Origin of the sequence: Microbacterium sp. TPU 3598, assembly GCF_002356155.1 — a bacterium.
GTDB classification, from domain to species: Bacteria; Actinomycetota; Actinomycetes; order Actinomycetales; family Microbacteriaceae; genus Microbacterium; species Microbacterium maritypicum_A.
Genome location: NZ_AP017975.1, coordinates 1,703,136 through 1,759,962 on the forward strand (window position 1 = coordinate 1,703,136; position 56,827 = coordinate 1,759,962).

General features: G+C 67.3%; 52 protein-coding genes and 2 pseudogenes (2 of these 54 only partly in view). 25 read left to right on the forward strand and 29 right to left on the reverse strand.

The annotated features are described in order from the left end of the window. Positions 1–227, reverse strand: partial view of an AI-2E family transporter gene (locus tag MST3598_RS08075; protein WP_231479814.1) — the beginning only. It extends 907 nt beyond the left edge of the window; only the first 227 of its 1,134 coding nucleotides appear in the window; it begins with the start codon at positions 225–227; the stop codon falls past the left edge of the window. A 70-nt stretch (positions 228–297) separates the two neighbouring features. Continuing rightward, positions 298–1,809, reverse strand: coding sequence for a helix-turn-helix transcriptional regulator (locus MST3598_RS08080; RefSeq protein WP_051671196.1), 1,512 nt, complete (start codon positions 1,807–1,809; stop codon positions 298–300). 209 nt (positions 1,810–2,018) lie between these two features. Between MST3598_RS08080 and MST3598_RS08085 the strand changes: the two genes are divergently transcribed. Further along, positions 2,019–2,393, forward strand: coding sequence for a PLDc N-terminal domain-containing protein (locus tag MST3598_RS08085; protein WP_029260278.1), 375 nt, complete (start codon positions 2,019–2,021; stop codon positions 2,391–2,393). Positions 2,394–2,424: 31 nt separating this feature from the next. After that, a complete protein-coding gene (locus MST3598_RS08090; RefSeq protein ID WP_029260279.1) occupies positions 2,425–3,366 on the forward strand; it encodes a DUF1214 domain-containing protein in 942 nt (313 codons plus the stop codon). A gap of 152 nt (positions 3,367–3,518) precedes the next feature. On the opposite strand, the gene MST3598_RS08095 is transcribed toward MST3598_RS08090, so the two are convergent. After that, positions 3,519–3,947 (reverse strand): Hsp20/alpha crystallin family protein, encoded by a 429-nt coding sequence (locus MST3598_RS08095; RefSeq protein ID WP_029260280.1) that lies wholly within the window; start codon positions 3,945–3,947, stop codon positions 3,519–3,521. A 480-nt stretch (positions 3,948–4,427) separates the two neighbouring features. Here MST3598_RS08095 and MST3598_RS08105 point away from each other — a divergent pair, with 480 nt between their 5' ends. Together MST3598_RS08105 and MST3598_RS18655 are read left to right on the forward strand one after the other, a co-directional pair. Next, the gene (locus MST3598_RS08105; RefSeq protein ID WP_051671197.1) at positions 4,428–4,772 is read left to right on the forward strand and encodes a MerR family transcriptional regulator; all 345 of its coding nucleotides are present in this window, start codon (positions 4,428–4,430) and stop codon (positions 4,770–4,772) included. A gap of 1 nt (position 4,773) precedes the next feature. After that, positions 4,774–5,064 (forward strand): annotated as a pseudogene (locus MST3598_RS18655) (DUF7882 family protein); the annotation flags it as partial. A gap of 362 nt (positions 5,065–5,426) precedes the next feature. Here the strand turns inward: MST3598_RS18655 and MST3598_RS08115 are convergent. The 4 genes from MST3598_RS08115 to MST3598_RS08125 form a co-directional block, all read right to left on the reverse strand. Further along, positions 5,427–6,371, reverse strand: a complete 945-nt coding sequence (locus MST3598_RS08115; RefSeq protein WP_096359516.1) for an SDH family Clp fold serine proteinase — start codon at positions 6,369–6,371, stop codon at positions 5,427–5,429. An 8-nt stretch (positions 6,372–6,379) separates the two neighbouring features. Further along, positions 6,380–6,529 carry a hypothetical protein gene (locus MST3598_RS18385; protein WP_157749862.1) on the reverse strand — a complete coding sequence of 50 codons (150 nt, stop codon included), beginning with the start codon at positions 6,527–6,529 and terminating at the stop codon, positions 6,380–6,382. Between the two features lie 176 nt (positions 6,530–6,705). Then, on the reverse strand, positions 6,706–7,335 hold the full coding sequence (locus MST3598_RS08120) for a DUF4145 domain-containing protein (protein WP_096359518.1): 630 nt from the start codon (positions 7,333–7,335) through the stop codon (positions 6,706–6,708). Between the two features lie 166 nt (positions 7,336–7,501). Further along, positions 7,502–8,023 carry a hypothetical protein gene (locus tag MST3598_RS08125; protein ID WP_136053517.1) on the reverse strand — a complete coding sequence of 174 codons (522 nt, stop codon included), beginning with the start codon at positions 8,021–8,023 and terminating at the stop codon, positions 7,502–7,504. On the opposite strand from MST3598_RS08125, the gene MST3598_RS08130 reads away from it, so the two are divergent. Then, on the forward strand, positions 8,014–8,583 hold the full coding sequence (locus tag MST3598_RS08130; RefSeq protein ID WP_231924914.1) for a site-specific integrase: 570 nt from the start codon (positions 8,014–8,016) through the stop codon (positions 8,581–8,583). The two genes, MST3598_RS08125 and MST3598_RS08130, sit on opposite strands and share 10 nt — an antisense overlap. Here MST3598_RS08130 and MST3598_RS08135 read toward each other — a convergent pair. Together MST3598_RS08135 and glnA are read right to left on the reverse strand one after the other, a co-directional pair. Then, complete coding sequence (locus MST3598_RS08135) at positions 8,580–9,272, reverse strand: hypothetical protein (protein ID WP_096359524.1); 693 nt, start codon at positions 9,270–9,272, stop codon at positions 8,580–8,582. The two genes, MST3598_RS08130 and MST3598_RS08135, sit on opposite strands and share 4 nt — an antisense overlap. 141 nt (positions 9,273–9,413) lie before the next feature. Beyond that, the gene (gene glnA, locus MST3598_RS08140) at positions 9,414–10,838 is read right to left on the reverse strand and encodes a type I glutamate--ammonia ligase (RefSeq protein ID WP_021200702.1); all 1,425 of its coding nucleotides are present in this window, start codon (positions 10,836–10,838) and stop codon (positions 9,414–9,416) included. Between the two features lie 147 nt (positions 10,839–10,985). On the opposite strand from glnA, the gene MST3598_RS08145 reads away from it, so the two are divergent. Beyond that, the gene (locus MST3598_RS08145) at positions 10,986–11,414 is read left to right on the forward strand and encodes an RDD family protein (protein WP_029260307.1); all 429 of its coding nucleotides are present in this window, start codon (positions 10,986–10,988) and stop codon (positions 11,412–11,414) included. 16 nt (positions 11,415–11,430) lie between these two features. On the opposite strand, the gene MST3598_RS08150 is transcribed toward MST3598_RS08145, so the two are convergent. Further along, complete coding sequence (locus MST3598_RS08150; protein WP_029260308.1) at positions 11,431–11,922, reverse strand: ATP-dependent zinc protease family protein; 492 nt, start codon at positions 11,920–11,922, stop codon at positions 11,431–11,433. 20 nt (positions 11,923–11,942) lie between these two features. Here MST3598_RS08150 and MST3598_RS08155 point away from each other — a divergent pair, with 20 nt between their 5' ends. Beyond that, on the forward strand, positions 11,943–13,130 hold the full coding sequence (locus MST3598_RS08155; RefSeq protein WP_017830470.1) for a RimK family alpha-L-glutamate ligase: 1,188 nt from the start codon (positions 11,943–11,945) through the stop codon (positions 13,128–13,130). Between the two features lie 62 nt (positions 13,131–13,192). Here MST3598_RS08155 and MST3598_RS08160 read toward each other — a convergent pair whose 3' ends face one another. Then, entirely contained in the window at positions 13,193–13,903 is a 711-nt protein-coding gene (locus MST3598_RS08160) for a DUF4191 domain-containing protein (RefSeq protein ID WP_021200699.1), read from the reverse strand. A gap of 161 nt (positions 13,904–14,064) precedes the next feature. Here MST3598_RS08160 and MST3598_RS08165 point away from each other — a divergent pair, with 161 nt between their 5' ends. Next, on the forward strand, positions 14,065–15,576 hold the full coding sequence (locus tag MST3598_RS08165; protein WP_029260309.1) for a hypothetical protein: 1,512 nt from the start codon (positions 14,065–14,067) through the stop codon (positions 15,574–15,576). Between the two features lie 11 nt (positions 15,577–15,587). Here the strand turns inward: MST3598_RS08165 and sucB are convergent, their stop codons facing one another. The 3 genes from sucB to MST3598_RS08180 all read right to left on the reverse strand — a co-directional run bounded on the left by sucB (position 15,588) and on the right by MST3598_RS08180 (position 20,250). Further along, complete coding sequence (gene sucB / locus MST3598_RS08170; RefSeq protein WP_096359526.1) at positions 15,588–17,333, reverse strand: 2-oxoglutarate dehydrogenase, E2 component, dihydrolipoamide succinyltransferase; 1,746 nt, start codon at positions 17,331–17,333, stop codon at positions 15,588–15,590. A 67-nt stretch (positions 17,334–17,400) separates the two neighbouring features. Further along, on the reverse strand, positions 17,401–18,774 hold the full coding sequence (gene lpdA / locus MST3598_RS08175; protein WP_029259306.1) for a dihydrolipoyl dehydrogenase: 1,374 nt from the start codon (positions 18,772–18,774) through the stop codon (positions 17,401–17,403). Positions 18,775–18,777: 3 nt separating this feature from the next. Further along, positions 18,778–20,250: a leucyl aminopeptidase gene (locus MST3598_RS08180; protein ID WP_029259305.1), complete on the reverse strand. Its 1,473-nt coding sequence runs from the start codon at positions 20,248–20,250 to the stop codon at positions 18,778–18,780. 113 nt (positions 20,251–20,363) lie between these two features. Between MST3598_RS08180 and MST3598_RS08185 the strand changes: the two genes are divergently transcribed. The 3 genes from MST3598_RS08185 (at position 20,364) to MST3598_RS08195 (ending at position 23,404) form a co-directional block, all read left to right on the forward strand. Beyond that, positions 20,364–21,305 carry a proteasome assembly chaperone family protein gene (locus MST3598_RS08185; RefSeq protein WP_021200694.1) on the forward strand — a complete coding sequence of 314 codons (942 nt, stop codon included), beginning with the start codon at positions 20,364–20,366 and terminating at the stop codon, positions 21,303–21,305. 168 nt (positions 21,306–21,473) lie between these two features. Then, complete coding sequence (locus tag MST3598_RS08190; protein WP_017830477.1) at positions 21,474–22,712, forward strand: RNA polymerase sigma factor; 1,239 nt, start codon at positions 21,474–21,476, stop codon at positions 22,710–22,712. Further along, entirely contained in the window at positions 22,709–23,404 is a 696-nt protein-coding gene (locus tag MST3598_RS08195; protein ID WP_021200693.1) for a coenzyme F420-0:L-glutamate ligase, read from the forward strand. Before MST3598_RS08190 ends, MST3598_RS08195 begins: the two co-directional genes overlap by 4 nt. Positions 23,405–23,481: 77 nt before the next feature. Here MST3598_RS08195 and MST3598_RS08200 read toward each other — a convergent pair whose 3' ends face one another. After that, a complete protein-coding gene (locus MST3598_RS08200; protein WP_029259304.1) occupies positions 23,482–24,498 on the reverse strand; it encodes a sugar-transfer associated ATP-grasp domain-containing protein in 1,017 nt (338 codons plus the stop codon). Positions 24,499–24,579: 81 nt separating this feature from the next. Between MST3598_RS08200 and MST3598_RS08205 the strand changes: the two genes are divergently transcribed. Both MST3598_RS08205 and MST3598_RS08210 read left to right on the forward strand, forming a co-directional pair. Continuing rightward, complete coding sequence (locus MST3598_RS08205) at positions 24,580–25,284, forward strand: alanine racemase (protein ID WP_231494446.1); 705 nt, start codon at positions 24,580–24,582, stop codon at positions 25,282–25,284. Further along, positions 25,272–26,321 carry an alanine racemase gene (locus tag MST3598_RS08210; RefSeq protein WP_231924915.1) on the forward strand — a complete coding sequence of 350 codons (1,050 nt, stop codon included), beginning with the start codon at positions 25,272–25,274 and terminating at the stop codon, positions 26,319–26,321. The genes MST3598_RS08205 and MST3598_RS08210 overlap by 13 nt, the downstream gene beginning before the upstream one ends. A gap of 59 nt (positions 26,322–26,380) precedes the next feature. Here the strand turns inward: MST3598_RS08210 and MST3598_RS08215 are convergent, their stop codons facing one another. Beyond that, positions 26,381–26,599: a DUF7455 domain-containing protein gene (locus tag MST3598_RS08215; RefSeq protein ID WP_021200689.1), complete on the reverse strand. Its 219-nt coding sequence runs from the start codon at positions 26,597–26,599 to the stop codon at positions 26,381–26,383. A 181-nt stretch (positions 26,600–26,780) separates the two neighbouring features. On the opposite strand from MST3598_RS08215, the gene MST3598_RS08220 reads away from it, so the two are divergent. Next, complete coding sequence (locus tag MST3598_RS08220) at positions 26,781–28,901, forward strand: DNA gyrase/topoisomerase IV subunit B (RefSeq protein ID WP_029259301.1); 2,121 nt, start codon at positions 26,781–26,783, stop codon at positions 28,899–28,901. A gap of 83 nt (positions 28,902–28,984) precedes the next feature. On the opposite strand, the gene MST3598_RS08225 is transcribed toward MST3598_RS08220, so the two are convergent. Further along, the gene (locus MST3598_RS08225) at positions 28,985–31,426 is read right to left on the reverse strand and encodes a DNA gyrase/topoisomerase IV subunit A (protein WP_021200687.1); all 2,442 of its coding nucleotides are present in this window, start codon (positions 31,424–31,426) and stop codon (positions 28,985–28,987) included. A 95-nt stretch (positions 31,427–31,521) separates the two neighbouring features. On the opposite strand from MST3598_RS08225, the gene MST3598_RS08230 reads away from it, so the two are divergent. Then, complete coding sequence (locus MST3598_RS08230; RefSeq protein WP_081860116.1) at positions 31,522–32,592, forward strand: alkaline phosphatase family protein; 1,071 nt, start codon at positions 31,522–31,524, stop codon at positions 32,590–32,592. Positions 32,593–32,651: 59 nt separating this feature from the next. On the opposite strand, the gene sepH is transcribed toward MST3598_RS08230, so the two are convergent. Beyond that, positions 32,652–33,701 (reverse strand): septation protein SepH, encoded by a 1,050-nt coding sequence (gene sepH / locus MST3598_RS08235; protein ID WP_029259299.1) that lies wholly within the window; start codon positions 33,699–33,701, stop codon positions 32,652–32,654. A gap of 198 nt (positions 33,702–33,899) precedes the next feature. Here sepH and MST3598_RS08240 point away from each other — a divergent pair, with 198 nt between their 5' ends. Then, positions 33,900–34,193 carry a DUF4193 domain-containing protein gene (locus MST3598_RS08240; protein ID WP_029259298.1) on the forward strand — a complete coding sequence of 98 codons (294 nt, stop codon included), beginning with the start codon at positions 33,900–33,902 and terminating at the stop codon, positions 34,191–34,193. Between the two features lie 113 nt (positions 34,194–34,306). Here the strand turns inward: MST3598_RS08240 and MST3598_RS08245 are convergent, their stop codons facing one another. Further along, positions 34,307–34,771, reverse strand: coding sequence for a DUF3093 domain-containing protein (locus MST3598_RS08245; protein WP_021200684.1), 465 nt, complete (start codon positions 34,769–34,771; stop codon positions 34,307–34,309). A gap of 12 nt (positions 34,772–34,783) precedes the next feature. Between MST3598_RS08245 and dut the strand changes: the two genes are divergently transcribed. The 5 genes from dut (at position 34,784) to dxs (ending at position 41,666) form a co-directional block, all read left to right on the forward strand. Then, complete coding sequence (gene dut / locus MST3598_RS08250; protein WP_046398983.1) at positions 34,784–35,257, forward strand: dUTP diphosphatase; 474 nt, start codon at positions 34,784–34,786, stop codon at positions 35,255–35,257. After that, positions 35,250–35,837 (forward strand): DUF3710 domain-containing protein, encoded by a 588-nt coding sequence (locus MST3598_RS08255; RefSeq protein ID WP_021200682.1) that lies wholly within the window; start codon positions 35,250–35,252, stop codon positions 35,835–35,837. Before dut ends, MST3598_RS08255 begins: the two co-directional genes overlap by 8 nt. Then, complete coding sequence (locus MST3598_RS08260; RefSeq protein ID WP_021200681.1) at positions 35,834–36,568, forward strand: DUF3159 domain-containing protein; 735 nt, start codon at positions 35,834–35,836, stop codon at positions 36,566–36,568. The genes MST3598_RS08255 and MST3598_RS08260 overlap by 4 nt, the downstream gene beginning before the upstream one ends. A gap of 153 nt (positions 36,569–36,721) precedes the next feature. Next, complete coding sequence (locus tag MST3598_RS08265; RefSeq protein WP_021200680.1) at positions 36,722–39,556, forward strand: aconitate hydratase; 2,835 nt, start codon at positions 36,722–36,724, stop codon at positions 39,554–39,556. A gap of 169 nt (positions 39,557–39,725) precedes the next feature. Continuing rightward, on the forward strand, positions 39,726–41,666 hold the full coding sequence (dxs, locus tag MST3598_RS08270; protein ID WP_029259296.1) for a 1-deoxy-D-xylulose-5-phosphate synthase: 1,941 nt from the start codon (positions 39,726–39,728) through the stop codon (positions 41,664–41,666). Between the two features lie 39 nt (positions 41,667–41,705). Here the strand turns inward: dxs and MST3598_RS08275 are convergent, their stop codons facing one another. From MST3598_RS08275 to MST3598_RS08285, 3 genes are all read right to left on the reverse strand, one after another. After that, complete coding sequence (locus MST3598_RS08275; RefSeq protein ID WP_231494445.1) at positions 41,706–42,467, reverse strand: SPFH domain-containing protein; 762 nt, start codon at positions 42,465–42,467, stop codon at positions 41,706–41,708. A gap of 91 nt (positions 42,468–42,558) precedes the next feature. After that, positions 42,559–44,010 carry a glycerol-3-phosphate dehydrogenase/oxidase gene (locus tag MST3598_RS08280; protein ID WP_029259294.1) on the reverse strand — a complete coding sequence of 484 codons (1,452 nt, stop codon included), beginning with the start codon at positions 44,008–44,010 and terminating at the stop codon, positions 42,559–42,561. After that, entirely contained in the window at positions 44,007–44,585 is a 579-nt protein-coding gene (locus MST3598_RS08285) for a TetR/AcrR family transcriptional regulator (RefSeq protein WP_029259293.1), read from the reverse strand. The genes MST3598_RS08280 and MST3598_RS08285 overlap by 4 nt, the downstream gene beginning before the upstream one ends. A 20-nt stretch (positions 44,586–44,605) precedes the next feature. On the opposite strand from MST3598_RS08285, the gene MST3598_RS08290 reads away from it, so the two are divergent. The 3 genes from MST3598_RS08290 to MST3598_RS08300 are packed head-to-tail and all read left to right on the forward strand — an operon-like array spanning position 44,606 to position 48,759. Next, complete coding sequence (locus MST3598_RS08290) at positions 44,606–46,228, forward strand: FAD-binding oxidoreductase (protein ID WP_231494444.1); 1,623 nt, start codon at positions 44,606–44,608, stop codon at positions 46,226–46,228. 1 nt (position 46,229) lies between these two features. Further along, positions 46,230–47,135: a YegS/Rv2252/BmrU family lipid kinase gene (locus MST3598_RS08295; protein ID WP_029259291.1), complete on the forward strand. Its 906-nt coding sequence runs from the start codon at positions 46,230–46,232 to the stop codon at positions 47,133–47,135. Beyond that, the gene (locus MST3598_RS08300; protein ID WP_029259290.1) at positions 47,128–48,759 is read left to right on the forward strand and encodes a GMC family oxidoreductase; all 1,632 of its coding nucleotides are present in this window, start codon (positions 47,128–47,130) and stop codon (positions 48,757–48,759) included. The genes MST3598_RS08295 and MST3598_RS08300 overlap by 8 nt, the downstream gene beginning before the upstream one ends. Here the strand turns inward: MST3598_RS08300 and MST3598_RS08305 are convergent. From MST3598_RS08305 to MST3598_RS08325, 5 genes are all read right to left on the reverse strand, one after another. Further along, positions 48,744–49,295 (reverse strand): hypothetical protein, encoded by a 552-nt coding sequence (locus MST3598_RS08305; RefSeq protein WP_136053614.1) that lies wholly within the window; start codon positions 49,293–49,295, stop codon positions 48,744–48,746. The genes MST3598_RS08300 and MST3598_RS08305 overlap by 16 nt on opposite strands. 98 nt (positions 49,296–49,393) lie before the next feature. Next, entirely contained in the window at positions 49,394–51,538 is a 2,145-nt protein-coding gene (locus MST3598_RS08310; RefSeq protein ID WP_029259288.1) for a 3-hydroxyacyl-CoA dehydrogenase NAD-binding domain-containing protein, read from the reverse strand. A gap of 8 nt (positions 51,539–51,546) precedes the next feature. Then, a complete protein-coding gene (locus tag MST3598_RS08315) occupies positions 51,547–52,752 on the reverse strand; it encodes a thiolase family protein (protein ID WP_021200670.1) in 1,206 nt (401 codons plus the stop codon). A 72-nt stretch (positions 52,753–52,824) separates the two neighbouring features. Beyond that, positions 52,825–54,018, reverse strand: coding sequence for a ribonuclease D (locus MST3598_RS08320; protein ID WP_029259287.1), 1,194 nt, complete (start codon positions 54,016–54,018; stop codon positions 52,825–52,827). Continuing rightward, positions 54,011–54,592, reverse strand: coding sequence for a DUF3000 domain-containing protein (locus MST3598_RS08325; RefSeq protein ID WP_021200668.1), 582 nt, complete (start codon positions 54,590–54,592; stop codon positions 54,011–54,013). The genes MST3598_RS08320 and MST3598_RS08325 overlap by 8 nt, the downstream gene beginning before the upstream one ends. A gap of 25 nt (positions 54,593–54,617) precedes the next feature. Here MST3598_RS08325 and MST3598_RS08330 point away from each other — a divergent pair, with 25 nt between their 5' ends. After that, entirely contained in the window at positions 54,618–55,772 is a 1,155-nt protein-coding gene (locus tag MST3598_RS08330; protein ID WP_021200667.1) for an alpha/beta hydrolase family protein, read from the forward strand. Here MST3598_RS08330 and MST3598_RS08335 read toward each other — a convergent pair. Continuing rightward, positions 55,756–56,187 (reverse strand): SufE family protein, encoded by a 432-nt coding sequence (locus MST3598_RS08335; RefSeq protein ID WP_021200666.1) that lies wholly within the window; start codon positions 56,185–56,187, stop codon positions 55,756–55,758. The genes MST3598_RS08330 and MST3598_RS08335 overlap by 17 nt on opposite strands. Before the next feature lie 19 nt (positions 56,188–56,206). Beyond that, positions 56,207–56,827, reverse strand: a pseudogene (locus tag MST3598_RS08340) (sulfurtransferase); it runs 272 nt beyond the window's last position.

The window sequence follows — 56,827 nt, forward strand, 5'->3', positions numbered from 1 at the left end:
GTGACGATCGGATCGAGCCCGAGTGCGAGGAACACGGCGACGCCGATGTAGACGAGCACGGTCGCGAGCTGCCCGACGATGCTGCCGATCCCCAGCGCCACGAGGACTCCGAGGGCGCCCAGCAGGCCGAACATGAATGGGTTGGTCCTGGCGTATGCGGCGACCGCATTCGACGGCTGCGATGAACGCGGCTCCGCCGACGCGCGCAGCTCGGTGTTCGCGGTCACTCTTCTACGGCGCATGATTCCCCCGGTCGATGGTCAGACTCACCAGTTGATCACCCTGGATCCCGCGCGGTCAAGCCGGTGGCGCGGCGTGGCGATGTCTGATTCCTGACCTCGCGTCGACGTTGAGGACGGCCTCCCGACGCGAGGTGACGCCGAGCTTGCGATAGATGGAGCTGATGTGGGTCTTGACGGTGGGATAGGCGACCCCCAGACGCGTGGAGATCTCCTCGGCGGTCATCGTCGTGCGCAGGTATGCGAGGACTTCGCTCTCGCGCGGGGTGAAGATGCCCGTCCGTCGTCGGGCCAGCTCTCCGCGTCGTTCGAGAATCGTTCCGAGGAACTCATCGTGGCGGGATCCGCGGTGGGCATGGGCGATCAGGAGATCGTCGATGAGCGGATCGTCCGAGAGGAATGGAGTGAGGATCCGCTCGGGGGCTGCGGATTCGAGAGCTCTGTCGAGCTGTTCGTGCGCGTCCGCTCCATGCCCTGCGAGGGAGCGCAGGGCCGCTGCAGTGACGAGCGTGCTCGCCCGCGCGTAGCGGGGTAGCGCGCCTGATGTCGCCAGCCGCAGCGCCTGCGCAGCCGACGCGGGTTCTTCGAGGACACGATAGAGCTCCGCGAGCACCGCGTGGGCGACGGCGGCACCGGGGCGGGCGAGTACCGGCGCCGCGATGGTTCGAGCGCGGTCGTCGTGTCCCTCTGCGTGCGCGAGCAGAGCGGAGATCACGCGGCGCAGCGTATCCCAGGGGATGCCGTGCTTATCGTCCTTGCTCACCCCGTGGAGCAGGCCGGCCGCGGCGAAGTATCGGTCTTTTCGCCTGAGCGCGATGATGCTCATGACCAGGTACAGCCGGGCGAGGGCTTCGAAGTTGTTGCCGGGGCCGCCTTCGTCCACGACCTGTTCGAGGTGGGGGATCGCATCGTCGTAGTCGCCTCGCCAGTATGCGATGGTGCCGCGGTTCGCCTGGGGGAGCCCGCCCTCGAGGATGTCCCAGTCCGACGGCGAGGACGAGACGGGAAGCGCATCGAGCGTCTGCTCGGCATCGGTGAAGAGACCGGCGTGGGTCAAGGCGAAGGCGAGATTGGACTGGGCGAGGCGATAGGTCTCCGGCCGCCCGCGCAAGCGGGCCTCGTCTGAGGCCGAGCGCAGGAGGCCGATGGCCCCGGAGAGATCACGTCGGAGGCGCACCTCCGTCCAACCGAGGAGGAAGAGCGCCGAGGGGTAGTCGTCGTCGGGCCCGCATTCGGTCAGAGCTTCCCGAGCGCGATCGGCGATCGTGGCCTTCGTCGGGGTGTCGGCAGCGAGGAGGAGCTCGGTGAAGCAGACCACGAAGTCGTCGTCCGCGATGCGCATTCCTTGGCCACGAAGGAACGTGGCACCGTGCGAATCGCCGAGGAGGTCGCGGCAGCAGGCACGGATGAGGAGGACGTGCGGGTCGTGCGGCTCAGGGTGGGCGAGGCAGAGCTGCTCGAGATCTCGGGTGCGGGATTCGAGGATGAGTCGGAGCCAGTTCCGGCGCAGCGCCGCGCGGGCGAGTGCCGGATCGCTGGGAGACAGGGCCTCGCGGACGGCATCGATCACGGGACAACGATATCGGCGTGGAATCACCGTGGATCGAGGATGATGCCGAACTCATCCGGCGAGGATGACATGCGCGCCCGCGTTGCCGGCGAATGGCCAGACTCGCAGCGAAGCCTGTGCTTCCGGACGGCGTCCGGACACGGCCCCGGACCTTCGACATGACCCCGCGACTCTCACGAGTGCTCCGCGGAGATCGGAATTCAACAGACATGCTCTTCTGGGAAACGCTCGGCTGGATGCTGTGGGCGACCGTCTTCATCGGCTACCTGTTCGCTCTGTTCGCGATCATCGGCGACCTGTTCCGCGACCGTGGTCTCAGCGGATGGTGGAAGGCGGTCTGGGTCATCTTCCTGATCTTCCTCCCGTTCCTCACCGTTCTCGTCTACCTGATCGCCCGCGGACAGGGGATGGCCGAGCGGAGCAGCAGGGCCGCCCGCGAGGCAGAGGACGCGACAGCGTCCTACATCCGTCAAGTGGCCGGAAAGACGCCCACCGAGGAGATCACCGCAGCCCAGGCGCTCCGCGACTCCGGCGCGATCAGCGCACAGGAATTCGACGTGCTGAAAGCCAAGGCCCTCGCCTGATGCTCGCCGAGCCATACCAGGAAGGAACGTCATGTCCGCCACCAAGGTGAACCTCGGCAATTTCACGCGGGCGGAGTCCGACCTCATGTTCTCGCGCCTCGTCACGGGAGCCGGACTCGGAACGTGGAGCCACACGCGAGGGCTGAAGTCTCTCGACGATCAACCGATCATCCGGCAGAACCGCGACACCCTCTACAGCAGCGCCATCGTCGACGTGCGTGAGGGGGTCACTCTTACGCTGCCCGAGACGGACGGCCGCTACATCTCCGCCTTCGTCGTGAATCAGGATCACTATGCCGCGTACCTGCTGAGCGAACCGGGCGACCACCTGCTCACCCGAGACGCGGTCGGTACCGACTACGCGGCGGTCCTGATCCGTATCCTGGTCGACCCCAACGACCCCACCGATGTGGCCGAGGTCAAACGCCTGCAGGACACGCTCCGAGTCGTGGACGGAGGCTCGGGGGCGTTCCCCCTCCCTGAATACGACGAGTCGTCGCACAGTGAGACACGCAATGCGTTGCTCACGCTCGGTCGCGGTGTCTCGACGTACGATCGTGCGTTCGGGCGGCAGGAAGAGGTGGATCCCGTCATGCATCTCCTCGGCGCCGCCGGCGGATGGGGTGGTCTACCCGAGTACGAGGCGACGTACATCAGCGTCGACGAGAATCTGCCCGTCGCCGACTACCGCCTTCGGCTGGACAACGTCCCTGTCGATGCGTTCTGGTCGGTCTCGCTCTACAACGCCGCAGGCTTCTTCGAGGCCAACGCGCTCGGCGTGAACAGCATCAACAGCCTGACCGCCACCGCCGACGATGACGGGGCTATCACGATCCACTTCGGCGCTGACCCCGGCGGCCGCACGAATCCGCTGCCCATCATGCCGGGATGGAACTACACGCTGCGGCTGTATCGTCCGCGCCCTTCGGTACTCGACGGAACCTGGGTCGCTCCGCGTCCCGAAGCCCTGTAGACCACGGACGATGCCGGTACTTCGAGAGGAGGTCAGATGACCACCAGCCTCGACCGCCGGGGAGAGCCCGCCCCGAAAAGGTGCCAGGGGCGGGCTCTCGCAGTGTTTGTGGTGCGTCAGCTCGGCCGCTGACCACCGGTGATCAGCTCGGATCAGGCGGTGACGGCCTTGGCGCCGTGTGCGCCCATCGATTCGACCTGGATCTTGCGCGGCTTAGCGCGTTCGGCGATCGGGATCACGACGCTGAGCACACCGTTGTCGTATGTCGCGCTGATGCCCTGGGCATCGACGTCGTCTCCGATGGTGAAACGGCGGACGTACGAACCGAAGGGACGCTCCTGTGCCAGCCAGCGGGAGTTATCACGGTTCGCCTCCGTCCGTTCCGCGCGGATCGTGAGGAGGTGACCATCGACGTCCACATCGACAGACCCCGGATCGACCCCGGGAAGGTCGGCGTTGAGGACGTATCGGTCGCCTTCCCGGAAGAGGTCCACGGGCATCAGACGGGGCTGCCGGCTGGTGTCGAACACGCTCTGCGCGATTCGGTCGAGCTGGCTGAACGGATCGAATGACATCGACATGATGAGGGTTTCTCCTTCCGATGAATGACGGCATCACAAGCCGTCCGATGAGGGGTGACCAGTGCGGCCTCGACGGCCGCGGCCGGTGGAGGTGCGCGGACCCTCCTCTCGGGGAGCTCTCGGGCCCGCCGCGAGGACTCGGCGGATGCCGTGGGACGCCACACCCCGGGGGAGTTCTCGCCATCCGCAGGGGGAGCGGTCCTCGTGCACGTCGAGACCGAGATCAGGTCGGACACGATCTGCTCGAACTCCGCCTGGACTAGCTCCGCATCCGCGTAGACGATATCGGCGAACGCCGACAGTGTGTCGTCGATCAGGCAGCTCGCCTTCACGGGATATCACCTCCATACCTTTCGTCGCCTACCGTCGCGGCACCGAAGGGGGTCGGTACTGCAACCCGGAGAGATGTGGATCAGTTGATGCATATTTTGTACACCCAGTAGTTGACGAAATGCAATACCGCAGAGCAGAATTTTCTTCATGACCACGACACCACCCAGTCGACCGGTGTACACGATGGGCATCGCTGCCGAGCTTCTCGATCTACCCCCGGCGACCCTGCGGCTCTACGAGCGCAAAGGACTCGTCGTCCCCGCGCGCACCGAGGGCGGCACACGGCGATACAGCGAGGACGACATTGACCGCATGCGGCGGATCTCGACTCTGCAGACGGACGGTGTCAACCTCGCCGGCATCGGCAAGGTGATCGGCCTCGAAGACGAGAACGCCGAACTCAGAGCGAGCCTCGACAGTCGAGGTCCGGACCAGAACGCGGCCGCACATTGCGCGGACGACGCACGACGAATCGAGAACGGAGGACACTGAGGTGGGAAAGTTCATCTACGAGGGTGGACCGAAGGTCGAGCTCGAGGACCGCGCCCTCCTGCATCTGCAACTGGTGATGTCGACGAAGCTGCGCCGGGGGGAGCCCTTCGCGTTCACGTGGCGCGAGGACCAGTCCGTCGGAGGCGGGCGGACCACCGTGTGGATTCATCCCGGCAGTGCGCTCGTGTTCAAGTTCTCCGGGAGTCGCCAGCCGTCGATCAGCCGTGCGTGGACCGAGGCGCTCGCATTCACGGCAAACTCACCCAGCGGCCTCTATCTCGTTCCGGAACCGCCGAGAACGCGTCGACAGGATCAGCAGCCGAGCCTGTTTCTGTGTGAGCGCCGCCCGTGGACGATGTGCACTTCGAAATCCGGTGCGCACGCACGAAAGAGCCCGCCTCAGCGCAATACTGGGCGGGCTCTCTCGAACTCTGCGGATCCCCGCGGGCTCAGGCCCCGGACTTCCGCGTCATCCGGCCAGACGCCGAAGTACAGCTCGTACTCCACACGCCGTAGTGGTGGGAGATGAACAGTGGTGAGTTCCGCGGAATCTGGCAGAAATGATGATGTCACGCAGTGGCGAACCACGGTCGTTTGCGGGTGTTCTGCGGACCGGGTGGGTCCGAGCCGATGTGGCTTCACTGGAGCACGGACCTAGCTGGTTTGCACCCCGGTCCAACTCTTGACCCAATTGCGTCCCCCGCCGGCGGAGATCAGCTTTGTCGTCGGCGTTTGTTCGACGAGGATCGTAAGGATGTGGTACAGGGTTAGTGCTGCCTCTTGCAGTGCCTGATTGTCCTCGAGGAGCTCTACCGTGAGTCCTTGTGCTCGCGCCTCATCGACGCCGATTCGCTTGTCATGGCTTTTGTGCTGAGAGGCGTCATTGAAGAAGTTTGCGACGGCAACCGCCTTCCCCGTATCGCCAGCGAACATGTATCGCTCAAGCCACCCGGCAACCATCGACTCCGAGAAATCCAGCTGGTCGTTAGCGAACTGCAGGAGGGACGGGGCGAAGGAACCGAGAATCGGCGCCCACAGGTTGGCGGCGAAAGGGTCGGCTGGCGTGCCAGCGCTGGCGTCACCGACGATTTCACGGCGCGCTTGATCGAACTGTTCAACGATTGAACGCGCAGAGTGCTGACGTCCGGCGATCGATAGCTGTGGGTCGATCGGTCCCAGCTGACTCTGTCGGCCGAGGATGATGCGATCGGAGGCGAGGGCGTACATCGTTCCCGCGGACATCGCGAATGCGGGGACGATTACTTCGACGTCGTTGAACATCGATCGTGTGTACTCAACCAGGCTCTGTACAGCCATCGTCGCTCCGCCGGGGGTGTGCATGAGCACAGTAAGACCCTTGGTCTTGTCCATCCCGTGGAACGCTGCCATGAAACCGTTCACGTCTTCGGGCATCATGATGATGTGCCCGGGAGGTACGTCGCCCTTCTGAAGGAAAGACGAGAAATAGACTAGAACGTTTCGATCACGGATCTGCGCGAGCGTAGCAATGGCCTCGTCGAGTTTCGAGGTGAACCATTCGTCGCGAGCCGGGCCGCCCAATCGACTGAGCTCGTTGAGCAACTCGTTCCAGGTGCCCATAGCGTTCCCTACTGGTGAGACGCGAGAGTCAGCGGCGGCGGCGCCGGGGCCCAATAGCTGACGGGCTGAGCGTGCGCGACCTGGGCGAGATGAACCGAACTCGCATACTGCTCGTATAGGCCTTGCAGGCCCGCCATCGGGTCGTTGAGGTCAGTCATGGTCAAAGTATGGCACGTGCCTCCCTGGCTTCGGAGCACCGCGAGTCATCGATCTTTCCAATTCCCCCATGCGTCGTTTTTACCCGCGGAGAGGGGTGCCAGGACCGTGCGGGAGGCTGGCAGTCTCGGGCGATCCCTGGATTTTTCGCGATCCGTGGATGCGATGGCTCGCTGCTCTATGTCGCCGTGCGCTTGTTGCGGATTCGCTTGAGCCGCGCGGGGCTCTGGAATACTTCGTTGAGCACCTCACCCATCAGGACGAGGATCTCTTCGGCATCAGTGTCGTCGGGCTGGACGTCGATGTCTCCGTGCGCCATGTCGTTGCCGGCGAAGCGGACCTCGTGTGCCTGCTCGGCGACCGCGGGGCGGATGTCGCCTGCGTCTCGCAGACTGTTGATCTTCGCCGCGAGCGTTCCGGTCGTGTGTCCCTGGTGCTTCGCGGTCGCTTCAATGACGGTGCGTGCCATAAGGATTGCCGCCATGTGGTTTCCTACGCTGGCGCTCGAGTACGCCTCCTGAGCGGCTCTCGCGATGTGTGGTGGTACATCGTCGACGCTCGGCGATTCGCCTCTCCGCGGCCAGACGTCGCCTCCGGAGATGATGTCCCTGAGCCGCCTGATCTCGTGGTAGTCGGAACCTGGGGAGTAGGACCCGTTCAAGTCCCAGGGGATCCCGATTCTCACGATACGCAGCGCTTCGCAGGAATTGCAGGTCTCAGCAACCCATATCTCGTGCTTCAGGATGTTGCCCCACCTGTACGAGAAGTGGCTGTGCTTGTTGCAGAACGCGCAGAGGGAGGTGACCATTCGATCAGACTATCCACGCCTCAGCGGGAGTGAGGGGTCCCAGTGCGTGACTCTGGGACCCCTCTTGTGCTGCGGGTCACGTTGTGTGTGTGCCCGAATCCCCGCAGCGTTGGGCGCCGGCTTACCAACCGAGGTCGCCGGCGCGTCTGGTGGGACGTGCAGAGAGTTAGCTGCTCGTCGGGTAGGTGTAGGCCATGGGGTCGGTGGGCATCTCTCCGGGCTGGGGGTCGCCGGATGCGGCGAGGGTGTTGATTCCTCGGGCGTCGAGCTTCGCTCGGACCTCATCCGGGGTGTTGAGGCGGAGGCCGCCGGCGGCGAGTACGAACCAGTCGAGGTGGCCGACGGTCTTGCCTTCGACGTAGTAGCCGCGCTCGAGGGACCAGTTGTCGCTCTCTGCGAAACAGATCGAGTAGTTGGTCTCTGAGTCGCGGAGAGTGCGTGGGAACGCGGCCGCTCGAGCTTCCGCGCGGGTCGGGCTGACGTCGAAGGTTGATGACATTGCGATCCGTATGCTGACGATCGGGGCGATCGCGTGCCAGGCGCTGCGTGCGGATCGCCAGGCGGCGGATGCTCCCTCGTCGGCCAGGTCGATCACTTCGTCTGAGCTCGTCGCGATCGTGAAGCCGTATTCCTGAGCTGCGGTGACCGGTGGTGCCGAGAGCGTCGCGAACCGCACAGGTGTGGGCACCCCACGACGCCCTGCCAGAGCATTTCCGGCCGGTTGCACTGCTCGGCGCTTTTGCCGGCCTGCGCGTCGCAGAGATCGCCGCGTTACGCACTGTTGACGTCGACTTCATGCGCGGCATCATCACCCCTGCGGTCCAGTACCCGGCGGATGAACTGAAGACCGAGATCTCGAAGACTGCGATCCCGATTCCTCACGAGCTCGCTCTCATGCTCAATGCGAACTCAGTGAAGTGGGGGCGTGTCACGATCGTCGTCGGTGCTTTCGGGCGCTCTGTTGCGCCGTACACGATCGAGACGGCGTTCAAGGCCGCTCGAGAGACGGTCGGCGGACTCCCCGAAGGCTTCCGGAGCCACGACCTGCGTCACTACTTCGCGAGTCTGCTGATCGCCGCGGGCCTGGATATCAAGACCGTCCAAGCGCGGCTGCGTCACGCGTCAGCGAAGACCACTCTCGACACGTACGGACACATGTGGCCCGACAAGGATGAGTCGTCTCGTTCTGCGGTCAGCGCCGTGTTAGCGGACAGGCAGGCGGACACGTCTGTGCGCGCGCCACGTTAGAGCCGGGTGTCCCAAACGAACCGTTTGCCGTCGTCGTCGTGCCCGTAGAGGGTTATCCGCGCATCCGGATCAGTGGACGAACCTGGAGGCGCGATAGAAGCGGCCCGAGAGCGGGCGTCCTGGTGGGCGGCGACGTCGACCTCTTCAAAGGGATGGCTACTGACGACGAGCATTGCGACTGTCTCGTCGATCAGCGGTATCACCGCGGGAATGTAGGTCCCGTTCGTGAAGTGCACACGATGGTCGGTGACGGCGAGGATCACAAGGTGAACGCCCACGAAGTGCCCCGGCGGGGCGGGAGCAATCCACCTCACGTCATTGCCCTTCACAGGGAAGGTGCTGTTTCGCGCAAGACCGTCAGTGGGTGTGCGAATGCTGATCGCATGCACTAGCCCGTGCTCGTCCGGCGCGGGCCGTGTCCAACTATCGACAATTCGTTCCAGACCTCGCGGCTCCACGTGCTCTGGTAGGTGCTGGAGCCGCCAGTCGCCCGACGCATGGAAGGACCATTTGCTCGCCGTCAGCGACGAGCGAACCATCAGATAGACGTCGCGGGAGTTCGGGCTTGCCCACACGCGCCACGGCAAGCCATGCGCTTGAGGGGAACCCACGGCGAATCGCACGGTAGCGCCCGGACGTGGGAACTCGACGACCTGTTCGCCCTCATCGTTGCCGATTGTCATCCGCATCGGGTCAGAGTACCGGGCGAGCGGTCTCCGCGCCCTCCGCAGATTGGCGAAAAGCCCGCCTCCGCTAGATGCTGAGACGGGCTTTTCGTGAAGTTCTGCGGACTTCCTGCGGACTTCGTGCAGGAAACCAGCGGAATTTGGCTACACGCCGAAGTACAGCTCGTACTCGAACGGGTGCGGACGCTGCGCCATCGGCAGGATCTCGTTCTCGTACTTGTAGGAGATCCAGGTCTCGATGAGCTCCTTGGTGAACACGCCGCCCTCGAGGAGGAACTGGTGGTCGGCCGCCAGCGCGTCGAGCGAGTCGAGCAGGGAGTTCGGAACCTGCGGGATGTCCTTGGCCTCCTCGGGCGGAAGCTCGTAGAGGTCCTTGTCGACCGGCTCGTGCGGCTCGATGCGGTTCTTGATGCCGTCGAGTCCTGCCATCAGCTGCGCGGCGAAGGCGAGGTACGGGTTGCCGGAGGCGTCGGGGGCACGGAACTCGATGCGCTTTGCCTTGGGGTTCGAGCCCGTGATCGGGATGCGGATCGCGGCGGAGCGGTTTCCGGCCGAGTAGACCAGGTTCACCGGAGCCTCGAAGCCCTTGACCAGGCGGTGGTAGCTGTTCAGGGTCGGGTTGGTGAAGGCGAGCAGGGCCGGCGCGTGCGCCAGGATGCCACCGATGTACCAGCGCGCGATGTCGCTGAGCTGACCGTAGCCGGCCTCGTCGTAGAACAGCGGCTTGCCGTCGCTCCACAGCGACTGGTGGGTGTGCATGCCCGAGCCGTTGTCACCGTAGAGGGGCTTGGGCATGAAGGTCGCGACCTTGCCCCACTCCTCGGCGGTGTTCTTGACGATGTACTTGAACTTGAGGATGTCGTCCGCCGCGTGCACCATCGTGTCGAAGCGGTAGTTGATCTCCTGCTGGCCGCCGGTGCCGACCTCGTGGTGCGAGCGCTCGAGGATGAACCCGGCGTCGATCAGCTTGAGGGTGATGTCATCACGCAGGTCGGCTGTCTTGTCGACCGGGCTGACCGGGAAGTACCCACCCTTGTACGGGGTCTTGTTGCCGAGGTTTCCGCCCTCTTCCTCGCGACCGGTGTTCCAGGCGCCCTCTTCCGAGTCGACGCTGTAGAAGCTGGAGTTGGACGTGACGTTGTAGCGGACGTCGTCGAAGATGTAGAACTCGGCCTCGGGGGCGAAGAAGGCGGTGTCGGCGATGCCGGTCGAGGTCAGGTACTTCTCGGCCTTCTTGGCGACCTGACGCGGGTCCTTCGAGTAGATCTCGCCGGTGCGCGGGTTGTAGATGTCGAACAGCATGACGAGCGTGCTCGCCTCGCGGAACGGGTCGACGTACGCCGTCGTGACGTCGGGGATGAGCTGCATGTCGGACTCGTGGATGCTCGCGAAGCCGCGGATCGACGAGCCGTCGAACAGCTGGCCGTCGGTGAAGAAAGCCTCGTCGACCGTCGATGCAGGAATGTTGAAGTGCTGCTGAACACCCGGGAGATCGGTGAAACGGATGTCAAGGAACTTGACGTCGTTCTCCTTGATGTAGCTCAGTACCTCGGACGAATCTTTGAACATGTACGACTCCTGTAATGCGGATCGATGGCTTCACGGCCACTCTGCAGAGTACGGACGGGGGATTTCTCTACGGTATCCGCTTTGTTTCGGGCGTGTTACAGGCGCGAGGGCGTCAGAGCGGCATTTCGCGCTCGGTAGGCTGGGGGAGTGACGGATGCTGTGAACACGTACCCCGGTGAACGACTCGGACTCCCCGAATCCGGCTCCGGGAGCATCGCCCGTCCCGGACGCCGCATCGGAGCGCTCCTGATCGACTACACCGCGGCGACGATCATCGCGACCGGATTCCTCGGATTCAACCAGTTCGCACTGCCGACGGAAGCCGGCCTGAGCCAGTTCGCTCCGATGCTGGTGTTCGCCGTGTTGCAGATCGTCTTCATCCCGACCGCCGGCGGCAGCCCGGGACACCGTATCCTCGGCATGCGTCTTGCTCGCATGGACGGGAGCTGGGTCGGTCTGTGGCGTCCGATCGTCCGCACGCTTCTGCTCGTGGTCGTCGTGCCTGCGGTGATCTGGGATGCCGATCAGCGCGGTCTTCACGACAAGGCCGTCGGCACGGTTCTGATCCGCACCTGACCTGCGGGGGCTGCCGTCAGTCTCGCCCGCGGTTGCGCCGACGTGCTTCGCGCGGGGCTCGTCCGCCGAGGAACGAGCGGGCGGGGTCGACCACGTAGCCGCGGCGCAGCGCCTCCCGGCCGATGAGCATCCGGAAGCCCATCTCGTCGCGGTTGCTCAGGGTGACCTCCGCCAGCACCTCGCGGTCCACCAGCCGGATCAGCAGCTCGACCACGAGGCGTTCCTGGGCGTGCCCGGACGAGCTCCGCACCGCACGACGATCATGGATCGGGCATTCGACGACGACCGCGTCCTCCTGGCTGTCCTGCCAGGGCTTGACCTTGAACCGCACCCACGGCTGCTCGTCCTGTTCGAACTCCACGATGTCGAAAGCATGCAGAGACGACGTGCGCGCACCCGTGTCGATCTTGGCCTTCAGCCAGTCCACTCCGAGATCGGGCAGGCTCACCCATTCTCGCCACCCCGTAAGGGTGTTTGAATGGGGGGTAGTCCTACTCACCTGATACATCCTGGCAGGAAAAATCCCCCGTGAAGATCGCAGTGCTCTCCCGCGCGCCGCAGGCGTACTCCACCCAGCGGCTGCGTGCAGCCGCGCTTCAACGCGGACACAACGTCAAGGTGCTCAACACTCTGCGCTTCGCGATCGATCTCACCGCCGAGGAACCGGACCTGCATTATCGGGGTCGCCAGCTCAGCGACTACGACGCGATCCTCCCGCGCATCGGGAACTCGATCACGTACTTCGGCACGGCCGTCGTGCGCCAGTTCGAGCAGATGGACGTCTACACGCCGAACACGGCGAACGGGATCTCGAGCGCACGTGACAAGCTGCGAGCGAACCAGATCCTCTCGCGCCACAACATCGCGATGCCGCCGACCGCGTTCGTGCGCAACCGCGCCGACGTCCGTCCGGCGATCGAGCGCGTGGGCGGGGCTCCGGTCGTGATCAAGCTCCTGGAAGGTACACAGGGGATCGGGGTCATCCTCGCCCCTCAGGTGAAGGTCGCCGAGGCCATCATCGAGACCCTGCACTCCACCAAGCAGAACGTGCTCATCCAGAAGTTCATCTCGGAGAGCCGCGGTCGCGACATCCGGGCGCTGGTCGTCGGCGACCGTGTCGTCGCGGCGATGCGACGATCGGCCGCCGGTGACGAGTTCCGATCCAACGTGCACCGTGGCGGATCGGTCGAGGCCATCGAGCTCGATCCGGTCTATGAGCGTGCGGCCGTGCGCTCGGCCCAGATCATGGGCCTGCGTGTGGCCGGTGTCGACATGCTCGAGGGGGACGACGGCCCGCTCGTCATGGAGGTCAACTCCTCACCCGGGCTGCAGGGCATCGAGACGGCCACCAAGCTCGACGTCGCCGGCGCCATCATCGACTACATCGCCGGTCAGGTCGCCTTCCCCGAGATCGACGTGCGTCAGCGTCTCACCGTCTCGACGGGCTATGGCGTCGCCGAGCTGATGGTCCACGGCGCGGTCGACCTCGTCGGGAAGACCCTGGGGGAGGCCGGGCTCTGGGAACGCGACATCACGGTCCTCACGCTGCACCGAGGAGTCAGTGTCATTCCCAACCCGCGCAAGCACGTCGTCCTGGAAGCCGATGACCGGCTGTTCTGCTTCGGCAAGCTCGACGAGATGCGCTCCATGGTTCCTGAGCGTCGTCGTCGGCGCGCCAAAGTCCGCAGGCTGCCGCGACAGCCTCTCTCCGAGTGAAAGAGAGCGCGGCCACCCTCGCAGGAGGATGGCCGCGCTCGGTGCTTCTGAGGTGCGGAGAGTCAACGAGGACGCTGGGAGCGCACCTTGGTCGGGTCGATGCCCTTCGGGATCGGCAGCGATGACAGCGACTGGGAGACGGAGTCCACGCGGCGGATGACGGCGGCCATCGTGGCCTTGTCGATCGCCTTCGGGAGCTTCTTGATCGTCTTCGAGAGATCGGCGATCGCCACCTCGTCGTCGCCGTGACCGACGTAGAGGACGGTGACCGGGACGCCGTGCGCGACACGCTGTGCCTTGCTGCGCTCCTCGTTGACGAGACGCGTCAATCGGCCGCGTGCACCTTCACCGACGATGACGATGCCTCCGCGCCCGATGGTGCGGTACACAGCCTCCTGGGTCTTCGGGTTGATGCCGACGGGAGTCTCGGATGCCTGCCAGCTGCGCCCGAGGCTCGTGCTGAGCACGTGTCCGGTGGCGCCGGGCATGCCGTCGATCTTGCTGTACATGGCGGAGGTCGAGAGGCGCGTCATCAGGAACAGGGCACCGAGGATGCCGAGCATGAGACCGGTGATCCCCCAGAGGACGAGCGTCCAGATCTGGAAGGGCGGGATGAGATAGCCGGCGACGAGGCCGAGCAGCACGCCGCCGATGAGGATGGCAGCCTGCGCCCACGGCAACCAGGAGTATGCCTCACGTGTGAACCGGAAGAGGGACTTGATCTGGGAGAAGAACCCAGGACGCTTTTCGGGTTCAGGAGCACGCTTTGCCATGAGGACCAGCCTACCGAGTCCCGGAGCCTCCTGATGTCGGCGTTCGCGCGAAGCGGAGGGGACCGGCGCCACCACTCCTGCACATCAGAGGATTCGGCGGAATCCGTCGCGATCACCCCCGGGCACCGGGATCGGGCTGAGGTCTGCGCTGTGATGGAGCAATGGAAGACATCGCGATCGACGACGGCCGGGGCGGGCCGCTCGTACCGGGCGCGCATCGCGTGGTGAGAACGCTCGATGCGACGGAGGGGCCCTTCCCCGGCACTCTCGTCACGAACGGGGACGGCGTCGCCGTGAGAGTGGACGCGGCGGCGCTCGGCGGGTGGGTGGGATGGGGTTTCTCCGGCGCCGAACACATCGCTGCGCCGATCGATGTCGTCCGGCGCCAGGGAGGGCACGACGTGTTGCTTCCGTGGTGCATCGAGCGTGTGTGCAGCTTCCTGGGCCGCCGTTCGGTGGGAGGAGGGGGCATCACGCCGGGCGAAACCACCACTCTCGTCGTCAGTCTCCTGCGGGGACTCGACGAGTTGGGAGAGGGCATCGACGGCATGCGCACGGGGGCATGGTGGCTGACGGATGGCGGGCGACCGGTGTTCGTGCTGGGGGACGGCACGGACGCGAGGGCGGGGACCGTGGAGATCCTGGAACAGCTGGCGGAGCGCAGTTCGGACAAAGTGCTCAGACGCGCGACCGGTGCGATCGAGGAGGCCCTGCGGAAGGTCATCGCCCAGCCGCGTCTGCCCCGCAGGCTCACCGAGGCGTGGGAGCAGTCGATGCTCGACGTCGCCGCGCCGCAGCCGCTCGAACGCGAGATCCATGCTGCGGAACGAGCGCGGGACGTCGCCCGTGCCGTCGTTCCGCACGTCTCTGGCCTTCACGAAGGGGGGCGACGTCTGCGCGCGGACCGGACTCCGAGCAGGGGGTCGCGTCGCGGAAGCCGCGCGCGGGAGGCGATCGGCGATGCGATGCGCTCATCGATCGGCGAGGTTCTTGCGCGTGTGGATCGCATGAGAGGAACGCAGGCTTCGCGAACCGGTCGCCGGAGCGTACGCCGTGGGCGATCCGCTGAGACCGGGAAGCTGCGTCGACGTTCCCTGCTCGTCGCGGGCGCGGCTGCGGCGCTTGTGCTTGCCGGCGGACTGCTGCTGCCGGAGGGAGAAGCGTCGGGTAAGGGCGCTGACCTGTCTGGTGGCAGTGGTCAGGCGCGGGCATCGTCGTCGCCCGAAGATGCGTCTCCGGCGGCCTCGCCTTCCGTGATCGGTGCCCCGGAAGAGAGCGAGGACTCCGACCCTGAGGACTCAGCCCCCGAGGGCTCAGAGCCCGAGGAGTCGGCCGCGGGCATCGATCCCGTGGCGGCAGCCTCATCGCTCCTCCGCGCGATCGCGGATTGTCGGGCCGCGGGAGACACCTCGTGCGCAGACGCGGTGTCCGGCGACGCCGCGCGAGTGATGAAGGCCCTCGACGGGCTGCCGCCCTCGGCCGCGGAACTGGTGGATGAATACGGCGACGTCGCGGTGGTGCGCCTCGCATCGGCAGGTCGGGAGGGAGGCGCGGAGGGGGAAGAGGGTGGGGAGGAAGACGAGGGTTCGGATCAGACGATCGTCGTGCTCATCCGCACAGGAGAGAAATGGCTGGTCCGCGACGTCTACGACGTCGCGGACCAGCCAGGATGACTCTTCGCCCGTCAGGCGCCGAGCTGAGCGGCGAACTGTGCCGACTCGAGTCGCGCCTTCACGGCGCCCAGGAAGCGGGCGGCGTCTGCACCGTCGATGATGCGGTGGTCATAGGAGAGAGCGAGGTACACGTACGACCGGACAGCGATCGCGTCGGTGCCTCCGACCTTCACGAGACCCGGACGCTTGACGACCGTTCCGGTGCCCAGGATCGCCGACTGCGGCAAGAACACGACCGGCGTGTCGAACAGGGCACCACGCGAACCGGTGTTGGTCAGCGTGAACGTTCCACCGGCCAGCTCGTCGGGCTTCAGCTTGTTGTCGCGGGTCCGTGCCGCAAGATCGGCGATCTCGTGGGCGATCTGGGCGATGTTCTTCGACGCCGCGTCACGCAGTACCGGCGTCAGCAGGCCCCGCTCGGTGTCGACCGCGATCGAGACGTTCTCGCTGGCCGGGTAGACGATGTTCTCACCGTCGACCGTCGCGTTGACGATCGGGAACGCCTGCAGGGCCTCGGCCGTGGCGAGAGCGAAGAACGGCAGGAAGGAGAGCTTGTCGCCCGTCTTCTCGAGGAACGACGCCTTCACGCTGTCGCGGTACTCGGCGAGGGCCGTGACATCGACCTCGACGACCGTGGTCAACTGTGCCGTCTGCTGCATCGACTCGACAGCGCGCTTGGCGAGGACCTTGCGCAGACGCGACATCGGCTGGGTCGTCCCACGAAGAGGCGACACCTCGAGCGGAGCAGGGGCCGCCGCTGCCGCAGCGGGCGCCGACTTCGCGGTCTCCGCGGCCTTCAGCACGTCTTCCTTGCGGATGCGACCGCCCACACCGGTTCCGGTGACGGAAGCCAGATCCACGCCCTGCTGCGACGCCAGTCGGCGCACGAGCGGGGTCACATAGAGGTTGTCGTTCTCGGTGGGGAGCGCGAGCTTCGATGCGGGCTGAGCGGCGGCAGGGGCCGGAGCAGCAGCGGGTGCCGGAGCAGCCGGGGCCGGTGCAGCGGCAGGTGCCGGAGCAGCGGCAGGCGCCGGAGCAGCAGCGGCGGGTGCAGCGGCAGGTGCCGGAGCAGCGGCGGGTGCCGGAGCAGCAGGTGCCTCGGCAGCGGGCGCTGCTCCGGAACCGACACGTGCGAGCACAGCGCCGACCGCGACGGTCTCGTCCTCGCCGGCCACGATCTCCTGCAGTACGCCGGCGACCGGCGACGGGATCTCGGTGTCGACCTTGTCGGTGGAGATCTCCAGAAGGGCCTCGTCGACGGCGATGGTGTCGCCGACCTGCTTCAGCCAGCGGGTGACGGTTCCCTCGGTGACGCTCTCGCCCAGTTCGGGAAGCACGATGTCTGTCGCATCGCCGGCGGGTGCGGCAGGTGCGGACTCAGCGGCGGGCGCCGGTGCTTCTGCGGCGGGGGTCGGAGCCTCTGCAGCCGGGGTCTCTTCGGCAGCGGGAGATGCCTCGGCTGGCGCTTCTTCCGCAGCGGGTGCGGCGGCGGGAGCATCTGCGGCCGGAGCCGCGGCGCTGCCATCGCCGATGCGCGCGAGGAGCGCGCCGACCTCGACGGTCTCGTCCTCGGCCACGAGGATCTCCTCGATCACGCCGCTGACGGGGGAGGGGATCTCGGTGTCGACCTTGTCGGTCGAGATCTCGAGCAGGCCCTCGTCCGCCTGCACGGTGTCTCCCACCTGCTTGAGCCAGCGGGTGACCGTACCCTCTGTGACGCTCTCGCCGAGAGCGGGGAGGACGACGGATGTGCTCATGACTGAGTCTCCTTCAGGAAGTTGTATGACGCTTGTCTAGCTTAGTGACTCGGGCACCGGTTGGTGCTCAGAGGGCGTGCAGGGGCTTGCCGGCCAGGGCGAGGAAGGCCTCGCCGAGTGCCTCGCTCTGGGTCGGGTGTGCGTGGATCAGAGGAGCGATGTCCTCCGGGTGCGCCTCCCAGGCGACGGCGAGCTGCCCCTCGGTGATGAGCTCGCCGACACGGTCGCCGAGCAGGTGCACACCGATGACGGGGCCGTCTTTGAGGCGGACGACCTTCACGAGACCACCCGTTCCGATGATCTCGCTCTTGCCGTTCCCGGCGAGGTTGTACTCGTAGGCGACGATCGCGTCCGCGCCGTGTTCAGCAGCGGCGGCTTCCTCGGTCACTCCGACCGACGCGACCTCGGGGCTGGAATAGGTGACCTTGGGGATCTGCAGATCGGGAACGTTGACGGGGGAGAGGCCGGCGATCCGTTCGGCGACGGCGATGCCCTGCTGGAATCCGCGGTGCGCGAGCTGGAGGCCGGGGACGATGTCGCCGACGGCCCAGAGCCCTGGGACCCCGGTGCGCAGGTCGTCGTCGACGATCACGAAGCCGCGGTCCAGAGTGACACCGGCCTCTGCGAAGCCGAGGTCGGCCGTCGCCGGCCCGCGTCCGACGGCGACGAGCAGGTAGTCGGCCGTGAACTCCTTGCCGTCCTCGAGCGTGACCGTGACGGACGAGTCGTCCTGCGTGGCCGTCTGGAAGCGGGTCCCGAGGGAGTACTGGATGCCACGGCGGCGGAATGCCCTCTCCAGGCCCTTGCTGAGCGCGATGTCCTCGTTCGGGACGAGGTGCGGCAGCGCTTCGATGATGGTGACCTCGGAGCCGAAGGAGCGCCAGACGCTCGCGAACTCGACGCCGATGACACCACCGCCGAGGATCAGGACGCGGTCGGGGACGACATCCAGAGCAAGCGCCTGCTCGCTGGTGAGGATCCGTCCGCCGATCTCGAGGCCGGGGAGCGATCGGCTGTACGAACCGGTCGCGAGCACGACGTCCGCACCGACGTAGATGTCATCGCCGACGCTGATGCTGCGGTCTGGATTCAGTCGACCGAGCCCGGTGACGGTGGTGATGCCGCGAGCTTTGACGAGACCTTCGAGACCCTTGAACTTCTTGGCGACGATGCCCTCGCGATACGTGCGGACGCCGACGGGGTCGATGCCTTCCAGGGACGCCGTCACACCGACCGACGCGGCATCGCGCACATGCTCGGCGACCTCGGCCGCATGCAGGAGTGCCTTGGTCGGGATGCAGCCGCGGTGCAGGCAGGTGCCGCCGACCTTGTCCTTCTCGATCAACGCGACGGACTTGCCGAGCTCACTCGCGCGCAATGCAGCGGCATAGCCGCCGCTTCCGCCGCCCAGGACGACGATGTCGAAGGTGTGGGTTGTCATATGTCATGCCTCCGTGTGGGATGCTTCGGCGAAGGCGACGATCGATCGGACCATCGCCCCTGTGGGGCCCTTCTCGGTGAAGCCGTACGGGGCGCCGGCGTGTTCGCCGGAGCCCGCGATGTCGAGGTGCACCCAGGGGATGCGCGGGGCGTCCTCGGCCTCCGACGTGCGCCCGACGAACCGGCGCAGGAACAGGCCGGCATAGGAGGCACCGCCCATCCGGTCGCCCATGTTGGCGTTCTGGAGATCGGCGATGGGGGACTCGAGCGACTCCTCCATGTACTCCGGCAGCGGCATGTGCCAGGCCGGTTCGTCGACCTGTGCGGTCGCGGAGATGAACGCGGAGACCGTCTCGACGTCGCCGAAGACACCGGTGTGCCGGTGGCCGAGCGCGGCGACGATGGCACCCGTGAGGGTCGCCACGTCGATGATGACGTCGGGATTCTCTCGGCTCGCGGCGACCAGACCGTCCGCCAGGACGAGGCGGCCCTCAGCGTCGGTGTTCTGCACCTCCACCGTGGTGCCGTCGAGGATGCGGATGACGTCCCCGGGGCGCAGAGCGCGGCCCGAGGGCATGTTGTCGGTGATGCAGAGCCAGGCCGTCACGTGGACAGGGAGCCCGAGAGTCGCGATCGCGCGGATCGCGGCGAGAGATGTCGCTGCGCCGGCCATGTCGAACTTCATGCCGACCATCGATGCAGCGGGCTTCAGCGACAGCCCGCCGGTGTCGAAGGTGATGCCCTTGCCGACCAGCGCGATGTGTCGCGATGCGTCGGCGGGGGAGTAGTCGAGGCGGACCAGGCGCGGGGGGCGGTCGGAGCCCTGCCCCACGCCGAGGATGCCGCCGAAGCCCTGCTCGGCGAGGTCTTTCTCGTCGAGGATCTCGACCGTGACGTCGAGGTCGGCGACGCTGTCGGCGGCGCTCTGGGCGAGCTGGGCAGGGCTCTGCCACTCGGCGGGAACGTTCACGAGGTCCTTGACGAGGGCGACGGCGTCGCCGAGGACCTGAGCATGCTCGGCGTCCTCGTCGTCGAGGGCGGCGTGCAGGGTGATCCTGGTGGCGCGAGCCTTGCCCTTCTCCGTCCGGTACCCGTCGAATTTGTGTCCGCCGAGCACCGCGCCTTCTGCTGCCGGCGCGGCGAAGGACTCCAGGCCGTCGGCGAGGGCGATGGCGACGTGCTCGAAACCGGCGAGGGTGCGCAGCGCTGTCCCGGTCGCATTGCGCACCGCAGCGGGGTCAGGCGCGTTGCCGACGCCGACGACGGCCAGCGGCAACGACGTTACCTCCGGGGCGTACACGCGCGCGAACGATCCTGCGGAGCCGGTGAAGCCGATACCGGCCAACGCATCGGCGAGGCCGGGATAACCGGCCAGTGAATCCGCCGAATCAGGGAGAGCGGCGACGACGAGCACTGCGGCATCTGCAGCGCTTCCGGGGAACTGAGCGGTGGTGTGCGAGAGCACGGGAAGCGTCATGCCTCCATCCTAGGATCTCTGTCGCAGCATGGTCGCGCGCCCTCGTGGCGCGTGTTCGCTCTCAGCATGATGCTCCGCGCCCCGGCCCCCAGCCCTGCTCGTAGCATGGACACATGCCCTTCTCCGGTGAGATCCACGAACGCGTCGCGAATGCGCCGACAGTGCCGCACGGCCTGCCCCTGGTGCTGCTTCTCACCGGTTTCACCGACGCGGGCAGCGCGGTGTCCGGCCTGATCGACCACCTGAGGGAGACCGCGTCGCCGGAAACCGTCGTGGTGTTCGACAACGATGCGCTGCTGGACTATCGCGCCCGTCGACCGGTGATCGCCTTCGACCAGGACCACCTCACCGAATTCCGGCCGCCGCGTCTCGAGCTGTCGCTTGCGACGGACGCGCTCGGTCGTCCCTTCCTGCTCCTCGCCGGGTACGAGCCCGACTTCGCGTGGAACCGCTTCGCGAGCACCGTCCTCGCCCTGGCGGCGGAGTTCGAGGTGTCGGGGCTGCACTGGGTGCATTCGATCGCCATGCCTGTTCCGCACACACGTCCGATCGGTACGACCGTCAGCGGCAACCGCCGTGAGCTCACGGTCGCGCACTCCGTCTGGCGTCCGCGCACCCAGGTGCCGGCGACCGCCGGTCACCTCCTCGAGTTCCGGTTCGTCGAGCGCGGCGACCCCGCCGTCGGATTCGTGCTCCTCGTGCCGCACTACCTCGCCGAGACCGAGAATCCAGAAGCGGTGATCGCCGCGGCAGAGAGGCTGATGGCCTCGACCGGTCTGGTGCTGATGCTGGACGCCGTTCAGGAGCGCCGCGAGGACTACCTGGCGCGCGTCGACGAGCAGGTCGCCGGGAACGATGAGCTGCAGCAGATGGTGCACAACCTCGAGCGCCGATATGACGCGTACATGGCGGGACGCAATCCCGATGACGATTCGTACGACGAGGGCGGGTTCAGTGAGCGGGACCTTCCCAGCGCCGACGAGCTCGCTGCGGAACTGGAGCGCTACCTGGCGTCGCGTCCGTCGGGCGACGAGGACAAGCCCGGTCGCAACTGACACGGATCCGCGAGAACTTCGTCGTAATGCATCCGCATCGCCACACGTGTGCGATACTAGGACTCTGACCCGTTGTCAATCAGTGTTTTCGAGCGCTGGACTTGACAAGGGTCTTACTAGTGTCCGAAATGTCCCGGGGCTACACAGCAGCTCCGTGAAAGGCGAAACGTGACTCCTGCCACGACGAAGAACACCCGGACGAAGAAGGCTGCCGAAGAGACGACCGCCGACGCTCCGGTCGAGGCCGATGCGCCCGAGAAGCCCGCGCCCCTGAGCGCGGCGAAGCGTGCTGCCGCGAAGCGCGCCCCCGTCAAGAAGAAGAAGTCCGAGGACGTCGTCGAAGAAGACGAGGCCCCCGCCGCTGCTGCGGTCGAGGACGACGAGGACGAGGACGCGAAGCCGAAGTTCACCGAGCCGCTGCCGACCGGCGCGATCGTCATCTCGTCGAACGACGATGAAGACGTTCCCGTCTACTCGACGCAGATCACCGGTGCGACTGCCGACCCTGTCAAGGACTACCTGAAGCAGATCGGAAAGGTCGCGCTCCTGAACGCGGCCGAAGAGGTCGAGCTCGCGATGCGCATCGAGGCGGGTCTGTTCGCCGAGGAGAAGTTGTCGGCGATGACCGCGGCCGAGAAGACGAGCCAGCTCGGACTCGACCTGCAGTGGGTCGCCCGCGACGGACAGCGTGCCAAGAGCCACCTGCTCGGCGCGAACCTCCGACTCGTCGTCTCGCTCGCCAAGCGCTACACGGGCCGCGGCATGCAGTTCCTGGACCTGATCCAGGAGGGCAACCTCGGCCTCATCCGCGCGGTCGAGAAGTTCGACTACACCAAGGGCTTCAAGTTCTCGACGTACGCCACGTGGTGGATCCGCCAGGCGATCACCCGTGCGATGGCCGACCAGGCCCGCACGATCCGCATCCCGGTGCACATGGTCGAGGTCATCAACAAGCTCGCGCGAGTGCAGCGTCAGATGCTGCAGGATCTCGGCCGCGAACCCACGCCGGAAGAGCTCAGCCGTGAGCTCGACATGACGCCCGAGAAGGTCGTCGAGGTGCAGAAGTACGGCCGCGAGCCGATCTCGCTGCACACGCCGCTGGGTGAAGACGGCGACAGCGAGTTCGGCGACCTGATCGAGGACACCGAGGCCGTGGTTCCGGCCGACGCGGTGGGCTTCACCATGCTGCAGCGTCAGCTGGAACAGCTGCTCGACTCGCTCTCCGAGCGCGAAGCCGGCGTGATCCGGATGCGCTTCGGCCTGGGCGACGGTCAGCCGAAGACTCTCGACCAGATCGGCGACACCTTCGGCGTGACGCGTGAGCGCATCCGTCAGATCGAGTCGAAGACCATGGCGAAGCTCCGGCACCCGAGCCGTTCGCAGTCCCTGCGGGACTACCTCGAATGAGCCAGGCGAACGACGGCAAGGCGCTCGAGGCGAGCGTCGACGGCAAGAGCTATGCGCGTATCCCGCTGCGTACCCGTGTGGTCATGCCCGAGGACGACCTCGATGCGATCATCACGGAGTACGCCAAGGACGCCGTGCAGCCGGGCGACCTGCTGTTCGTGACCGAGAAGATCGTGGCGATCACCCAGGGGCGGTCGTACCGTCTCGACGAGATCAAGCCGCGCAAGCTCGCCCTGTTCCTCTCCAAGTACGTCACCCGCACGCCGTACGGCATCGGGCTCGGCATGCCGGAGACGATGGAGATGGCGCTGCGGGAGTGCGGCACTCCGCGGATCCTGTTCGCGTCGGCCGTGGCAGCGGTAACCAAGGCGTTCGGTCGTCGTGGTGACTTCTACCGCATCGCGGGTGACAAGGCGCGGGCCATCGACGGTCCCACCAAGCACACCATCCCTCCGTACAACGAGGCTGTCGTGCTCGGACCGAAGGATCCCGACGGCGTGGCCGCGCGGCTGAAGGCACTGATCGGTGGCCAGGCAGAGGTGGCAGTGGTCGATATCAACGACCTCGGCGGCAACATCCTCGGGTCGACGCTCGACAAGGACGGCGAGCGTCGTCTGGTCAAGATCCTCGGGGACAACCCGCTCGGACAGGGGCTCGAGTCCACACCGCTCGGCATCGTCCGCGCAGTCTGACCTCTGTCATCTGATCCGCTCAGAACGATGACGAAGGCCCCGGATGCTCGGCATCCGGGGCCTTCGTCATCTCTGTCTCAGAAACCGATGACTTCGCGGTACCGAGGTTTGTGGCCCGTGCGGATACCGGTGACGCTGGGCTTGTTCTCGTAGACTCCGGCGCCCCAGTTGCCCTCGACGAGGACGGGACCGTCCGGGGAGACGACGACGTCCCAACCGACGTACTGCACCTGGGGCACGACGCGGGCGACTTCGTCGATGAACGCGCGCACCTCGTCCATGTAGGGCAGCTGGAAGTCGGCGATGCGGAAACCCGAGTCCGGGTGCGTCTCGTGCACGTGCCCGTGCGAGTCGTACCCGGCACCGACGGCATGACCGTTCTCGTCGAGCATCGTGTAGAAGCCGCCGAAGGTCATCTGATCGCTCACCGCACCGCGACCGAACTTCTGGGCCATGGCGAGGATGTGCGCCTTCTCACCATCGAAGAACGCCGTGATGCGGGTGGTGTTCACCGTGCCGGGGCACACGGCCGCAAGTGCGTCGTGCTGGCGGATCACCTCTTCGATCAGCAGCTCGCCTCGAGCGAGGAGCCCCTCGTGGAACTCGTTCCAGTCGGTGATGTCGGCGGCGTGATAGCGATGCACTCCGGTCCCGGCCTGTCCCACCGGTTCCTTCGTGACGATCGTGCCGAGTCGCTGTGTGAACTCGCGCACCGCGTCGGCGTTGCCCTGGTCGACGACCATCCATTCGCGGTGCAGGTGGTCGGAGAACTGCTTGTCGAACTCGACCTTGTCCTGGAAGATCCAGCGGTAGTCAGGGTGGTCATACCGCTGCGAGAGCTGGTTCGAGACGGGATGCGTCATGTAGGTGTCACGCTCGGCCTTCGTCAGCATCGCGAAGTCGTAGTCGATGTAGTCCTGGAACCCGACGTTGTGGCGCGCGGCCGACCAGAGCATGTCCACGACGATCGCGGGAACGGCCTTGTGATGCTGAGCGGATGCCTCCTTGGCGCGTTCCACCACCGATCCGACGTCGATGCGGCGGGCACGTCCCATCAGATAGCGGATGCGGGGCGCGAGGGAAAGACGAGACATGAGGCTCCAGGGTCGGGGTCCCCACCAGTCTACGGGGGGGCGGGACGGCCGACCTGAGAGTCGGAAGCTAGGGTGGAAGACGTGTGTGAGACGACTTCCAGCGCCCTGCCGCGTGCGATGATCTCCCGTTCGGCCCTGGCCGCGGGCGCCTCTGCTGCCGTGTCTGCAGGCGGCCGAGTCGCCGATCTACGGCGTGACGCCTGGGGTCATGGTGTTCTCGCCGTCGCGCAGCTCGTGACGGCCGCAGGAGCCGAGCGAGTGCTCGTCGACGCCCGCGGAGAGGTGGAGGCGTTGCAGCTCGAGGGAATCGACGGCGCCACCACGGGTGAGCCGGACATCGACGCGACGCTCCTCTACGGTCTTCCCGATGCGACCGGACGCACGAGGACGCGACCGGTGATGCGGCTGACGGGTCGCGTCCTCTCCACCAAGGGGCTCCGGCCGGGAGACGCCGTCTCCTACGGGTACACCTACCGTGCCTCGCGTGAGACCACGGTGGCGCTGGTGACCGGTGGGTACGCCCAAGGCATCGTGCGCGCGCTCGGAAACCGTGCCGAGGTCGAGATCGACGGCGCAGCTCGCCCCATCGTCGGCCGGGTCGCCATGGACGTCTGCGTCGTCGACCTCCAAGGCGCGGATGCCGAGGCGGGCGCGGAGGTCACGTACTTCGGCGGCGAGGGTCAGGCGGGATCCGCCATCGCGCACTGGGCCGCCGTCACCGGAATGAGCCCGGCGGAACTCGTCACCGTGGCCGGCGCACATGCCGTGCGGGGGTGGGAGGCTTGAGCCGTCCGGAGCTGCGCCTGAGCAGCAGCACGTTCCGGGCGAACATCGACGCGGTTCGCGCCCGAGTGGCGCCGTCGACGTTGATGCTCGTGCTCAAGGACGACGCGTACGGCCACGGACTCTCGTGGGCCGTCGAGTCCGCGGCCGACGCGGGCGTCACGTGGTTCGGCAGCTATGACATCCGTACCGGGTTGACCGTGCGCAGGATCGCCGGCGGCGACGCCAGGATCTTCGCGTGGGTGACGTCGACGGACGCCGAGATCGACGACGCCCTCATGCAGAGGCTCGACCTCGGGGTGGGCACGAGCGACTACCTTCGGCGGATCATCGCGCGCGCAGAGGCGCTCGGCACGTCCGCGCGCGTGCACCTGAAGATCGACACCGGCCTTCATCGCAACGGCATCCTGCCCGACGACTGGGAGGCGGCCGTCGCTGTCGCGCGCGACGCCGAGCGCGCAGGACTCCTGGAGTTCGAGGGGGTGTGGAGCCATATCGCCGAGGCGAGCGACGCGGACGACGACGTCGCACAATCGGTGTTCCTCGAAGCGGTCCGTACCGTGGCGGATTCGGGGACGACTCCTGCCGCGCTTCACCTGACCGCGTCGGCGGCGTCCTGGTGGCGCCCCGAACTGCGCGGAACGGTCTCGCGCATCGGAGCCTTCTGTTATGGCATCCGATCCGCAGACGGACCGGAACTGGAAGGCATCCTCCCGGCTGCGAGCCTCGTCGCGCCCGTCATCAGCGTCCAGCGGGACGACGTGACCATCGGCATCGGCAGTTTCGACGGGTTCCCTTCGACACTGGCCGGAAGTCGCGTCGGCACATCTGCCGGAACGCGCACCCTCACGTCGGTGGGACATACGACGTCGACTGTCGAAGGCTGGGCAGGAGCGAGAGCGGGGGATCAGGTCGTGGTCTTCGGCGCCGGGACGCACGGAGAGACATCGGCGACGACTCTCGCTGAGCGTATCGATACCGTGGGAGAAGAGATCCTCACCCGGCTCACATCACGTGTGCGGAGAGTCGTCGCCGATTGATTCGTGTCCGCTGACCGCAGTCGACTGACCAGGACCAGCCGACGTGCGTCAGGATTCGATCAGACCGTCTCGACGAGGCGGGCGGTCTCGTCGTGCCAGCTGGTGGCGATGCTGCGGAGCTTCTCTTCGTACTTGCGGCCGTGGTGGGCGCAGAACAGGAGCTCGGATCCGTTGACCTCAGCGGCGATGTACGCCTGAGCGCCGCATGAATCACAGCGATCCATGGCGGTCAGGCGGAACTCGACGGTGGAGGTGTCACGTTCGGTCGTTGCGTTCATCTCGGTGCCTCCTCGGGTGTCGGCTTCGCTGGGGGATTTGGTCAATACAACCACGCCCCACCTGTGCGCATGCCCGGTTTGCGGCGTGTTTCGCTCAGCGCGTACGCGACCCCCGTCGAGTGGCCCTCCGCGGGGAGTGTCTGCGGAGCCGGAACGACTCGCGAGATTAGACTCGGAGATTGTGAATGCCGAGTACTCCGCCCATCATCTCCAGGTGCTTGAAGGCCTCGAGGCCGTCCGCAAGCGCCCAGGGATGTACATCGGGTCGAACGGGTCGCCCGGACTCATGCACTGCCTCTGGGAGATCATCGACAACTCCGTCGACGAGGCGGTGGCCGGCAACGGCACGAAGATCGACATCATCCTGCATGCCGACGGCAGTGTCGAGGTCCACGACCGTGGCCGCGGCATCCCGGTGGACGTCGAACCGCGCACCGGTCTGACCGGCGTCGAGGTGGTCTACACCAAACTGCACGCCGGTGGGAAGTTCGGCGGCGGGTCGTACGCGGCATCCGGCGGTCTGCATGGCGTCGGCGCCTCCGTGGTGAACGCGCTCTCCGAGCGCCTGGACGTCGAGGTCGATCGCGGCGGCAAGACCTACGCCATGTCGTTCCATCGTGGCGAACCGGGGGTCTTCGCAGACTCCGGAGAGAAGCGTCCCGACGCGCCGTTCACCCCCTTCCAGGACAAGAGCGAGCTCCGCGTCATCGGCAAGGCGCCCCGCGGCGTGACCGGTACGCGGGTTCGCTACTGGGCCGATCGGCAGATCTTCACCAAGGACGCGGCCTTCCAGCTCTCCGAGCTCGAGACCCGCGCCCGACAGACGGCGTTCCTCGTCCCGGGTCTCGAGATCGAGGTCGCCGACAAGCGGACGAATCGTCCGGATGCTCCCGAGCTCGGCTCGGAGGATGCGGATGCCACCGGGACGGTGACGTCCTACCTCTATGAGGGCGGGATCTCGGAGTTCGTCGACTACCTCGCGGTCGATCCGCCGGTGACCGACAACTGGCGCATCCAGGGGGAGGGGACGTTCAAGGAGACCGTTCCCGTTCTGCAGGCCGACGGGCACATGGTCGCCACCGAGGTGGAGCGCGTGTGCGCCGTCGACATCGCGCTGCGGTGGGGCACCGGTTACGACACGCGCGTGCGGTCGTTCGTCAACATCATCGCGACGCCCAAGGGCGGAACCCATCAGCAGGGCTTCGAGCAAGAACTCCTCAAGGTTCTCCGCACCCAGGTCGAGCAGAACGCGCGTCGCCTCAAGGTCGGCAACGACAAGCTCGAGAAGGACGACGTCCTCGCGGGCCTCACAGCGGTGCTCACGGTGAACGTGCCCGAGCCGCAGTTCGAGGGGCAGACGAAGGAGATCCTCGGCACTCCGGCCGTCCGGCAGATCGTCGCCCAGGTGATCCGCAAGGACCTGGCCCAGCGATTCAGCTCGACCAAGCGCGACGACAAGAACCAGGCGTCGCAGCTGCTCGACAAGATCGTCTCGGAGATGAAGGCGCGCGTGTCGGCACGTGCGCACAAGGAGACGCAGCGCCGCAAGAACGCACTGGAGTCGTCGACCCTTCCGACGAAGCTCGTCGACTGCCGCACGAACGATGTCGAACGCAGCGAGCTCTTCATCGTCGAGGGAGACTCGGCGCTCGGCACCGCCAAGAACGCGCGCAACAGCGAGTTCCAGGCGCTGCTGCCGATTCGGGGAAAGATCCTCAACGTGCAGAAGGCGTCGGTCGGCGACATGTTGTCGAATGCGGAGTGCGCGTCGATCATCCAGGTGATCGGTGCTGGCTCCGGCCGGACCTTCGACATCGATGCGGCTCGCTACGGCAAGATCATCCTGATGAGCGATGCCGATGTCGACGGCGCCCACATCCGCACCCTCCTGCTCACCCTGTTCTTCCGCTACATGCGACCGCTGATCGAGCACGGCCGCGTGTTCGCCGCCGTCCCGCCGCTGCACAGGATCATCGTGATGAACCCGGGCTCGAAGCCGAACGAGACGATCTACACCTACAGCGAGCAGGAGATGCACACGCTGCTGGCGAAGCTCCGCAAGGCGGGCAAGCGCTGGCACGAGCCGATCCAGCGGTACAAGGGCTTGGGTGAGATGGACGCAGAACAGCTGGCGAACACCACGATGGACCGTTCCGGACGGCTGCTGCGTCGCGTGCGCATGGAGGATGCGGAGGCCGCGGGCCGCGTGTTCGAGCTCCTGATGGGCAACGAGGTCGCCCCGCGCCGCGAGTTCATCATCGACTCCTCCGACCGGCTGTCGCGCGAGTCGATCGACGCCTGAGCCCCGGAGACACGGAAGAAGCCGGCACGGGTCATCCCATGCCGGCTTCTTCGCTGCAGGCGGTCACCCCGCCTGCGGAGCACTCAGACCAGGGTGCGGCCGATGCTGCCGATCACGCCTTCGACGGGCTGTCCGGAGGCATCGCGACGTGCGCCCGTCTCGGGAAGCTTGCGCACGGCACCGGTCGGATCGACCGCCAGCGGTGGCTGGGGCCCGACCCACGCGACCGTGAGGCGATCCTCACCCTTCAGGAATGCGTGCGCGCGCACGCCGCCCGTGGCGCGACCCTTGGCCGGGTACTCGGTGAACGACGAGACCTTCGCGCGCCCCGGCTCCGTGCCGGGAAGTGCGCTGTCGCCTCCGGAGACGGTGGCGACGACCGACTCGGTGGCGGGATCGACGACACCGAAGAAGAGGACCGATGCCCCGGAGCTGAGCTTGACGCCGGCCATGCCGCCGGCCGGCGCTCCCTGCGGGCGCACGGCGGAGGCCGAGAAGTGCAGCAGTTGCGCGTCGGTCGTGACGAACACCAGTTCGGCGTCGTCCGGCGCCTCGGCCGCGCCCACCACCGTGTCGCCCTGCTTCAGGCCGATGACCTCGAGGTCGGGCCGCACGGGAAGCGCTGACGGGACGATGCGCTTGACCGTACCCTGGGCGGTGCCGATGGCGATCGGCGTATCGCTGTCGAACCGCACGAAACCGAGAACCCGCTCGCCCTTCGTCGTGATCCCGAGGTAGTCGCGCAACGGCGTGCCGGCAGCGAGCTGAACCGAGGTGGCAGGCACGGAAGGCAGGTCAACGGGGGAGAAGCGGACGACGCGTCCGAGGTTCGTGAGCGCTCCGAGCTCGGCCCTGACCGTGGTCTCGACCGTGGTCAGGATCGCGTCGTGCTTGCTACGACGTGCCGGGGAAGTGAGCTCCTGCCCTTCGCCGAGGTCGACTCGGACCGTGCGCCCGGTGGTCGAGAGGATGAGCACCGTGGGGGCGTCGGCGATCTGCAGGTCGACCGCGCCCTTGGTGGCGCGGGGCTTGGGCGGTGCGGCGTTCATGAGCAGTGTGCGCCGGGGCGTGCCGTACGCGTCGGCCGCGGCATCGAGTTCCTTCGCGACCGCGGCGCGCAGCAGCACGGGGCTCCCCAGCAGTTCGCGGAGGGCAGCGATCTCGGCCAGCAACGCGTCTCGTTCGGTCTCGAGCTCGATGCGGGAGAACTTCGTCAGACGGCGCAGACGCAGCTCGAGGATGTACTCCGCCTGCAGCTCGCTCAGATCGAAGACCGAGCGCAGGCGGGTGCGGGCCTGCTCCGAGTCGTCGGATGAGCGGATGACCTGGATGACCTCGTCGATGTCGAGGATCGCGATGAGCAGCCCCTCGACGAGGTGCAGACGCTCCTCGCGCCGCTTCAGGCGGTAGCGGCTGCGCCGGGTGATGACCTCGAGGCGGTGGCCCACGTAGACGCTCAGCATCTCCTTGAGCCCGAGCGTGCGCGGCTGGCCTTCGACAAGAGCGACGTTGTTGATGCTGAACGAGTCTTCCAGCGGCGTCAGACGGTAGAGCTGTTCGAGGACGGCGTTCGGGTCGAAGCCGGTCTTGATGCCGATCGCGACGCGGAGTCCGTGGTTGCGGTCGGTGAGGTCGGTGACGTCGCTGATGCCCTGCAGCTTCTTCGACTGCACGGCGTCGCGGATCTTCTCCAGCAGACGCTCGGGGCCGACCATGTACGGCAGTTCCGACACGATGATGCCGGTGCGCCGAGGGCCGAGGGGCTCGATCGAGGTCTTCCCTCGGACCTTGAGCGCACCGCGTCCGTTCGTGTAGGCGTCTTTGACCCCGTCCAGTCCCATCAGGATCCCGCCCGACGGGAAGTCCGGACCGGGAACGAACTCCATCAGGTCCTCGGTGGTCGCGTCCGGGTTCTCCAGGAGATGCGTGGCGGCCGCGACGACTTCGATCAGGTTGTGCGGCGCCATGTTGGTCGCCATGCCGACCGCGATGCCGCTCGCTCCGTTGACCAGGAGGTTCGGGAAAGCAGCGGGCAGGACAGCCGGCTGTTGGAACTGGCCGTCGTAGTTCGGGATGAAATCGACGACGTCCTCGTCGAGGTTCTCGGTGAGCGCGAGGGCGGCGGCGGCGAGCCGTGCCTCCGTGTATCGAGCCGCGGCCGGACCGTCGTCGAGGGAGCCGAAGTTGCCGTGTCCGTCGACCAGAGGGACGCGCAGCGCCCACTCCTGCGCGAGGCGCACCAGCGCGTCGTAGATCGCGGAGTCGCCGTGGGGGTGGAGCTTTCCCATGACCTCGCCGACCACGCGGGCGCTCTTGACATGACCGCGGTCGGGGCGAAGGCCCATCTCGGCCATCTGGTACAGGATGCGGCGTTGCACCGGCTTCAGACCATCGCGCGCATCGGGGAGCGCGCGCGAGTAGATCACCGAGTATGCGTACTCGAGGAACGAGCCCTGCATCTCGGTGGAGAGGTCGATGTCCTGGATGCGCTCCTCGACAGGCTCGGGCGGCGGGGTTTTCGGCATGGACTTCCTGAGGGCATACGGGAGCCTGTGTCAGACTGGCTCGGATGTCCTTCATGCTACCGTCCGCGTCGCCTAGTGCCCGGAGTGTCGTCGGGGTGGCGGACGACCTGCTCGCCGCCCTCCGCGGCGAATCGGCGCTGCTGCCGCGTGCGGACTCGGTCGTGCTCGTCGTGATCGACGGGCTCGGAGCGATCAGTCTGCGGGCACACGCCGGTCACGCACGTGCGTTGACGGCGGGGATGGCGAAGAAGGATGTCGCGCAGTCGGTCTTCCCCTCCACCACCGCGGCGGCGCTGACCAGCATCGTCACCGGTGTCTGGCCGGGGGAGCACGGCCTCGTCGGCTACCGAGTGCTCGATCCGGCCCGTGACGTGCTCGTCAACCAGCTCAGCGGCTGGGAGACCGACGGGATCGACCCGTATACGTGGCAGGCGGCTCCCACGATCTTCGAGCGCGCCGGTGGTGCCGGCCACGAGAGTTTCGCCGTGGGGTTCGCCGGATACGCGCACAGCGGCTTCACCAAAGCCACTCTCCGAGGTGCCGAGTTCGTCGCAGCCACCACAGCGGCGTCGCGTATCGAAGCCGCCTATGCGCTCGCTCAGTCCCATCCGGGCTCGCTGGTATACTGCTACCTTCCAGAGGTCGACAAGGCCGGCCACAAGTACGGCATCGCCTCGTCCGAATGGGTCGCGGCGCTCGAGGACGTCGATGCCGCTCTTTCCGCACGGGTGCCCCCGGGCGTCGGGGTCGTGGTCACGTCGGATCATGGGATGGTCGATGTGGCGCCGAACCGACAGATCGTGCTCGAAGCGGACCACCTCGAAGGCGTCCGACACGTGGGTGGTGAACCGCGGATGCTGCACGCCTATCTGGAGCCCGATGCGGATGGCGTTTCGCTGGTATCGCGCTGGCGTGCGGATCTCGAGGGGGTCGCCGATGTCGTCACCCGCGAGGAGGCCGTGCGTGCGGGCCTCTTCGGACCCACGGTCTCCGAGGCGGCCTCGCCTCGGATCGGTGACGTGCTCGCGATCGCGCGTGGGTCGTGGGCGGTCTATGACGGCACGGCTGCGGACCAGCGCGGTCGCGGAATGGTCGGCCAGCACGGTGCACTCACACCGGAGGAGCGGCAGGTCCCCGTCGTCAGGCGCGGCGCTTTCGCTCGCTGACGACGATCGCCCGGTATGCTCTCCGGCACGACTTCCCGGCGAGCACTCTCAGGCCGGTCTCACTCGTCCGTTCGTGCGCCGAAGACGATCTCGTCCCAGGAGGGCATGGCGTTGCGACGACGTCTCCGGCCTGTGGATTCGCCGGAATCCGAGTTGGTCGTCTGAGGCGCGGGCTGCGGAGACTGCGGCTCGTCGTCCGGCTGCTCCAGGACCTCGAAGAGCGAGATCGGGCTCTGATCGGCCCGATCTGCGGCCGTGGGCTCATCCAGCAGCGGCGCGGTCTCGCGCTGGCCGCGACGACGGCGGAGAGCTTCGAGAAGGTCTGCGGTCTCGGGGCTCGTCGTCTGTGATGCCGGTGCGCGCTTGATCGCCGCGTCCTGTGCGGCCGCGTCGGAACGCTCGGGAAGGGAGGGATCCTCGATCTCGGCGTCGGGAGCAGGGAGCAGACGGGGGCCGAATGCGCCGGAGTCGAAGCGGCTCTCGTCCTTGTACGGAGAGGTGATCCGTTCTGCGTCCACGGCCCGCAGGCGGGGGATGAGTCCCTCGGGCAGCGAGCCCTGGCGGGACAGCTGCGTGGCGTCCGCATTGAGCGGCGAGAGGGCGCTGCGGCGGGGATCGAAGCTCCAGCGGGCGTCGTGCTCGACGTCGTTGGCGGTGAATTCGAGCTTGATGGTCCAGCCCGAGTCCTCCTTCCAGCTCGCCCAACGCTCCGACGTCGCTTCGACCTCCGCGAGCTTGGCGCGGACGGCAACTCCGAAGGTGGGCTGCGCGTCGGGCTCGACCTCGCTGCCGATGAGAACGGGAACGGCGAGGGCCTGGCCGATGACGTGCTCGCGTTCGGCCAGGACGGGGCCTTCGAAACGGGCGACGTCGTCGACGCTGATACCCAGGAGCTCGGCAACCTCCGGAGCCGTGAGACCGGCTCGGATCTGCGCCTGGATATCACGCGGACTCGCGGCGAGCTTCTGTGCCGTCGGCTCACTCTGACGGGTGGCGCGACGGATCTCGCGCTGCAGCATGTCGTCGATGGGCAGCGCGAACCGCTCGCCCGACTCGGTCGCGAGTACGAGGACTCCTGCTTCTGTGCCGACGATGGTGACGTTTTCCATGCGAATGCCCCTCTGATGGGTGTCTCATCATGGTGTCACGCATGGGGCATCCGGGCCGGGAATACCCTGGGCGTGCCGTGAGTTTGTTCAGGCGAACGGGCGAGCATTTGCGTTATGTCGTCCGGTCGTGCAAACTATGGCCGCCGAATACCCGACGGCGCACCACCCACTCGCACCATGAAAGTGGAGATCTACCGCATGGCAACCGATTACGACGCCCCCCGAAAGAGCGAAGACGACTCCGAGTCGATCGAAGCCCTGAAGGAGCGTGTGCCGGACAAGCTCTCCGGCTCAAGCGGGGACGAAGACTCCGACAACCCGTCGAGCTTCGACCTTCCGGGTGCCGACCTCTCCGATCTCGAGCTCGACGTCGTCGTGCTGCCCGCGCAGCAGGACGAGTTCACGTGCATGAGCTGCTTCCTCGTGAAGCACCGTTCACAGCTCGACCACGAGGGCGCATCCGGGCCCATCTGCAAGGAGTGCGCTGCGTAAGCAGTCCTCCGAGCGACGTATCACGCGCCCCCGACCACTCCGGTCAGGGGCGCGCTGTCGTATGCGGGTGCCTCTCGGCTCCGCACCTCAGCTCTGCCTCTTCGTGCCGCGTCTCAGCTCTGCGCAGCCCGGATCGCCGCTGCCAGTCGATCCGGCGTGCGTGTCGAGACGGTCCACGTGTCGACGGGGTCGTCCGGGTCGAGATTCGGGACGACGACGATTCCGTCGATGCCACCGCGGATCAGGTGCCACCCGCGCGCCGGGAGCCCGGGGCCGCGAGCCTGCCGGGCGTCGTCGCCGGTCAGGGCCACCGGCTCGCCGAGATGCTTCGTGTCGATGTGCGCGCGGCCGGCGCGCAGCACCGTGCCGATGACGGAGACGACAGGGGTGGCCGCGATGAAGCCCAGCACCAGGAGGGCCGATACGGCGGCGCCGAGGACCAGTGCGACTGTCGAGCCGATCGGCACGAAGACGAGCGACACCATGGGGCCGGCGACCGCGACGGTCACGAGCAGCCAGAGGCTCGGCGAGAGTCTTTCGCGGTAGCGGGGACGTGCGTCTGTGGCGGGGTTCTGCATTAGCCTCATGGGGTGACCGATTCCGTTGATGTCCCCATTATCGCTGCAGTGGTGCCCGGGTATGCGCATCCGGGCGATGCCGGTGCCGATCTGGTCGCGGCGGAGGCCGTGCACCTCGAGCCGGGGGAGCGTGCACTGGTGCCGACGGGCGTCAGCATTGCGCTGCCCGACGGGTACGCCGCTTTCGTGGTTCCGCGCAGCGGACTGGCCGCGAAGCACGGGATCTCGATCGTGAACTCGCCGGGGACGGTGGATGCCGGGTATCGCGGCGAGATCAAGGTGAGCCTGATCAACACGGATACCCAGAGCGCGTACGATGTGGCGGTCGGCGATCGTATCGCGCAGCTGATCATCATGCCGGTCACGCGCGCCACGTTCATCCCGGTCGACGAGCTGCCGGACAGCGTCCGCGGTGCCGGTGGGTTCGGTTCCACCGGTTACCAGGCAGCGACCCACCAGAACGAAGCAGGACAGGCCAATGACTGACAACAACGAGACCCCTTCGAAGTCGGCACCGCTGAATCGTGCCACCGACGGTCCCTTCGACGATTCCGAGGCGAACCCGGTCCGTCCCTACATCGACCTCGGCGGCATCAAGATCCTGCCGCGCGAAGGTCTGAACCTGCGCCTCGAGGTCGAGGAGCAGTCGAAGCGCATCGTGGCGGTCGGCCTCGATTACGCGGACTCCTCGCTGCAGGTGCAGCCCTTCGCCGCACCGCGCACCGGAGGACTGTGGGACGAGACCCGCGTACAGCTCCGCGACCAGGTCAAGGCGCAGGGCGGCCGCGTGGAAGAGCGCGAAGGCCCGCTGGGCAAGGAGCTCCTCGCCGAGGTCCCCGCCACGGCGGCGGAGGGATCCGGTCTGCGCCTCGCGCGCTTCATCGGCATCGACGGCCCGCGCTGGTTCCTCCGCGGCGTGATCGGCGGCGCCGGCGCCTCGGACCCCGAAGCGGCGGAGAAGGTCGAAGACCTCTTCCGGTCGATCGTGGTCGTCCGCGGCGGGTCTCCGATGCCGCCGCGCGACCTGATCCCGCTCAAGATGCCGGCGACCCCTGGTTCCGCGTGAGCACTCCCGAGCCCGACGCCGAACGGGAGAAGAGCACCTCCGAGATCCTCGGGGAGGCCCTCGGAGGAGTCGCGCGTCGTGCCGGGCTCGACCCGTCGGAGAGTGCGGCCACCCACACGGTCGTGTGGACCGCCATGGGCGGGTGGCGGGGCATCCTCGAGTCGGTGCTGCCCAGCCTCGCGTTCGTGATCATCTTCACGATCCGCCCCGAGCCGCTGATCCTCTCGCTCGGCATCTCGGTCGGTCTCGCAGCCGTCTTCACGATCGTCCGACTCGTGCAGAAGTCGCCGCCCTCGGCCGCCCTCGGCGGTCTCATCGCCGCGGTCGCCGCGGCAGCGCTGGCTCTGTGGACCGGACGCGGCGCCGACAACTTCGTCCCGGGGCTCATCACCAACGCGGTCTACGGCTCGGTCATCCTGGTGTCGGCACTGATCGGCTGGTCGCTGATCGGCCTCGCCGTCGGATTCCTGATGGGGGAGGGCACCACCTGGCGGAACGATCGCCGCAAACGACGTGCCTACTTCTGGCTGGGGATCGCCTGGGCCGCGCTGTTCTTCACCCGGCTGGCTGTGCAGCTGCCCCTTTATCTGGCCGGTGACGTCACGGCGCTGGGCACGCTCAAACTCATCATGGGGCTGCCGCTGTTCGCCCCGCTGATCGCCGTCACGTGGCTCGTGGTCCGCGCGTTGCACCCGCGCGAGCCCGCGCGCGAGGATGCCCCCGAGGCGTGATAGATTTATCTTGACATCAAGATAAATCGCAGGCTTTCGCCGGTGAGCTGCGCGGAGCAGACTGGTTAGGTCCGCCTTGCTAGCCGCAGGGGCTCGCTGGCGAGCAAGATGGAGGCGCCTGTCGCTCCCATCCGAATAGAAGGAGACGGATTCGTGTCCACGGTGAACAGCTTCGGTGCCAAGAGCACCCTGACAGTCGGCAGCACCGACTATGAGATCTTCCGCATCGACACGGTGCCGGGTTTCGAGAAGCTTCCCTTCAGTCTCAAGGTCCTCCTGGAGAACCTGCTTCGCACCGAAGACGGCGCGAATGTGACGAAGGCGCAGATCGAGGCGCTGGGTTCGTGGGATGCCGCGGCCGAGCCGAACACCGAGATCCAGTTCACGCCGGCCCGTGTGGTCATGCAGGACTTCACCGGTGTGCCGTGCATCGTCGACCTCGCCACCATGCGCGAGGCCGTGACGGCACTCGGCGGTGACGCGAACAAGATCAACCCGCTCTCGCCCGCCGAGATGGTCATCGACCACTCGGTGATCGCCGACCTGTTCGGCTCGGAGAACGCCCTCGAGCGCAACGTCGAGATCGAGTACGAGCGCAACGGCGAGCGTTACCAGTTCCTGCGTTGGGGCCAGACCGCCTTCAGCGACTTCAAGGTCGTCCCGCCGGGCACCGGCATCGTCCACCAGGTGAACATCGAGCACCTGGCCAAGGTCATCTACGACCGCAACGTCGACGGTGTGCTCCGCGCATACCCCGACACCTGCGTCGGCACCGACTCGCACACCACCATGGTCAACGGCCTCGGCGTGCTGGGCTGGGGCGTCGGCGGCATCGAGGCCGAGGCAGCCATGCTCGGCCAGCCCGTGTCGATGCTCATCCCGCGCGTCGTGGGCTTCAAGCTCTCCGGCGAGATCCCCGCCGGCGTGACCGCGACCGACGTGGTGCTCACGATCACCGACCTGCTGCGCAAGCACGGTGTGGTCGGCAAGTTCGTCGAGTTCTACGGCGAGGGCGTCGCGTCGGTGCCGCTCGCCAACCGCGCGACCATCGGCAACATGTCGCCGGAGTTCGGCTCCACCGCCGCCATCTTCCCGATCGACGACGTGACGCTCGACTACCTGCGACTCACCGGCCGCAGCGAAGAGGCCGTCGCGCTGGTCGAGGCATACGCCAAGGAGCAGAAGCTCTGGCACGACGCCGCGCACGAGCCCACGTTCAGCGAGTACCTCGAGCTCGACCTCGGCACCGTCGTGCCGTCTATCGCCGGCCCGAAGCGCCCGCAGGACCGCATCCTGCTCTCCGAGGCGAAGTCGCAGTTCGAGCAGGACATCCTGAGCTACGCGACGGCATCGACCTCGGACTCGATCGTCGACCTCGAATCGAAGCACTCCTTCCCGGCCTCCGACCCCGGACAGGCACCCGGCGACGAAGAGCCCACCACGCGTCCGGTGCACATCAACAGCGGCGCACCGGCTAACGCCTCGAAGCCCGTGCCGGTCACGACGCCGTCGGGGGAGAAGTACATCCTCGACAACGGTGCCGTCACCCTCGCGGCCATCACCTCGTGCACCAACACGTCGAACCCGTCGGTGATGATCGCCGCCGGTCTCGTCGCACGCAAGGCTCTCGAGAAGGGTCTGAAGCAGAAGCCGTGGGTCAAGACCACGCTCGGCCCGGGGTCGAAGGTCGTCACCGACTACTACGAGAAGTCCGGACTCGACAAGGACCTCGAGGGCCTCGGGTTCTACACCGTCGGCTACGGCTGCACCATCTGCATCGGCAACTCGGGCCCGCTGATCGAAGAGGTCTCCGAAGCGATCAACTCGCACGACCTCGCCGTCACCGCGGTCCTCTCCGGAAACCGCAACTTCGAGGGTCGCATCAGCCCCGACGTGAAGATGAACTACCTCGCCAGCCCGCCGCTGGTCATCGCGTACGCGCTGGCCGGGTCGATGCACTTCGACTTCGAGAACGACGCGCTCGGCAAGGGCACCGACGGCGAAGACGTCTTCCTGAAGGACATCTGGCCGACCCCGGCCGAGGTGCAGGAACTCGTCGACTCCTCGATCTCGCGCGAGCAGTTCATCAAGCAGTACGCGACGGTCTTCGACGGTGACGAGCGCTGGCGCAGCCTGCCCACTCCGGACGACGCGATCTTCCAGTGGGACGAGAACTCCACGTACGTGCGCAAGGCGCCGTACTTCGAGGGCATGACGATGGAGCTCACCCCGGTGAAGGACATCGAGGGTGCGCGCGTCATGGCGACGCTCGGCGACTCGGTCACCACCGACCACATCTCGCCCGCCGGGAACATCAAGGCCGGAACGCCCGCGGCGCAGTACCTCACGGAGCACGGCGTGGACCGCAAGGACTTCAACTCCTTCGGCTCGCGTCGCGGCAACCACGAGGTCATGATCCGCGGAACCTTCGCGAACATTCGTCTGAAGAACGCGATGGTCGCTGCCGTGAACGACGGACAGGTCGTCGAGGGTGGCTTCACCCGCGACTTCACGCAGCCCGGTGGCCCGCAGTCGTACATCTACGACGCGAGCATGAACTATCAGGAGCAGGGCACGCCGCTCGTCATCTTCGGTGGCAAGGAGTACGGCTCGGGTTCGTCGCGTGACTGGGCGGCCAAGGGCACGAGCCTGCTGGGCGTCAAGGCGGTCATCACCGAGAGCTTCGAGCGCATCCACCGCTCGAACCTGATCGGCATGGGTGTCGTCCCGCTGCAGTTCCCCGCCGGCGAGAGCTGGGAATCGCTGGGCCTCGACGGCACCGAGATCGTCTCGATCTCGGGTCTGGAAGAGCTCAACAACGGTGTCACGCCCAAGACGGTCAAGGTCACGGCCACCCCGAGCGAGAACTCGCCCGAGGGCAAGCAGCCGGTGGAGTTCGATGCTGTCGTCCGCATCGACACCCCCGGTGAAGCCGACTACTACCGCAACGGCGGCATCCTGCAGTACGTGCTGCGTTCGCTGGTCTGATCGCACGAGACGAAGGGGCTCGGGTCTGCGGACCGGGGCCCCTTCGTCGTGCCGACCCTTCCTGTCAAGGGGGTCCGATTCGCCGTGCTCTCCGAGTCCGGCGGGGTAGGATCGAGGGGCGCTCGCACCGTCGTCGGGCGCTTCTGACGGAGCCTGTGAGGAGGTGCAGATGCCCATTCTTCCGAGCATCTCTGGACCCCGTGATCTCGATGCACTCTCGACCGACCAGTTGACCGAGCTCGCTGCGGAGATCCGCACGTTCCTGGTCGAGAACGTGTCCAGGACGGGCGGCCACCTCGGCCCCAACCTCGGCGTCGTCGAACTCACGATCGCTCTCCATCGAGTGTTCTCCTCCCCGGACGACCCCTTCATCTTCGACACCGGACACCAGTCCTACGTGCACAAGCTCCTCACCGGGCGCCAGGACTTCTCGGCGCTGCGCGTGCGCGGTGGTCTCGCCGGGTACCCGCAGCGGGGCGAGAGCGCCCATGATGTGGTGGAGTCGTCGCACGCCTCCAGTTCGCTCAGCTGGGCGGACGGCATCTCCCGGGCCTTGACGGCCACCGGTCGCGCGGATCGGCACGTGGTCGCGGTCGTCGGCGACGGCGCGCTGACCGGCGGCATGACCTGGGAGGCGTTGAACAACATCTCCGACGACAACGATCGCAACCTGGTCATCGTCGTCAACGACAACGGACGCTCCTATGCGCCGACGATCGGCGGCATGTCGCGGTACCTCAACCGCGTGCGCACGGCAGCGGCCTACAAGGACCTCCACCAGCGGTCCGATCGCCTGTTCCGCGCTTTCGGTCCCGTGGGACGTGCGGTGTTCCGCGGCGTCCGCGGAGGCACGCACGGCTTCCTGTCGCGGTTCACCAACAACGAGGCGCTGTACTCCAACCTCGACATCAAGTACCTCGGTCCGGTCGACGGCCACGATCTTCCTGCGCTCCTCGAGACTCTGGAGTTGGCGAAGTCGTACGGTGCGCCCGTCATCGTCCACACCATCACAGAGAAGGGCCGTGGCTACCAGCCGGCCCGCGACGACGAAGCCGATCAGTTCCACGCCGTCGGCAAGATCGACCCCACGACCGGGGAGACCCTGTCGTCCGGTGGGCGTGGGTGGACCGATGTGTTCTCCGACGCGTTGGTGGCCGTCGGCGAGCAGCGCGACGACGTGATCGCGATGACGGCTGCGATGCTGCGCCCCACCGGCCTCGCGCCGTTCGCCGAACGCTTCCCCGATCGCGTCTATGACGTGGGCATCGCAGAGCAGCACGCGGTGGCGTCAGCGGCTGGTCTGGCCTACGGGGGCTTGCACCCCGTCGTCGCCCTGTACGCCACGTTCATGGGACGCGCCTTCGACCAGGTGCTGATGGACGTGGCTCTGCACCGTGCCGGAGTCACCTTCGTCCTCGATCGAGCGGGCGTCACCGGTCCCGACGGTCCCAGCCACCACGGCATGTGGGATCTCGCGATGCTGCAGATCGTCCCGCACATTCGCATCGCCGCGCCGCGTGATGGGGCGCGGCTGACGGAGGCCCTCGGTGAGGCCGTCGACGTCGAAGACGCTCCGACGGTCATCCGCTTCCCGAAGGGCGAGGTCGCCGCCGATCTTCCCGCGATCGAACGCCTGAGCGACGGCGTCGATGTGCTCGCCCGCGGCGAATCCGAAGACGTCCTGATCGTCGCCATCGGACCATTCGCCGAACTCGCTCTCGATGTCGCGGACCGCCTTCGAGCGCAGGGGATCGGCGCGACGGTCATCGACCCGCGCTGGGCTATTCCGGTGCAGCCGTCGATCGTGGAACTCGCCGCCCATCACCGCCTCGTGATCACCCTCGAAGACGGCATCCGGGTCGGAGGCATCGGCACCCGTGTACGTCAGGTCCTTCGCGAGGCGGGCATCGACACCGCGGTGGATGAGCTGGGTCTTCCCGACGAGTTCATCGACCACGCATCGCGTGATCAGATCCTCGTCGACGCCGGCCTCACAGCGCCGAAGATCGCACAGGACATCGTGTCGCAGGTGCTCGGGACGCGAATCCCGAAGGCGCGTCACGCGGGAGAGACAGGAACCATCGATCTTCCGCTGCACGAACGGCACTGACGCTCGCTCCGACCTTTCGGAATCCCCTGCGCGCAGACGTCAGTTCAGAGCGTGCAACGCGGCGACGGCCTGTGCTCCGCGATCGGCATCTCGGAGCGCGGTCGACAGCAGGTAGCCGTCGGTGAGTGCGTCGCCGGTGACCATGACCCGCACCAGCTCGACGCCGCAGGCGCGACGCACCTCCGCGGCGCTGGCCGCGATCACTCGGGTGTTGATCTCGTCGTTGTGCGGCAGCTCGGCTCCCTCGAGCCCACGGATCACGTCTCTCAGCGCGGCGCCGACGATGTTCGAGGCTCGCTCCTTGACGTTCACGACGTCGAGCTCGAACACCCGAAGATCGCTTCCCGTCGGTATCGGACGCCACTCGAACGAGGCATGCACGCGGTGCTGGTGTCCGCTCGCGCCGCTCATCTCTCGCGCGGGCAGATCGGTCGCACGGCAACGGACGTCGATGAGCTTGTACCAGTAGAACAGCGGGAATGCTCCGTGCGAGCCCGGGTCCAGAACGACGACTTCTCCGACAGCCCCGCCGCGGTTCCGCGGACGACGCTGCGGGCGGTTGCGGATGATCGGCTTGCCGTTGCGCGTCCGGATCGCCGCCCACCCCTCGTCGACGGTGACGATGAAGAGCTTGAGGAGGGCGGGGAGGACCAGAAGCGTGGTGAGGATCGCCGTTCCGGTCTTCAGCAGACCCGACATCCCCTTGCCGCCCAGCATCGTGAAGAGCATGTCCATGTCACCACTGTGCAGGGTCGCCGGGGTGCGGGGTGCCTTCGGGACGGGGCGGGCGGGGGAGTTCATGCGCTGTTCCGCGCACGTTACCCGCGGCGCAGTGCGCTGGATACGCACCGCTCAGGATTCGCCGCGGCGGGCCCGGATTCGCCGCGGCGGGTCAGGCGAGGTCGGCGAGAGTGCGGGCGACGACGTTCTCGACCGCCGCGTGGCAGCGTGCGCGATCGGCATCCACGAGTCCGACACGGGTGCGCCTGTCGAGGACGTCGTCGACGCTCATCGCGCCCTCCGTGTGAACCGCGAACTCGACCTCCGCGGTGGTCAACCCCATGGCGTCGTCGAGCACGTCGTCCGAGGCGGGCACTTCCCGATCGACGAGGCGCAACGACGCCGTGCGGCTCGGCCCCGCCTGCAGTCCGCGGGTGCGTCCCGCAAGGTCCACGGCATCCTCGGCCATCCGGCGGTAGGTGGTCAGCTTTCCCCCGAGCACCGTGACGAATCCGGCGGTGGATACCGTCACCAGATGCCGGCGAGAGATATCGGCGGTGGAGTCGGTCCCGCTGTCGACCAGCGGACGCAGGCCGGCGAACGCGCCCCGCACCCGATCACGGCCGAGGGGAGCAGCGATCACGCGATTGAGGTTCTGCAGCAGGAAATCGATCTCCGGCTCCGTCGGTTGGGCGACACGCGGCACGGCACCGGGGGAGTCTTCGTCGGTGAGGCCGACGATCACGCGGCCGAAGGCCTGCGGCAGCGCGAAGACGTAGCGACTGATCGATCCCTCGTGCGGGATGGTGAGCGCGGCCGACGGCGAACCCAGGTCGGCGGCGGCGAGGACGATGTGCGTCCCTCGGCTCGGGCGCACGTGGATCGTCTGATCGAGCGCACCGGCCCAGACGCCGGTCGCGTTGATGACGGCGCGGGCTCTGACCTCGAACCGCTCGCCCGTGGACGTCTCCTCGACGGATGCGCCGTCTTCTCGCAACACGACCGCACGGACGCGGGTGAGGATGCGCGCACCGAGAGATGCTGCCGTGCGGGCGACGGTCGCCACGAGCCGCGCGTCGTCGACCAGCTGGCCGTCGAAGGACAGCATTCCGCCGCGGAGGCCATGCGGGTCGAGCGCAGGCACCAGGCGGGTGGCGGAGCGCGCGGACACGAGAGCGGGGGCAGGCAGCGTCGTACGGGTGGTGTGCGCGCGCATGCGGAGCAGATCTCCCAGCCCCATCCCGACGGCGCCCGCAGTGCGCTGGCGGAGGGTGACTCCGCGGGAGAAGGGCAGGAGCTGTCCGAGCGGGCGGATCAGATGCGGTGCGATCGTGGTCATCAGGAGATGCCGCTCGTGTGCGCTCTCTCGCGCGGTCGCGATGTCACCGGTTGCGAGGTAGCGCAGGCCGCCGTGCACGAGCTTCGAGCTGAATCGGCTGGTCCCGAAGGCGAGATCCTCGGCTTCGATCAGCGTCACACGGAGCCCGCGCGAGACGGCGTCCAGAGCGACACCCACGCCCGTGATACCGCCCCCGACGACGAGGACGTCGACCGTCTCGTCGGCTGCGCGTGCGAGTTCGATCCTCCGTCGCGCGACGTTGAGCGCCGATGACTCCCGGGTCATGGGCGGAGCAGCCCGTCGAGTGCGGCCCGCAGTTCGCGCTCCCACGCGTTCTCCGAGATGAGGTCTGCCACGGTGCCGTGGGAGAGGACCGCGGACTGTGCGATGAGCAGCAGCATGACCGCGATCTCCTGCGGCGGTCCCGATCTGACCGAGCCGTCGGCCTGTGCGGTGCCGATCGCCGTGGCGAGCCAGTCGAGGATCAAGCGCTGACTCGATCCCACCCGCTGCAGCGTGTAGCGGGTGAAGGCTTCGGGTTCATCGGCGAGCAGACGCCCGTAGAGGGTGTCATTGCGGAAGAGCGTCGTGAAATGGAGGACGTCGTCGACGAGGACCGTCCGGGTGCGCGCTTCCGCGGGGAAGGTGCCCAGGATGCCGTCGACGCGCCGCAGCAGCGCGGCGCGGACGACATCATCGGCATCGCTCCAGTTGCGGTAGATCGTGGGGCGACTGAGATCGGCGCGACGGGCGAGCTCGGCGATGGTGACGCCGTGCACGCCGCGACGCTCGATCAGGGCGTCGGCGGCGTCGAGGATCCGCGTCTGTGTCGCATCCCAGTGTGGTTGACGTTCTTCCATGATGTGTCACACTGTAACGCATGGGCCAAGACAGTGGCAGGGTCGATGCGGACCCGTCGATGAGATGGAACGGCTGGGGTGATCCGGCCAAGGCGAAGGACCTGCCCTTGGCGGTGCGCGCGCTGCTGCCGATGCTGCTGGGGCGAGTGCGCAAGCCCGGACCGGCGATCGAGCTCGCGCACGTGCAGCTCGATCCTCCGCGGCTGACCGCTGAGGATCATGCGGCGTTCAGCGCCGCGGTCGGCCCGACGAACATCGATGATGCCGCCGAGGCGCGCATCCGCCACGCAGGTGGGCGTTCGACACCCGACCTCCTCCGTCGTCGCGAGGTGCGTCAGGAGGCGCCGGATGCCGTCCTCCGTCCTGCCGATCACGAAGAGGTGCGCGCGTGCCTCGACATCGCGGTCGCGCGAGGGATCGCGGTGATCCCCTTCGGGGGCGGCACGAGCGTCGTCGGAGCGCTGGAGCCCGAGCGGGGCACGCATCATGCGGTCGTGAGCCTCGACCTGCGACGTCTCGGCGGTCTGATCCGGCTGGATGAGTTCAGCGGCGAAGCCCTGTTCGCGGCCGGGACGACGGGGCCGGAGGCGGAAGCATCGCTGTCCGCGCACGGCTTCGAACTCGGCCACTTCCCTCAGAGCTTCCGCTACGCCACGATCGGCGGATTCGCGGCGGCCCGGTCTTCGGGACAGAACTCGGCGGGCAACGGGCGCTTCGACACGATGGTGACCGGGATCAGAGTGGCGACGCCGACCGGCGACATCGAGCTCGGGCGCTCGCCCGGTTCCGCCGCAGGGCCAGACCTGATCAGGGTGTTCCTCGGCTCCGAGGGCATCTTCGGCGTGATCACCGAGGTACGGGTGCGGGTGCATCGGATCCCGCGCGACCGCGTGTTCGAATCCTGGTCCTTCCCCGACTTCACCAGCGGCGCCGAGGGGCTGCGGCGGGTCGCGCAGCAGGGCGATGGCCCCACCGTCATCCGGCTCTCCGACGAAGCGGAGACGGCGGTGAGTCTCGCGCAGGTCGGCAAGATCGGCAGGGCTCTCGCGAAGGGCGCCAGCGTGGTGACCGTGTACGAAGGTGACGGTATCGCCGAGCGGCGTGCCCGCGCCAGTATCCAGCTCGCTGCGGCCGGCGGAGTCTCGGCAGGTGAAGGGGCAGCGGAGGACTGGCTGAAAGGTCGGTTCGACGGCCCCTACCTGCGGGATTCGCTGCTCGACGCCGGTGTCTTCTGCGAGACGCTCGAGACCGCGACCACATGGTCGAACCTGCAGACACTGCGTTCGGCGGTCGACTCTGCACTCAAAGACGGCTTCGCCGACGCCGGGGCGAAGTCGTACATCATGTGCCACGTCTCCCACATCTACCCGACCGGGGCTTCCCTGTACTTCACCGTGCTCGCCGGCATCCGTTCGGACCCGCTCGGTGTGTGGAATGTCGTGAAGGCGCGTGTCAACGATGCGATCATCGCGACGGGGGGGACCATCAGCCATCACCACGCGGTCGGCAGGGATCATGCGCCCTGGCTCCGTGCGGAGATCGGCGAGACGGGCGTCCGTATCCTCCGTGCGATCAAGCGCGAACTCGATCCGTCGGGCATCCTCAACCCGGGTGCCGTGATCCCGATCGAGCGGACGCTCTGACATGGCCGAGCACATCGCCGTGCTCGCGAATCCGTTCTCCGGCAAAGGGCGGGGCGGGCGAGCAGCGGAGGCTGCTGTTCTGCATCTTCGCGATCGTGGAGTCGAGGTGCGGGCCTATGCGGGAGGATCCGCAGAGGACACCGCACGGCTCGCGGTCGCGGCCGTGGCAGACGATCCGCGAGCACTGGTCGTCGTCGGTGGCGATGGCACACTGTCCGGTGTGCTCGACACGGTATGTGCGGCATCGGTCCCCGTGGTCCTGGTCGCGGCCGGGACCGGGAACGACCTCGCCCGCGCTCTCGGACTCCCACGCAGCGACGCACGGGCTGCCGCCGAACTCGCTCTCACGGGCGTGCCCCGGTCGATCGACGTCGGCGTGGTCCGCACCGCGAAGGGCAGCAGGAAATTCCTGACCATCGCGGCGCTGGGTTTCGACGCGAAGGTCAGCGATCGCACCAACCGGCTCCGCTGGCCGCACGGTGCGCCTCGCTATTACCTCGCCCTGCTGATCGAACTCGTGCGGCTGCGTCCCATGGAGTTCACCCTCGCCATCGATGGCGAGCCGCCGAGAAGTGAGCCGGGTACGCTGATCGCGGCCGGCAGCACCTCCAGCTACGGCGGCGGGATGCCGATCTGCGCCGGGGCCCTCCCCGACGACGGGCTCCTCGACATCGTCCGTGTCGCCCCGTTGGGCCGACTGCGACTGCTGCGTCTCTTCCCCCTGCTGCTCCGCGGGACGCATCTCGCGCGCGACGAGGTGGTGCATCGTCGTGGACGCTCCGTCACGGTGTCGGCTCCCGGCCTGGTGGTCTATGCCGACGGCGAGCGGATCGGCGAGGATGAGTGCACCATCACGGTGCTGCCGGGTGCGCTCACGATGATGGTGCCGAAGGAGAGCGATGACTGAGTTCGACGAGGATGTCGTGGTCGTGGGTTCCGGATTCGGAGGTTCCGTGGCCGCTCTGCGACTTGCGGAGAAGGGCTACCGCGTCCGCGTCTACGAGGCGGGTCGCCGCTTCGAGGACGATGACTTCGCGAAGACCAACTGGAACGTCCGCCGGTACCTGTGGGCACCAGCGCTCGGCTGCTACGGTGTGCAGCGCATCCACCGACTGCCGCACGTGATGATTCTGGCGGGCGCCGGGGTGGGTGGCGGATCACTCAACTACGCGAACACGCTGTACCAGCCGGGGGCGGCCTTCTTCGCGGACCCCCAGTGGCAGGGCATCGCGGACTGGGAGTCCGAGTTGGCACCCCACTATGCCACGGCGAAGCGGATGCTCGGCGTCGTGGAGCGCTACCCGCACACGGGTCCGGTGGAGCGGATCATGGCCGGCGCCGCGGACGACCTCGGCGTCGGTGCGACGTTCCGCCACGCGCCCGTCGGGGTCTGGTTCGGGAAGCCGGGGGAGCGCACGCCGGATCCGTTCTTCGGCGGTGAGGGCCCTGATCGCACCGGTTGCACCCTCTGCGGCAACTGCATGGTGGGCTGCCGCGTCGGCGCGAAGAACACGCTCATGAAGAACTACCTGGCTCTCGCGGAGCGCCGAGGGGTCGCGATCGAGGCGCTGCGAACGGTGAGCGAGGTGCGGGAGCTCCCCGGGGGTGGGTTCGCGGTGACGACGCAGCGCAGCGGAGCCTGGTTCCGGCATGAGCGGAGAACCGTGACCGCCCGGCAGGTGGTGCTGGCCGCCGGCACCTGGGGTACGCAGCAGCTGCTGCACCGTATGAAGGCGTCCGGGGCGCTGCCGCGGGTCTCCGACGCCGTGGGGCAGCTGACCCGAACCAACTCCGAGGCGCTGGACGGCGCGGTCGCCACGAGCGTCCCGGAATCGCTCGAGCTCGCCCGGGGCGTCGCGATCACGACCTCGTTCCACATCGACGATCGCACGCACGTCGAGAACGTCCGCTACGGTCCGGGATCGAACCTGATGGGCGCGCTCGCGACCGTCATCGTCCCCGGCGGTCGGCCGCTCGGGGTGCGGCTGCGCAGTCTCATCGCACAGCTGCTCCGCTCTCCGCTGCGGCAGTACCGACTCGGGAGTCTCCGCCGTTGGAGCGAGCGTGGAATCATCGCGCTGGTGATGCAGACGGCGGACAATTCGCTCACCCTCTCGCTGCGCCGCCGCTTCGGTCGCCTCGTGATGACGAGTGCGCAGGGACACGGGGAGCCGAACCCGAGCTATCTGCCCCAAGCCCATACGGCTGCTGCGGCGATCGCCGCGCGGGTCGAGGCGGACGGCGGGGTGTCTGCGGCCGCACGCGGATCCTGGCCGGAGGTGTTCGGCATCCCGCTCACGGCGCACTTCCTCGGCGGTGCGGTGATCTCGGCGTCGCCCGCGGAAGGGGTCGTCGACACATATCACCGGGTCTGGGGACACCCCGGCCTGCACGTCGTCGACGGGGCGGCCGTTCCCGCGAATCCCGGCGTGAACCCCTCGCTCACGATCACCGCGCTGGCCGAACGGGCGCTGTCGTACTGGCCTCGACGTGGTGACGAAGACCCCCGACCGGCTCAGCCCGCGAGCTGAGTCTCGGCGATCGGGGCCTGCGGCGCAGGGTCTTCGCACAGTGCCCGTGACGCGGTCCAGTACCAGCCGCACGCGACACTGAGGGCGCTCACACCCAAGAGCGGCAGCGCGATGTACGGCTCGGTCATGTCCGTCAGCAGGAACCCGAACTCGCCGGTGTCGCTCGACGACCAGGTGCCGACGACCGCGATGACCACGGCTCCGATGATGAGACCGAGCCCCGCGAAGGCGACCAGGTGTCGGCGCATGCCCACCGTGGTTCGCAGGAGTCGGCCCAGCCCGAAGGCGGCCGCGCCGCCGATGACGGTCGCCAGAGCGGAGACGGCCACGACGAAGAGCAGCTGGAACCACGCCACCATGATCACGATCGAGAAGACACCCTGCAGCGAGCGCGACATGATGGTGAGGACGAGGGTCGTCAACAGGAGGAACAGCACGTTGAAGGTGATCCAGGTGGCGACGGCACCGCGCCAGAACTCGCGCCAGCTGAAAGCCATCGGCTGTTCGGCGGTGCGCGGAGACGGACGAGAAATCATCGATCCAGGCTAGGGTCTCCCGGCTCGGCGGACGACGAAGCGCTCCACCGGATTCGCCAGGAATCCTGTGGAGCGCTTCGCGGGATGGCGTCCGACGATCAGCGGCTCTCGACGCCGCGGATCTGCGGGGTGTGGAACGAGCCGCCGAAGGCCCGCTCCGAGGCTCCCTCACGGTCGAGGTACGGTGAAGCACCACCGTCGATGAACGGCCAGCCGGCGCCGAGGATCAGGCACAGGTCGATGTCCTCGACCTCGGGCACGACGCCCTCGTCGAGCATCAGCTTGATCTCCTGCGCCAGACCGTCCTGCACCCGCTGGAGGATCGTCGCCGCCGTTGCGGGGTTCTTGCCGACGGCGGGCTTCAGAACCTTCTCCGCCTGCTTGCTCCAGCCGATGACGCGCCCGCCCTTGTCCTTCTCCACGACGGTGTCGAGCTCCGCGAGCGCATGGAAGTTCTCGTTGGCGTAGAAGCGGTCGGGGAAGGCCTTCACCATCGTGTCCTGCACGTGGGCGGCGACCTTCCAGCCGACGAGGTCGATCAACTGGAACGGGCCCATCGGCAGGCCGAGCGGGCCGAAGGCCTTCTCGACATCGGCGATGGGGGTGCCCTCGTAGACGGCGCGAGCCGCCTCGCCCATGACCTTGGCGAGCAGTCGGTTCACGACGAAGCCGGGGGCGTCGGCGGTGAGGACCGCGTTCTTTCCGAGGTTCTTCGCGACCACGAACGCCGTCGACAGAGCGGCATCGTCCGTCGCCGGTGTCTTCACGATCTCGATCAGCGGCATCACCGCGACAGGGTTGAAGAAGTGGAAGCCGACCAGGCGTTCGGGGTGAGCGAGCTTCGATCCGATCTCCTCGACGGAGAGCGACGACGTGTTGGTCGCGAGGATCGCGTCCTCGGCGATGATCTTCTCGATCTCGCCGAACACCTGCTGCTTGACCCCGACCTCTTCGAACACGGCCTCGATCACGAAGTCGCAGTCCGCGTACAGGCTCTTGTCGGTGGTGCCGGTGACGAGCGCGCGCAGCTTGTTCGCCGAATCGGAGTCCAGGCGTCCCTTCGCTTCGAGCTTGCCGATCTCCTCGTGGATGTAGGCGACGCCCTTGTCGACGCGTGCCTGATCCAGGTCGGTGATGAGCACGGGCACCTGGAGCTTGCGCACGAAGAGCAGTGCGAACTGGCTCGCCATGAGACCGGCGCCGATGATGCCGACCTTGGTGACCTTCTTCGCGAGCGCCTTGTCGGGAGCTCCGACCGGTCGCTTCGCGCGCTTCTGCACGAGGTCGAAGGCGTACATGGATGCAGCGAACTGGTCGCCCGTGACGAGTTCGGCGAGTGCCTCGTCCTCGCGGGCGAAGCCTTCGGCCTTGGTGCCGCCCTTGGCCTTGTCGAGCAGGTCGAGGGCCGCATACGGCGACTTCGGCATGGTGCCGATCTTCGACTCCAGCATCCCGCGCGCCATCTTGATGGCGATCGGCCACTTGGTGAGACGCTCGATCTTGCCGGGCTCGTTCTTGCGCTCGACCTTCTTGCCACCCAGGACGGCATCCGCCCAGGCCAGCGAGTTCTCGAGGTAGTTCGCCGCGGGGAAGATCGCGTCGAAGATGCCCAGGTCGAACGCCTGCTGCGGCTTCAGCATCCGGTTCTGCTTGAGCGGGTTGGAGATGACGACCTCGAGGGCGTTCTCGATGCCGATCAGGTTCGGCAGCAGGTAGGCGCCGCCCCAACCGGGGATGATGCCGAGGAAGACCTCGGGCAGTGCCACCGCCGCAGCAGAGGAGTCGACGGTGCGGTAGCTGGAGTTCAGCGCGATCTCCAGGCCGCCGCCCAGGGCGAGGCCGTTCACGAAGGCGAACGACGGCACGCCGAGGTCGCTGAGCGTGCCGAGGACCTTGTGTCCGAGCTGCGCGATCAGGCGGGCGTTGTCGCGCGATCCGACCTTGCTGATGTCGGACAGGTCGGCGCCGGCCGCGAGGATGTACTGCTTGCCGGTGATGCCGACAGCCTGGATCTCGCCGGCCGCGGCTCGCGCCTTGAGGCCGTCGAGCGTCTCGCCCAGCTGCGTCAGCGTCGCGGGACCGAGCGTGTTCGGTCGCGTGTGGTCACGGCCGTTGTCGAGCGTGATCAGGGCGAGCACCTTGCCGGACGCGAGACGGATGTCGCGCACCGGCGACTGCGTGATGACCTCGCCCACGGTGAGTGCCTGGATGGGGGAGAAGTCGATCTCGTCGTAGTTGGTCACGTTCGCGCTCACTTCTTCTTCTTGCCGTCGTAGTGCGGGTTCTCCCAGATGACCGAACCGCCCTGACCGAGACCGACGCACATGGCGGTCAGACCGTAGCGGACGTCGGGACGCTCGGCGAACTGCGCGGCGAGCTGGATCATCAGACGCACACCGGACGCCGCGAGCGGGTGTCCGAGTGCGATCGCGCCACCCCACTGGTTGACGCGGGGATCGTCATCGGCGATGCCGAAGTGGTCGAGCAGCGAGATCACCTGGATGGCGAACGCCTCGTTGAGTTCGAACAGCCCGATGTCGGCGATCGTCAGTCCGGCCTTCTTGAGCGCCTTCTCGGTCGACGGAATCGGTCCGATGCCCATGATCTCCGGCTGCACGCCGGCGAACGCGAACGAGACCATCCGCATCTTCGGCGCGAGTCCGAACTCCTTCACCGCGCCACCTCCGGCGAGCAGCGACATCGTGGCGCCGTCGGTGAGGGGGGAGGAGGTGCCGGCCGTGACACGCCCGTGCGGACGGAAGGGAGTCTTGAGGGCCGCGAGGTCTTCCATCGTCGTCTGCGGGCGACGGCCCTCGTCTTCGGTCGCGAGACCCCAGGCGCCGTCGGCACCCTTGGTGGCGACCGACACGAGGTCGGGCTGGATCTTGCCGGCGTCGTACGCCGCCTGCACCTTGTGCTGGCTCAGCATGCCGAACCGGTCGGAGCGCTCCTTGGTCAGGTGCGGGAACCGGTCGAAGATGCGCTCGGCGGTGACGCCCATGTTGAGTGCACCGGGGTCGACCATCTTCTCGGCGACGAAGCGCGGGTTCGGATCCGCGTTGCCACCGATCGGGTGATGACCCATGTGCTCGACACCGCCAGCGAGGGCGAAGTCGTACATGCCGACGCCGATCGAGGCTCCCATGGTCGTGACGCTCGTCATGGCGCCGGCGCACATGCGCTCGACCGCCAGGCCGGGCACGGTCTGCGGAAGCCCGGCGAGGATCGCCACCGAGCGTCCGAGCGTCAGCCCCTGGTCGCCGGTCTGGCTCGTCGCGGCGATCGCGACGTCATCGATGCGGTCTGCCGGGACGGCGGCGTTGCGCTCCATCAGGCCGATGGTCGCCTTCACGGCGAGGTCATCTGCGCGGGTGTTCCAGTACATGCCTTTTTCGCCGGCGCGCCCGAAGGGGGTGCGTACTCCATCGACGAAGAAGACGTCCGAGATCTCGGCCACTCTGCCTCCAAGTTAGTGCGTGGCCTCAGTCTATGAAGCCCGCGAAACGGGGAGGAATCGGTTGGGTCGAACCTACGAAGCCGGTGCGGGCGTCGTGTCGGGCGTTTGCGCCGCCTCTACAAAGGCGGCAGCGATCTTCTGTGCGGTCTGTTCAATCTGCCAGGGTCGGGCACCCAGCGCTGCCAACGCGGCCGCGATCGCCTCGGGGGTTTCACCGGGCAGGTCCCAGGCCACGCGGCGCAGGTGCTCCGGAGTGAGGAGGTTCTCGGTGGGCATGCCCAGCTCCTCGGCGACGGCCTCCACGACCGGACGGGCGGCCTTGAGTCGTGCATCCGCCTCGGGATTCCGGTCAGCCCACGCGCGAGGGGGCGGAAGGGTGTCGCTCGGAACGCGTTCGCGGGGAAGCTCTTCCGACGCCCTGCCTTCGACGATCGCCTGCCACCAGCGGTCGAGCTGCGTGCGGCTCGCGCGGCCCTGGAACTCCTTGAGGCCGGCCAGCGCCTGCTTCGACTGCGGGTTCGCCAGCACCGCCGCCACCAGGGAGCGGTCGGGCACGAGTCGTCCGGGGGAGACATCCTGCTCCTGCGCGTACGCTTCGCGTGCCTGCCAGAGGGCACGGGCGACGGCGAGGTTCCGGGCTCCACGCACCTGGTGCAGGCCGCTGAGGCGGCGCCAGGGATCTTCGCGCGGCGGTTTGGGAGCGCGGGCGAGGGTGGCGGCGAACTCCTCGGCGGCGAACTCGGTCTTGCCCTGCTCTTCGAGCTCGAGAACGAGGACGTCGCGGACGTCGATCAGGTGCAGGACGTCGAGGGCGGCGTACTCGAGCCAGGAATCGGGGAGCGGGCGTGTCGACCAGTCGGCGGCGGAGTGCTCCTTCTTGAGCATGATGCCCAGCGTGTCCTCGACGACGGCACCGAGGCCGACACGCTCGTGGCCGAGCAGGCGCGAGGCGAGCTCGGTGTCGAAGATCACCGGCGGTTCGAGGCGCAGTTCGCGAAGGGACGGCAGGTCCTGGCTCGCCGCGTGGAGCACCCACTCCACATCACCGATCGCCTCCTGGAGAGGTGCGAAATCGCCGATCGCCGGCGGGTCGAAGAGGAAGACGCCGGCCTCGCGACGGAACACCTGCACCAGATAGGCGCGCTGCGAATAGCGGAAGCCGGACGCCCGCTCGACGTCCACGGCGACGGGTCCGGTACCGGCGGCGAGCACGGCGCAGGCTGCGCGGAACTCCTCGGCATCCGAGATCACGGAGTATTCAGTCACGTACAGCCTTTCGCGCGCCGATCACGGCGATGCCCTCGGAGCCGGGCGGAAGCCCCGCCAGCATTCCGACCAGCTCGGCCCATGCTTCGACGTGCGGTCGGAACGGGCCCTCCGGAGTCCAGGACGCCCGCAATTCTATCTGGGCGCCGTCTCCTTCGACGGCGAGCCCGCCGAATCCCTTCGACAGCGTCTTCGTCGACGTGCCCGATTCCGAGTGATAGACCGCTTGGCGCGAGTCGAGAGCATCGACCAGCCATGACCACGTCACGTCGGCGAGAAGCGGATCGGTGCCGATCTCGGTCTCGAGCGGCGCCTGCGCGAAGATGACGATGCGCCACGAGCCTCCCCAGGCTCCCGGCTCGTCCGGATCGTGCAGCAGGACGAACCGGCCGGTGCCGTACACGGACTCGCCGTCACCCTCCGGGCGCACGTCGGCGGCGAGGGCGATGGCGAAAGGCGCGAGGCCCTGTGGCGTGGCGATCTCGCGCACCGTGATGTCATCGCGGAACTCGGTCTCGCGCAGTTCGGCCACGGCGCTCTCGAAAGGCGTCCCGGCCTCGGGGTGTGCGGTCACGGCAACAGGCTAGAGTCAGGAAGCGATGAAGAGTCTCAGGCACGCCGTTACGCTCCTTGTCCCTGCCCTGTTCGCGTTCGGAGCAGCGCTCGCTCTCGTCGTGTTCGCCGTGGCCCGTCGGGTCGTCACGCCCATGCGCCGCGCGACCGACACGGAGATCCTCTCGGTCGACACGGGCGCCCAGACCATCGAGCTGAAGCGCACACCCGACACCGAGCTTCCCGGTCGCTACGGCCTGTTCACGACGGGCACCTACGGCTACGTCAAACTCGGGGCGGTGCTCAGCGCCGATGGTTCGGCCGTGCGGCGCAAGCTCCTCACCCAGATCGAACCCGGCGCACGTGTCGATCGTGCCGCGGCCTTCAGCGGCTACTACTACTCGTCTCCGAGCGAGCTCCATCTGCGCTGGGAGAACCTGCTGATCGGCTCTCCCGCAGGGCCATGCCCTGCCTGGTACTTCCCGGCGTCGTCGTCGACCTGGGTGATCCAGGTTCACGGACGCGGAGCGACCCGCGCCGAGTGCCTGCGGGCGGTGCCGGTGCTGCACGCCGCGGGGTTGCCGAACCTGGTCGTGTCGTATCGCAACGACGGCGAGGCCCCGCGCACGAGGGCGGGTGCCTACGCCCTCGGAGCCTCGGAGTGGCGTGACGTCGACGCCGCCATCGCCTATGCGCTCCGACACGGCGCCGAGCGGGTGATCCTGATGGGCTGGTCCATGGGGGGCGCCGTATCGCTGCAGGCCGCCGTGACGTCCGGCCACCGGGAGCGCATCGCGGGGATCATCCTCGAGTCTCCTGTGGTCGACTGGCGCACGGTGCTGCGGTTCCAGGCGAAGCTGGCCGGCGTGCGTGCGCCGCTGCCGGAACTCGCGATGGGGGCACTCCAGATGCCTCTGACCGCGCGCCTGAGCGGAGCGGACGAACCGATCCACTTCGATCGTCTGGACATGGTCGCTCGTGCGGACGAACTGACCGCGCCGGTGCTGATCCTGCACAGCGACGACGACGGCTTCGTGCCGGCGGATTCATCGCACGCGCTGCAGGAGGCACGTCCGGATCTCGTGACGATGCCGAAGTTCACGGTGGCACGCCACACGAAGCTGTGGAACTACGACCAGACCGGCTGGACGACCGCGATCACGGACTGGCTCGAATCACAGGCTCTCAGCGTTTCTGGCTGACCTGGTTCTTCGCCCGCATCAGCATCCCGGTCATGCCCCCGATGCGCAGAGGGGACACGGCCTTCGTGAGACCGATCGACTGCGGGTAGTCATTGGGAATCGCGAGCACCTCGTCTGCGGTGAGGCCGGTGAGACCCTGCACCAGGATGCTTGCGAACCCGCGGGTCGTCGGAGCTTCGGGCGGGGCTGTCGCGTGCATCGTGACGATGTCATCGTTCACCTCGACATGGATGTACACCGGCGACTGGCACTCCGCGACGCGCTCGTACATCTCCGGGTGGGCCGCGACCTCGTCGGAGACGTCGGGAAGCTCGTCCGAGAACTCGAGCAGCAGCAGGAGGCGATCGGGCTCCGGGGTCTCCAGGAAGCCGTCGCGGATCTCGGCGAGAGTGTCAGGAACGTCGCTTGTGCTCATCCCTGTCATTGTCACATGTTCAGAGTGTGCCGGGCTCGGAACCGGTGACGATGGGCACGCGTACCGCGCTGCCCCACTCTGTCCAGGATCCGTCGTAGTTGCGCACGTTCTCGAAGCCGAGGAGGTGCTTGAGCACGAACCAGGTGTGGCTCGACCGCTCGCCGATCCGGCAGTAGGCGACGACATCATCCCCGTCGCGGAGCCCTGCGCCGTCGCGGTAGATCGCGTCGAGCTCCGCACGGCTGCGGAAGCCGCCGTCCTCGGCCACCGCCTTCGCCCACGGCACGCTCTGCGCGGTCGGGATGTGACCGGCGCGGAGGGTTCCCTCCTCGGGATACGCGGGCGCCGTCGTGCGCTCTCCGCTGTACTCCTCGGGGAGCGCACATCGATCAGCGGGCTGCCGATGTGGGCCAGGACGTCTTCCTTGTATGCACGGATGATCGAGTCGTCGCGCTCGACGACGGGGTACTCCGTGGGCGGCCGGTTCGTTGCCTCACGCGTGAGCTCGCGCCCCTCGGCGATCCACCGATCGCGTCCGCCGTCGAGCAGACGCACGTCTTCGTGGCCGAACAGCGAGAACACCCAGAGGGCGTAGGCGGCCCACCAGTTGTTCTTGTCGCCGTAGATGACGACCGTGTCG

Bases quoted from the DNA above. Each gene is read 5' to 3' on its own strand.
- MST3598_RS08180 (WP_029259305.1), bottom strand. From the start codon at position 20,250: ATGACGCTTCCCGTGCTCTCGCACACCACCGCTCAGTTCCCCGGAAGC.
- MST3598_RS08330 (WP_021200667.1), top strand. From the start codon at position 54,618: ATGAAGAGTCTCAGGCACGCCGTTACGCTCCTTGTCCCTGCCCTGTTC.
- sucB (WP_096359526.1), bottom strand. From the start codon at position 17,333: ATGAGCACATCCGTCGTCCTCCCCGCTCTCGGCGAGAGCGTCACAGAG.
- MST3598_RS08290 (WP_231494444.1), top strand. From the start codon at position 44,606: ATGGGCCAAGACAGTGGCAGGGTCGATGCGGACCCGTCGATGAGATGG.
- glnA (WP_021200702.1), bottom strand. From the start codon at position 10,838: ATGTTCAAAGATTCGTCCGAGGTACTGAGCTACATCAAGGAGAACGAC.
- MST3598_RS08115 (WP_096359516.1), bottom strand. From the start codon at position 6,371: ATGGGCACCTGGAACGAGTTGCTCAACGAGCTCAGTCGATTGGGCGGC.
- MST3598_RS08300 (WP_029259290.1), top strand. From the start codon at position 47,128: ATGACTGAGTTCGACGAGGATGTCGTGGTCGTGGGTTCCGGATTCGGA.
- MST3598_RS08225 (WP_021200687.1), bottom strand. From the start codon at position 31,426: ATGCCGAAAACCCCGCCGCCCGAGCCTGTCGAGGAGCGCATCCAGGAC.
- MST3598_RS08185 (WP_021200694.1), top strand. From the start codon at position 20,364: ATGCCCTTCTCCGGTGAGATCCACGAACGCGTCGCGAATGCGCCGACA.
- MST3598_RS08160 (WP_021200699.1), bottom strand. From the start codon at position 13,903: ATGGCAAAGCGTGCTCCTGAACCCGAAAAGCGTCCTGGGTTCTTCTCC.
- MST3598_RS08335 (WP_021200666.1), bottom strand. From the start codon at position 56,187: ATGAGCACAAGCGACGTTCCTGACACTCTCGCCGAGATCCGCGACGGC.
- MST3598_RS08120 (WP_096359518.1), bottom strand. From the start codon at position 7,335: ATGGTCACCTCCCTCTGCGCGTTCTGCAACAAGCACAGCCACTTCTCG.
- dxs (WP_029259296.1), top strand. From the start codon at position 39,726: ATGCCCATTCTTCCGAGCATCTCTGGACCCCGTGATCTCGATGCACTC.
- MST3598_RS08275 (WP_231494445.1), bottom strand. From the start codon at position 42,467: ATGAACTCCCCCGCCCGCCCCGTCCCGAAGGCACCCCGCACCCCGGCG.
- MST3598_RS08090 (WP_029260279.1), top strand. From the start codon at position 2,425: ATGTCCGCCACCAAGGTGAACCTCGGCAATTTCACGCGGGCGGAGTCC.
- MST3598_RS08255 (WP_021200682.1), top strand. From the start codon at position 35,250: ATGACTGACAACAACGAGACCCCTTCGAAGTCGGCACCGCTGAATCGT.
- MST3598_RS08085 (WP_029260278.1), top strand. From the start codon at position 2,019: ATGCTCTTCTGGGAAACGCTCGGCTGGATGCTGTGGGCGACCGTCTTC.
- MST3598_RS08165 (WP_029260309.1), top strand. From the start codon at position 14,065: ATGGAAGACATCGCGATCGACGACGGCCGGGGCGGGCCGCTCGTACCG.
- MST3598_RS08150 (WP_029260308.1), bottom strand. From the start codon at position 11,922: ATGTATCAGGTGAGTAGGACTACCCCCCATTCAAACACCCTTACGGGG.
- MST3598_RS08105 (WP_051671197.1), top strand. From the start codon at position 4,428: ATGACCACGACACCACCCAGTCGACCGGTGTACACGATGGGCATCGCT.
- MST3598_RS08215 (WP_021200689.1), bottom strand. From the start codon at position 26,599: ATGAACGCAACGACCGAACGTGACACCTCCACCGTCGAGTTCCGCCTG.
- MST3598_RS08200 (WP_029259304.1), bottom strand. From the start codon at position 24,498: ATGTCTCGTCTTTCCCTCGCGCCCCGCATCCGCTATCTGATGGGACGT.
- sepH (WP_029259299.1), bottom strand. From the start codon at position 33,701: ATGGAAAACGTCACCATCGTCGGCACAGAAGCAGGAGTCCTCGTACTC.
- MST3598_RS08245 (WP_021200684.1), bottom strand. From the start codon at position 34,771: ATGCAGAACCCCGCCACAGACGCACGTCCCCGCTACCGCGAAAGACTC.
- MST3598_RS08285 (WP_029259293.1), bottom strand. From the start codon at position 44,585: ATGGAAGAACGTCAACCACACTGGGATGCGACACAGACGCGGATCCTC.
- MST3598_RS08095 (WP_029260280.1), bottom strand. From the start codon at position 3,947: ATGTCGATGTCATTCGATCCGTTCAGCCAGCTCGACCGAATCGCGCAG.
- MST3598_RS08305 (WP_136053614.1), bottom strand. From the start codon at position 49,295: ATGATTTCTCGTCCGTCTCCGCGCACCGCCGAACAGCCGATGGCTTTC.
- MST3598_RS18385 (WP_157749862.1), bottom strand. From the start codon at position 6,529: ATGACTGACCTCAACGACCCGATGGCGGGCCTGCAAGGCCTATACGAG.
- MST3598_RS08295 (WP_029259291.1), top strand. From the start codon at position 46,230: ATGGCCGAGCACATCGCCGTGCTCGCGAATCCGTTCTCCGGCAAAGGG.
- MST3598_RS08240 (WP_029259298.1), top strand. From the start codon at position 33,900: ATGGCAACCGATTACGACGCCCCCCGAAAGAGCGAAGACGACTCCGAG.
- MST3598_RS08135 (WP_096359524.1), bottom strand. From the start codon at position 9,272: ATGCGGATGACAATCGGCAACGATGAGGGCGAACAGGTCGTCGAGTTC.
- lpdA (WP_029259306.1), bottom strand. From the start codon at position 18,774: ATGACAACCCACACCTTCGACATCGTCGTCCTGGGCGGCGGAAGCGGC.
- MST3598_RS08195 (WP_021200693.1), top strand. From the start codon at position 22,709: ATGAGCCAGGCGAACGACGGCAAGGCGCTCGAGGCGAGCGTCGACGGC.
- MST3598_RS08280 (WP_029259294.1), bottom strand. From the start codon at position 44,010: ATGACCCGGGAGTCATCGGCGCTCAACGTCGCGCGACGGAGGATCGAA.